Annotated in this window: 48 protein-coding genes, 1 tRNA gene and 2 pseudogenes; 27 read left to right on the plus strand and 24 right to left on the minus strand. The window is 38.2% G+C overall.

Translation table 11 applies throughout. The annotated features are described in order from the left end of the window. The first annotated feature begins 331 nt into the window (after positions 1 to 331). Entirely contained in the window at positions 332 to 481 is a 150-nt protein-coding gene (locus MKI85_RS15315; protein ID WP_241628876.1) for a DUF333 domain-containing protein, read from the plus strand. After that, positions 433 to 624: a hypothetical protein gene (locus MKI85_RS15320; RefSeq protein WP_241628966.1), complete on the plus strand. Its 192-nt coding sequence runs from the start codon at positions 433 to 435 to the stop codon at positions 622 to 624. The genes MKI85_RS15315 and MKI85_RS15320 overlap by 49 nt, the downstream gene beginning before the upstream one ends. 423 nt (positions 625 to 1,047) lie before the next feature. Here MKI85_RS15320 and MKI85_RS15325 read toward each other — a convergent pair whose 3' ends face one another. Continuing rightward, on the minus strand, positions 1,048 to 1,623 hold the full coding sequence (locus tag MKI85_RS15325) for a DUF2235 domain-containing protein (RefSeq protein ID WP_348637246.1): 576 nt from the start codon (positions 1,621 to 1,623) through the stop codon (positions 1,048 to 1,050). Positions 1,624 to 2,136: 513 nt separating this feature from the next. Between MKI85_RS15325 and MKI85_RS15330 the strand changes: the two genes are divergently transcribed. The 4 genes from MKI85_RS15330 to MKI85_RS15345 all read left to right on the plus strand — a co-directional run bounded on the left by MKI85_RS15330 (position 2,137) and on the right by MKI85_RS15345 (position 6,123). After that, entirely contained in the window at positions 2,137 to 2,523 is a 387-nt protein-coding gene (locus tag MKI85_RS15330; protein WP_348637245.1) for a cytochrome b, read from the plus strand. A gap of 734 nt (positions 2,524 to 3,257) precedes the next feature. After that, a complete protein-coding gene (locus MKI85_RS15335; RefSeq protein ID WP_241628878.1) occupies positions 3,258 to 3,449 on the plus strand; it encodes a hypothetical protein in 192 nt (63 codons plus the stop codon). 1,451 nt (positions 3,450 to 4,900) lie between these two features. Beyond that, a tRNA-Met gene (locus MKI85_RS15340) sits at positions 4,901 to 4,977 on the plus strand. A gap of 924 nt (positions 4,978 to 5,901) precedes the next feature. After that, complete coding sequence (locus MKI85_RS15345) at positions 5,902 to 6,123, plus strand: transposase (protein ID WP_241628879.1); 222 nt, start codon at positions 5,902 to 5,904, stop codon at positions 6,121 to 6,123. 222 nt (positions 6,124 to 6,345) lie between these two features. Here the strand turns inward: MKI85_RS15345 and MKI85_RS15350 are convergent, their stop codons facing one another. Together MKI85_RS15350 and MKI85_RS15355 are read right to left on the minus strand one after the other, a co-directional pair. Continuing rightward, positions 6,346 to 6,588: a hypothetical protein gene (locus tag MKI85_RS15350; RefSeq protein ID WP_241628881.1), complete on the minus strand. Its 243-nt coding sequence runs from the start codon at positions 6,586 to 6,588 to the stop codon at positions 6,346 to 6,348. A gap of 1,017 nt (positions 6,589 to 7,605) precedes the next feature. Beyond that, entirely contained in the window at positions 7,606 to 8,676 is a 1,071-nt protein-coding gene (locus MKI85_RS15355) for an SDR family oxidoreductase (protein ID WP_241628883.1), read from the minus strand. 92 nt (positions 8,677 to 8,768) lie between these two features. Here MKI85_RS15355 and MKI85_RS15360 point away from each other — a divergent pair, with 92 nt between their 5' ends. From MKI85_RS15360 to MKI85_RS15375, 4 genes are all read left to right on the plus strand, one after another. Continuing rightward, positions 8,769 to 9,146 carry a MerR family transcriptional regulator gene (locus MKI85_RS15360; protein ID WP_241628885.1) on the plus strand — a complete coding sequence of 126 codons (378 nt, stop codon included), beginning with the start codon at positions 8,769 to 8,771 and terminating at the stop codon, positions 9,144 to 9,146. Between the two features lie 214 nt (positions 9,147 to 9,360). Further along, positions 9,361 to 9,684 (plus strand): metalloregulator ArsR/SmtB family transcription factor, encoded by a 324-nt coding sequence (locus tag MKI85_RS15365; RefSeq protein WP_241628887.1) that lies wholly within the window; start codon positions 9,361 to 9,363, stop codon positions 9,682 to 9,684. 5 nt (positions 9,685 to 9,689) lie between these two features. Next, positions 9,690 to 10,163, plus strand: coding sequence for an arsenate reductase ArsC (locus MKI85_RS15370; RefSeq protein WP_241628889.1), 474 nt, complete (start codon positions 9,690 to 9,692; stop codon positions 10,161 to 10,163). Between the two features lie 286 nt (positions 10,164 to 10,449). Continuing rightward, positions 10,450 to 10,986 (plus strand): invasion associated locus B family protein, encoded by a 537-nt coding sequence (locus MKI85_RS15375; RefSeq protein WP_241628891.1) that lies wholly within the window; start codon positions 10,450 to 10,452, stop codon positions 10,984 to 10,986. A gap of 881 nt (positions 10,987 to 11,867) precedes the next feature. On the opposite strand, the gene MKI85_RS15380 is transcribed toward MKI85_RS15375, so the two are convergent. From MKI85_RS15380 to MKI85_RS15395, 4 genes are all read right to left on the minus strand, one after another. Further along, positions 11,868 to 12,335, minus strand: a complete 468-nt coding sequence (locus MKI85_RS15380; RefSeq protein WP_241628893.1) for a hypothetical protein — start codon at positions 12,333 to 12,335, stop codon at positions 11,868 to 11,870. 110 nt (positions 12,336 to 12,445) lie between these two features. Next, positions 12,446 to 12,904, minus strand: a complete 459-nt coding sequence (locus MKI85_RS15385) for a DUF523 domain-containing protein (RefSeq protein WP_241628896.1) — start codon at positions 12,902 to 12,904, stop codon at positions 12,446 to 12,448. A gap of 257 nt (positions 12,905 to 13,161) precedes the next feature. Beyond that, positions 13,162 to 13,713, minus strand: coding sequence for a hypothetical protein (locus MKI85_RS15390; protein ID WP_241628898.1), 552 nt, complete (start codon positions 13,711 to 13,713; stop codon positions 13,162 to 13,164). Between the two features lie 106 nt (positions 13,714 to 13,819). Continuing rightward, entirely contained in the window at positions 13,820 to 14,662 is an 843-nt protein-coding gene (locus MKI85_RS15395) for a hypothetical protein (RefSeq protein ID WP_241628899.1), read from the minus strand. A gap of 312 nt (positions 14,663 to 14,974) precedes the next feature. Between MKI85_RS15395 and MKI85_RS15400 the strand changes: the two genes are divergently transcribed. Further along, on the plus strand, positions 14,975 to 16,135 hold the full coding sequence (locus tag MKI85_RS15400) for an MFS transporter (protein WP_241628902.1): 1,161 nt from the start codon (positions 14,975 to 14,977) through the stop codon (positions 16,133 to 16,135). A 6-nt stretch (positions 16,136 to 16,141) separates the two neighbouring features. Here the strand turns inward: MKI85_RS15400 and MKI85_RS15405 are convergent, their stop codons facing one another. Next, positions 16,142 to 17,632, minus strand: a complete 1,491-nt coding sequence (locus MKI85_RS15405) for an amidase (protein ID WP_241628903.1) — start codon at positions 17,630 to 17,632, stop codon at positions 16,142 to 16,144. A 40-nt stretch (positions 17,633 to 17,672) separates the two neighbouring features. Beyond that, positions 17,673 to 19,103 carry a GGDEF domain-containing protein gene (locus MKI85_RS15410; RefSeq protein ID WP_413350902.1) on the minus strand — a complete coding sequence of 477 codons (1,431 nt, stop codon included), beginning with the start codon at positions 19,101 to 19,103 and terminating at the stop codon, positions 17,673 to 17,675. Between the two features lie 248 nt (positions 19,104 to 19,351). On the opposite strand from MKI85_RS15410, the gene MKI85_RS15415 reads away from it, so the two are divergent. Further along, positions 19,352 to 19,831, plus strand: coding sequence for a hypothetical protein (locus MKI85_RS15415; protein WP_241628904.1), 480 nt, complete (start codon positions 19,352 to 19,354; stop codon positions 19,829 to 19,831). Between the two features lie 102 nt (positions 19,832 to 19,933). On the opposite strand, the gene accC is transcribed toward MKI85_RS15415, so the two are convergent. From accC to MKI85_RS15440, 5 genes are all read right to left on the minus strand, one after another. Then, on the minus strand, positions 19,934 to 21,304 hold the full coding sequence (accC, locus tag MKI85_RS15420) for an acetyl-CoA carboxylase biotin carboxylase subunit (RefSeq protein WP_241628905.1): 1,371 nt from the start codon (positions 21,302 to 21,304) through the stop codon (positions 19,934 to 19,936). Positions 21,305 to 21,321: 17 nt separating this feature from the next. After that, on the minus strand, positions 21,322 to 21,744 hold the full coding sequence (gene accB / locus MKI85_RS15425; RefSeq protein ID WP_241628906.1) for an acetyl-CoA carboxylase biotin carboxyl carrier protein: 423 nt from the start codon (positions 21,742 to 21,744) through the stop codon (positions 21,322 to 21,324). A 22-nt stretch (positions 21,745 to 21,766) separates the two neighbouring features. After that, positions 21,767 to 22,216 (minus strand): type II 3-dehydroquinate dehydratase, encoded by a 450-nt coding sequence (aroQ, locus tag MKI85_RS15430; protein WP_100240877.1) that lies wholly within the window; start codon positions 22,214 to 22,216, stop codon positions 21,767 to 21,769. A 238-nt stretch (positions 22,217 to 22,454) separates the two neighbouring features. Continuing rightward, positions 22,455 to 23,783 carry a Y-family DNA polymerase gene (locus MKI85_RS15435; protein WP_241628908.1) on the minus strand — a complete coding sequence of 443 codons (1,329 nt, stop codon included), beginning with the start codon at positions 23,781 to 23,783 and terminating at the stop codon, positions 22,455 to 22,457. A gap of 9 nt (positions 23,784 to 23,792) precedes the next feature. Further along, positions 23,793 to 24,389, minus strand: coding sequence for a LexA family protein (locus tag MKI85_RS15440; protein WP_241628910.1), 597 nt, complete (start codon positions 24,387 to 24,389; stop codon positions 23,793 to 23,795). Between the two features lie 141 nt (positions 24,390 to 24,530). On the opposite strand from MKI85_RS15440, the gene MKI85_RS15445 reads away from it, so the two are divergent. Next, positions 24,531 to 24,875 carry an immunity protein Imm33 domain-containing protein gene (locus MKI85_RS15445; protein ID WP_241628911.1) on the plus strand — a complete coding sequence of 115 codons (345 nt, stop codon included), beginning with the start codon at positions 24,531 to 24,533 and terminating at the stop codon, positions 24,873 to 24,875. 268 nt (positions 24,876 to 25,143) lie between these two features. Next, positions 25,144 to 25,635: a winged helix-turn-helix transcriptional regulator gene (locus tag MKI85_RS15450; RefSeq protein WP_241628963.1), complete on the plus strand. Its 492-nt coding sequence runs from the start codon at positions 25,144 to 25,146 to the stop codon at positions 25,633 to 25,635. A 10-nt stretch (positions 25,636 to 25,645) separates the two neighbouring features. On the opposite strand, the gene MKI85_RS15455 is transcribed toward MKI85_RS15450, so the two are convergent. Genes MKI85_RS15455 through tusD form a run of 4 tightly spaced genes read right to left on the minus strand, consistent with a single transcriptional unit; the run spans position 25,646 to position 27,041 of the window. Continuing rightward, a complete protein-coding gene (locus MKI85_RS15455; RefSeq protein ID WP_241628964.1) occupies positions 25,646 to 25,957 on the minus strand; it encodes a TusE/DsrC/DsvC family sulfur relay protein in 312 nt (103 codons plus the stop codon). A gap of 19 nt (positions 25,958 to 25,976) precedes the next feature. Further along, positions 25,977 to 26,261, minus strand: a complete 285-nt coding sequence (locus MKI85_RS15460; protein WP_241628913.1) for a DsrH/TusB family sulfur relay protein — start codon at positions 26,259 to 26,261, stop codon at positions 25,977 to 25,979. A 16-nt stretch (positions 26,262 to 26,277) separates the two neighbouring features. Further along, positions 26,278 to 26,628: a hypothetical protein gene (locus MKI85_RS15465; protein ID WP_241628915.1), complete on the minus strand. Its 351-nt coding sequence runs from the start codon at positions 26,626 to 26,628 to the stop codon at positions 26,278 to 26,280. Positions 26,629 to 26,672: 44 nt separating this feature from the next. After that, complete coding sequence (gene tusD, locus MKI85_RS15470) at positions 26,673 to 27,041, minus strand: sulfurtransferase complex subunit TusD (RefSeq protein WP_142768689.1); 369 nt, start codon at positions 27,039 to 27,041, stop codon at positions 26,673 to 26,675. Between the two features lie 71 nt (positions 27,042 to 27,112). Between tusD and galE the strand changes: the two genes are divergently transcribed. Together galE and fumC are read left to right on the plus strand one after the other, a co-directional pair. Then, entirely contained in the window at positions 27,113 to 28,117 is a 1,005-nt protein-coding gene (gene galE, locus MKI85_RS15475; protein WP_241628917.1) for a UDP-glucose 4-epimerase GalE, read from the plus strand. A gap of 125 nt (positions 28,118 to 28,242) precedes the next feature. Next, on the plus strand, positions 28,243 to 29,637 hold the full coding sequence (gene fumC / locus MKI85_RS15480) for a class II fumarate hydratase (protein ID WP_241628919.1): 1,395 nt from the start codon (positions 28,243 to 28,245) through the stop codon (positions 29,635 to 29,637). A gap of 12 nt (positions 29,638 to 29,649) precedes the next feature. Here fumC and MKI85_RS15485 read toward each other — a convergent pair. From MKI85_RS15485 to MKI85_RS15500, 4 genes and pseudogenes are all read right to left on the minus strand, one after another. Next, positions 29,650 to 30,471 (minus strand): annotated as a pseudogene (locus tag MKI85_RS15485) (IS982 family transposase). Between the two features lie 454 nt (positions 30,472 to 30,925). After that, positions 30,926 to 32,392, minus strand: coding sequence for an efflux transporter outer membrane subunit (locus tag MKI85_RS15490; protein WP_413350907.1), 1,467 nt, complete (start codon positions 32,390 to 32,392; stop codon positions 30,926 to 30,928). Positions 32,393 to 32,405: 13 nt separating this feature from the next. Next, complete coding sequence (locus MKI85_RS15495) at positions 32,406 to 35,582, minus strand: efflux RND transporter permease subunit (RefSeq protein ID WP_241628922.1); 3,177 nt, start codon at positions 35,580 to 35,582, stop codon at positions 32,406 to 32,408. 6 nt (positions 35,583 to 35,588) lie between these two features. Then, positions 35,589 to 36,803 carry an efflux RND transporter periplasmic adaptor subunit gene (locus MKI85_RS15500; RefSeq protein ID WP_241628925.1) on the minus strand — a complete coding sequence of 405 codons (1,215 nt, stop codon included), beginning with the start codon at positions 36,801 to 36,803 and terminating at the stop codon, positions 35,589 to 35,591. A 194-nt stretch (positions 36,804 to 36,997) separates the two neighbouring features. Between MKI85_RS15500 and MKI85_RS15505 the strand changes: the two genes are divergently transcribed. The 10 genes and pseudogenes from MKI85_RS15505 (at position 36,998) to MKI85_RS15550 (ending at position 47,172) form a co-directional block, all read left to right on the plus strand. Beyond that, on the plus strand, positions 36,998 to 38,026 hold the full coding sequence (locus tag MKI85_RS15505) for a LysR family transcriptional regulator (RefSeq protein WP_241628928.1): 1,029 nt from the start codon (positions 36,998 to 37,000) through the stop codon (positions 38,024 to 38,026). 488 nt (positions 38,027 to 38,514) lie between these two features. Beyond that, a pseudogene (locus tag MKI85_RS15510) lies at positions 38,515 to 39,461 on the plus strand (IS3 family transposase). 336 nt (positions 39,462 to 39,797) lie between these two features. Further along, entirely contained in the window at positions 39,798 to 41,396 is a 1,599-nt protein-coding gene (gene lysA / locus MKI85_RS15515; RefSeq protein WP_241628930.1) for a diaminopimelate decarboxylase, read from the plus strand. Next, positions 41,383 to 42,951 carry a class I adenylate-forming enzyme family protein gene (locus MKI85_RS15520; RefSeq protein WP_241628933.1) on the plus strand — a complete coding sequence of 523 codons (1,569 nt, stop codon included), beginning with the start codon at positions 41,383 to 41,385 and terminating at the stop codon, positions 42,949 to 42,951. Before lysA ends, MKI85_RS15520 begins: the two co-directional genes overlap by 14 nt. A gap of 32 nt (positions 42,952 to 42,983) precedes the next feature. After that, a complete protein-coding gene (locus MKI85_RS15525) occupies positions 42,984 to 43,901 on the plus strand; it encodes an alpha/beta hydrolase (RefSeq protein WP_241628940.1) in 918 nt (305 codons plus the stop codon). 28 nt (positions 43,902 to 43,929) lie between these two features. Then, positions 43,930 to 44,607 (plus strand): ribulose-phosphate 3-epimerase, encoded by a 678-nt coding sequence (rpe, locus tag MKI85_RS15530; protein ID WP_241628943.1) that lies wholly within the window; start codon positions 43,930 to 43,932, stop codon positions 44,605 to 44,607. Between the two features lie 28 nt (positions 44,608 to 44,635). After that, positions 44,636 to 45,700: a uroporphyrinogen decarboxylase gene (gene hemE / locus MKI85_RS15535; RefSeq protein WP_241628946.1), complete on the plus strand. Its 1,065-nt coding sequence runs from the start codon at positions 44,636 to 44,638 to the stop codon at positions 45,698 to 45,700. Between the two features lie 20 nt (positions 45,701 to 45,720). Further along, entirely contained in the window at positions 45,721 to 46,158 is a 438-nt protein-coding gene (locus tag MKI85_RS15540) for a MarR family winged helix-turn-helix transcriptional regulator (protein ID WP_241628948.1), read from the plus strand. Positions 46,159 to 46,339: 181 nt separating this feature from the next. Further along, positions 46,340 to 46,831, plus strand: coding sequence for a MarR family winged helix-turn-helix transcriptional regulator (locus MKI85_RS15545; RefSeq protein WP_241628950.1), 492 nt, complete (start codon positions 46,340 to 46,342; stop codon positions 46,829 to 46,831). Between the two features lie 2 nt (positions 46,832 to 46,833). Further along, positions 46,834 to 47,172: a DUF6616 family protein gene (locus MKI85_RS15550; RefSeq protein WP_241628952.1), complete on the plus strand. Its 339-nt coding sequence runs from the start codon at positions 46,834 to 46,836 to the stop codon at positions 47,170 to 47,172. A gap of 89 nt (positions 47,173 to 47,261) precedes the next feature. Here MKI85_RS15550 and MKI85_RS15555 read toward each other — a convergent pair whose 3' ends face one another. Both MKI85_RS15555 and MKI85_RS15560 read right to left on the minus strand, forming a co-directional pair. Further along, a complete protein-coding gene (locus MKI85_RS15555) occupies positions 47,262 to 48,167 on the minus strand; it encodes an AEC family transporter (protein ID WP_241628954.1) in 906 nt (301 codons plus the stop codon). Positions 48,168 to 48,178: 11 nt separating this feature from the next. Next, on the minus strand, positions 48,179 to 49,081 hold the full coding sequence (locus tag MKI85_RS15560) for a TauD/TfdA family dioxygenase (RefSeq protein ID WP_241628956.1): 903 nt from the start codon (positions 49,079 to 49,081) through the stop codon (positions 48,179 to 48,181). An 872-nt stretch (positions 49,082 to 49,953) separates the two neighbouring features. Between MKI85_RS15560 and MKI85_RS15565 the strand changes: the two genes are divergently transcribed. Then, positions 49,954 to 50,453, plus strand: a 500-nt coding sequence (locus MKI85_RS15565) for a sodium/glutamate symporter (protein ID WP_241628958.1), incomplete at its 3' end; no start/stop codon positions are given.

Genomic DNA, 50,453 nt, shown 5'->3' on the forward strand with positions numbered 1-50,453 from the left:
TAAGTCATCGCCAGCTCATTAATTCTAAAAACACCCCCTTCTACTAAGAAGGGGGTGTTTTTTTATTGTCGGGAATAGTTGTAAAATAATCTAGTCAATAGAACTAATGATAAAGTTGAATATTAACAAGATGCCAAAATAAGGATAAACAATAAGATTATAGCTAAGTAAAGATCCGAGTATACATAATTACTTATGAATAAATATTAACTTTATTGCTAGTAATATTGTCAATTACAGCTTGTACCTCTATTGACCAAAATAAATCAGTATCTACAAATATTGGATTAGCAAATCCAGTAAGTGAATATTTGTATTGCTCAGGGGGAAATTGGACATTAAAAATGAGAAAAATTGTCAAGTTGGATACTGCATATTACCAGATGGAAGTAAAATAGAAGAGTGGGCTTTATATAGGGTAAATCAATTGGTATGTCTACTTGGACAGGCTTTTACATTGATAGGGAAAAAGACTCGATGATTAGTAAATTCAAAATTACAAAAGCTAAAATTGTTAGACAGGTGACTTCTGGGCAAGCTGCAACTATGGATTTTCGAACAGAGCGCATTACCGTAACAATTGATCCTACTACTCAGGCAATCACTCAAGCAAACTGTGGTTAAATAATATAATTTTAAAATGGATGTTTGATCTGAATTAAATTCAGGTCAAACAATAAATTAATTAAACCTTTTGAATAGTTTAATTACGTTATCTAATGTTTTAGGTCTATATTTATTATTGTGTCGATATAATTTATATACGCTTTCGTCGATAGTTATATTAACAGCTAAGTCATTTTTAAAATCAGTATTATATTTTCTATAGAATCGACCATTGCCATGATTCAATAAGTCTTTTAAAAGTGCATAAGTATGATGTAAAAACAGTTGGTATGAGTCTATTGGCAATTTTTTCCAAGCTTCATTTTGAGCATGAACATTAGAAACTTTCAGTCCTGCTGCTTTGGCTTTATTAATTATCCATTCAAGTAAGATATCTGCTAATGGGTCTGCCTCATAGCCACCGCCTACATTTGCATGTGATCAGATAAACCATCTTTGTTCTACTTCAATTTGTTCAGGTTTTTTATTGCCAGTAGGAAAAGTCCAAAGCGTTACGTCATAGGCTTCACGATTTTCATCAAGTGCCATTGCATGATAGGCGCGTTGAACAATTTTAGAAATTTCAGTATCATGCCATGTTAGTCGGTGCCTATTGGTTCGATTCGTGCTTGGGATGCCAAGTACACCCACTGTGTCCCAAATTCCAAGAAAGTGGATATTAACCTCACGACTGTACTTCTGCCTAAAGGTTTTCGCTATCGTATCCTCTGGGCTAATTTCTTTATTTCGATATAATTTTTCAGCCTCATGTAATAGCCTTTTAGTGGAAGTATGCAGTAATCCGCATTTACGAATTAAACCAGCCAAACTTCTTGCAGTGTATGCACCTCGGCTAAATCCAAAAATCCAGATTTCATCTTCTTGACAGTATCTTTTGATTAGCCATTCATAACCATCCAACAAGTTTTTAGAAAGCCCTAAACCTATGAGACCACCGATAATCTTTTCAAATGGTCGAGTACCTACACCAGGGTTATAGAAAAAACGCTGATGAATATCTCTATCCTAGTTATGAAGCAAGCTCGAAAGTCTATAAACATTTGTATTCTCAATGGCATCATCCCAAGTGCCATCAAAAAAAAGGATGAGGCGTTTTTTCTGATGCATGGCAAGAATCTTTCTTCTTTTCTATGAAAATAAAATGGTTTCATCAAGATGTATATTTCAATTTTACTTTTTTTTACTCAAAATAATTAAATGAAAAGAGCAGAATGCTTATTGAAAAGGACATGCTTTTCAAAGTAAATAATAGTACTTCGATGGACTTATAACATCTTTTACCTAACAAGTCTTGATGCTAGTCAGAACACCGCTTGATTGAGCGATATAGTCAAATGTATTCTATGATTAAGATATATTAGATAACAATAATAAGGTAGATCAAATGGTTCTTCATTATCCTAAGCCAATCATTTTCATTCATTGGTTGACTTTGTTGATCGTTATTGCGGCTTACATAAGTAGTGGGAATCCGATATACACTGGTGTTCAGGGTCAAATTCATGTGGCATGTGGAATTACGATTTTTTTATTATTTTTTATTCGTTTAGGTTTTTCGTCTACTATAGTAATAGACTTCCTAAAAATGAAATACTAAATAAAATTCAAGAAGTATTATTTAAAACAGGTCGTTTCCTTTTGTATCTATGCTTGTTTGTTGTTCCTTTGTTTGGCTGGTTGGCATTATCGAGTTTAACTGACAGCTTTCAGCTATTTAATAAGGATGTTCCATTGTTTTCATTAGCCCAAAATGTTGATTATTTAGGTAATATTCATAAACTGCTTGGTAATCTGTTTATCTCGCTTGTAGGATTACATGCATGTGCTGCATTGCTACATCATTTTATTCTAAAAGATAATGTATTGAAGAGTATGCTATTTCATAGGAATAACTGACTGATATAAAATTTTGAGTGAGTTTTTTGTAATTCAGTATGATAAATAATTGTAATGGCATGCTCTTAGATTGAGTTGATATATTGAAAATGAATAGATCTATATGCTCATTGGCTGAAGAATTAAATATATTAGATTAACTAAAGTATAAGATTTAATTGCTTGATTTTAAAATCAAAAATAATCTAAAAAACTATTAATTATTAAAAATTACTTTAAATAAAGAGTTCATCATTATCTTAAGGTTTTATGATCTTTGGCTAGATGTAGATGTAAATATTGATGAATACTGTATAAATAGTGAGTTTTAACTGTGTAATATTTTACAAAAAGGTTACATAATGATACTTCCATAAAATATAAAACATAGTAAAATGCTCAACATTAAGTATTCTCCATTTTAACTAGTCCTCTAGTTACCAGCCTGCATCTTCCCCAAGCTGCAGGTTTTTTTTATCTAAAATTTAAGACGTATTCATTATATTATTCATTTAATCTTTTCATTATTATCAATTTAATATCTTACAATTGAGTGAAAAGTAAATTCTTTATTTTAATTATAAATATCAATATTTATTATATGTAATAAAGCGCTGATATTTATAAAAATATATTCAGATATGATATTGTATTGGTTATGAACTAATCGTCTAATATATATAACTTTTACATCTGGATTTTGAGTGAAAGGATTAATACTATGTGAGCTCATATTTAGATTTTTTGGTGCTTGGATGCTCATTCGTGTAAATGACGTGATCGTCAATACAGATTTAATTCAATATATGGAAATTAAAAGTGAACCTCCATTTTTTGTTGTGATTCATTTTAATGTTGGTAGTGTCAAAAGGCTAAAATTCAAAAACCTAATTGAACAAGATCAATTTCTTGAAGATATTGGTTTAGAAGAGCTAAGTTATTGTTAAATTATAAAAAACCACCTCTGGTGGTTTTTTTAGAAATTACAAACAGAAAAATTGAAAACCAGAAAATAAATTAGTGTATAGCTGATTTTGAAGAAATTTTAGTAGGCTTCGCTATTAAAACAATGGAAATATAAAATTAACTCATCAGGATTATTTTAATTATATTGTTCTATTTTTCAAATATAGAGCTTATATCATAAGATAAAATATTGATTTTAATGTTTAATTTATTTTTTAACAAATTCAGGGAAATACAAAGGATTTTAAAATTTCTAAAGATAAATTAGGAGATAAGTTTATAGTGTCTTCAAAATATTTATCCAGTGTTAATGGTGCAGTTCACTAGTTGCTAGGTTGCCGCAATATATGCGACGACTTCACTTAACAGATGATAATCCAATTCTTAAATCCAATCCTGTAGAGATCATTGCGACAACAGTGGGTTGGAATACGATTGCTCCGAGAGAAAGACAACTTGTTCAAAATGTAATATTTAGTACGATCATGCTATTCTGAACCATATTGATGAGCTGAATGTTGAAGATACTGCTTGAAGTAATACTCAAATAGATATCACCTTTTTGTAAGGTATAAAGGTTGCCCTCGTGTGGAAGTCTATAGTTTAGGTTGGGAAAATGTACATCATGAGCAGGGCATTGATAAATTCCCAGAGACTAAAATAGTAATCAGAAATATTATGTTGTTGGATATGTTCATCTCATTTCTACTCTAAGGCAGTGTTATCTACTAAATAAAAAGGATTGCTTTTTCTGCAAGTCAACTGCCTACATCTTGGATGTACATGCAATAGCTATTCATAGAGCCTTGAGTGTTGTGGATGAGTAAGTTGGCTTTTATGTTTCGATGCAAGGTTTCAGAAGAATATTCTCAACTTTATGTAACTTATTGAGATTTAGAATATATGTTTCCAAGTGACTTTTGAGTCATACTGCAAAATCTAGAGTAAATGTGACGAATGGTTCTGTTTAAATTCTTCTAGAAGAGTGGAGGCTAAGTTTGAATTTGTGTATCAAAAGATAGAGTGTTGTATTTAATCGAGACCTAAATGAATCAAAAATTGCAGCATAACTCGGCAATAGTCTTACATTCTTATCATGCCATGGTACCCTTTTTCGTATTAGTTACTTTATACATTTTGGAAAAGGGTAACTGAAAAGCTAATTTACGAAAGATGAATAGTAATGAAGCCAATGCCGTAGTAGGACTAGAATTGATCATATGATTTTTTATGGGTAAATATTCTTAAAATTGTCATGATATGTGATATTACTGCTGAAGTAGGCAAAGTTATAGTGATTCACTCAATATTTAAAAGTTCATCAAATCGTTTTTTTGTTTCTGATGATAGCTTCCAGTTTGGCACATAAATAATTAATTTTAAATAAAGTTTGCTTTTGTAGTTATTAGGGCGTATAAAGTCAACTCGTTGATGCGGGATGGAGCAGTCTGGTAGCTCGTCGGGCTCATAACCCGAAGGTCGTTGGTTCAAATCCAGCTCCCGCTACCAACGAGAAAAGATTCAAAGTTTATAGCCCAGTCTTCCTAGATTGGGCTTTTTTTTGCGGTAATTTTAATTTGTATCGGTTTAAGATAAATGCTGCCAACCCATGCACGATTAGCCTAGTTGGATAAAGTATCGTCTTCTAAGTGGATGGTTACAGGTTCTGTGTATTGCGAAAGCTAGAGATTCTCTGTTTATAAGTCTTTAGTCTTCTGCATTTGAGCTATTTATAAAATAGATGCGTATATTATATATATTGTCGATCACTTTAAATTACTGACGGTACAGAGTTGTTTTTAAAGGTAAACGACATAATAATGAATATGAATCAAATCCAATCTATGGAACGAACTTAGGCGTATTATTCCATTTTTAGTAAATATTCACTTAAATATGGGTAGATTGAAAAGAATAAAGTTTAAGAGCCCACAAGAGTAGAATGGTTTCTTCGGAACGTTGGATGAATAAGTTTCTTCAGGTTTCGTATACGAGAATGCAGTTTAAGTAAAATCTTCAAGCTAGGATTTACCATGTTAGAGTTTAGAATTAAATAAATATTTAAATAGGTAAAAGAAGGTATATCTGTTATAGTTAACTTGATCGAATCCGTAAGTAAAACGGTAGTGTTTGAGTTGTACTAGGAATTGCGTATTCCCTTCAAACTTCAGATGTTTACACATCGAATTCAAACAGTTAACGCAAAGCATGAAGTTGCATCGTGCCGATCTGGGGAAGCCTGTGGTAGCAGGTTTTCCTATAAATTATTAGAGCAAGTGTAAAATGTAACACATCTCTTATCTTCAAATTTTCAAGCTGCTGTAAATATCATAAGTTTAAATATCATCTTAATTGAATGATCTCCAAACCAATAATTGGTTTTACTTTTAAATACTTTTTCTGTTTACAAAAGCTCATTGTATGAGTAAACAAATGAATACTAAAAATGGCTGGACTACAGCCTCCGCTATAAATGGCGATGTAATCCGTGTGAATATTATTCCATTAAACAAAATTCAAAGTAATTTGAAAGGGAAAACGTTAGTAGAAGTCTCGAAACAGGTAGAACTTGAGTCAGGGCAAAAGCTAACATTTAATCTGGATGGTAAATCCTTCTATACTGATGTAAATAAGCTATATAAAATATATAGTTAACTATCAGTGATTAACAATCACAGCATAGTGAATTGTTAGTTTTTAAAATTCAGATGATTACCCTAACTAAATACAGTGTAGTTCAATCTACCCACTTCGGTGGGTTTTTTATTGCCTGCAGAAATGCCATGCTTTGATTCTCAATTTTAGAGATAGAAGATTCGTGTTGAAGATAATTGAGGATAAAGATCAATCTTTACAATAGATGTCTGAGGTGGAATGTTAATCGTGTACTACGATTACAGTTCTCCATATCTGTGCAAGTTGTACAAAAGGGACAGGCTGTGTATAGAGGCTCAAAGGGTCATTAACAATAAGCATTGGAATCACACCAGAGGGTGTAGGTTGAAAAAATATACCGCGAATTACAACCATATGGCTCATTCTAGAAGGATAGCCAAGTGGTGTAGTCGAGATTTGCATAATGATTGGTTTATTCTTAACCAAGGTTCTGTAGACAGCCATTGGATCTGCTGGTGCTGAGTAGCTGTTGGATTTCTATGTGTGATCCTGTTACAGCGCAATTATGCTAACGTGAGCAGCAATATGGAATTAGAACATTTTTAGAAAGTGCTACCATCGCGCATTGTTCAGGGGTATTCATTGATCCATTTCATCATGAACTTTTTTATTTAACATGCTGCAACTTAAGATATTGAATATTAAGTATATTAAATTGAAAAAATAAAGAATTTCAATAGGTTGGTGTTGCTTTGCAATCAGTTAAAAAATTCATAATGAGTGGTTTTTTATTGGGCGTCATTTGTGGATTTCAAAGTATACAAAGTCCTTGCAGAGAAACGACAGCCAAAATTTATATCTCGCATCTAACAGCCTGATTGTAAGCGTACTTGTAAAATTTTATGGCGCAGAAATTAAAGGGATATTGGCAAAGGCTTAGTTACTGTACTTGTATAGATGATCAGTATGCCATGATAACCGCATGAGTTGGCAGTCGGCTTAATCTGCACAATGCTATCCAATCTGGCTTGTGGGTCTTCATTATTGTTCAATTTGCCTTGAATTCATGATGGATGAGATTTAGGGGTGTAACTTCTTTTCTGTGTATTGAATATCTGGATTAGCGATTGTACGTAGGCTCTTTAACTATATTGGCATACAGGGAAAGGGAAAACTATCATTTAAGACAAGAACGAGATGAAGAAATCCAAAGCTAATTGGAGTAGCTTAGCATTACAGTTTGATTGCTGGGTGTATCAAAGGTGTGGAGATCATTGAATCAGTAAAACGATGAGCTAAAGAGACAAAGGGTTGAATCTGTTCGCATAAGTTGTGTCGGGTATGCGGCATTTTTTACAAGATAGTCATCTTCTTTCGCAGAGCAAACGCTCATCATGACATCAATAGATGTTTATTTTACCGTGCACTCAATTTTTAGGATGCACGGTAGTCTAGATTTATATAGAAGTTGTCATAAATAAAGAATATGTAGTATTTAATTTCAAAGAATTTAAATATTACTCATTGAGTCACCCATTCCACAGTCTTTTGCATAGTTGTTTCCAACTCAGTTGGAGTAATTTTCCATTGTTGATTGAGTTGATTAAATGTTCTCAAATCGAGCTGTTCAGTTCGGATAAAATTTAACATTTCTGCTGACATATCTAATTTGTTTGCCAGCCATTGCCACTTTAAAATGCATTTTAAGAGAGATATAGAAATAAAATGGCGTGGAGGGTTCATCTCTAGTGACTTTGCAATAATGTTTACTAAAGTTTGAAGAGAGATCTGCTCGGGATTTGCGACTAAAATTTCCTGTTTAATTGTTTGAGGATCTTTACTTGCATAAACCATAGCATTGACCAGCATGGTGACCGATACTAAAGGGAGCGAATGCTTTGATGTCCCAGGAAGGGCGTTCATTTTTCTTTGTTGCAGCTGTTGAATGAGAGTAGTAATTGGTTGAGAAGCAGGGATTTCTCCTGTTACTTCATCTCCAATCACGGTCGCGGGGTGGATGACTGTCCATGGTATATCTAATAGGTCTGCCTGTTTAATCCAGTTATAATGTCCTTGAATCTTTGAGGCTTCATAAGCTCCTAAAGTGTCATAAATTTTTGACCAGTCTGTTTTTTCGATATGTTCTCGGTATATGCCAGCTTTTTGTAAATGTTGATCTAGCGTTAACATATAGCCAGACAAGTGTATTGCGCGTTGCAAATTACAATGCTTGCTTACACTCTGCAGTAGATTCGTCAGTCCATCGACATTAACAGTTTGAGCCTGCTGCATGGACAGATGCCATTTGAATAAGGCACTTGTATTGTAGAGGTAATTCACTTCATTTAACGTTTTCCAGTCTTTAGGCGATAACCCTAACTCGGGTTGGGTAATATCTCCCTGAATAAAACTCAGTTGTTGATGGTCGATGTTTTGCTGTGTTAGCCAATGACGAAGTTGAGGTGCTTGTTCATCTATATTTCTGCAGATAGCAAATACTCTTGTATGATCTTTGATTAGTTGAGCGATAAGGAATTTTCCGATAAATCCAGTTGCACCAATGACAAGGGCAGTTTGGGATAGTGTAGACATATTATTAAACTCGATTAATAGAAATTACTTAAGCTAAACTATGGACTACACTCTATGGTCAAGCGTTATAAAAAGATAAAAGGAAGCCGTTCATGTTAATAGGAGAACTATCAAAACAGATTAATTTAAGTCGGGATACTATTCGTTTTTATGAAAAGATGCAGTTGATCCAGCCCTTGGTACGCAATAATGGCTATAAAGATTATTCTGAACAGATACTTCAACAATTAAAACTCATCCAGACCGCAAAAAACCTTGGTTTTACCCTTGCTGAAATAAAACAAATTATTGATCTTATAGGAGAAAATGAAATTCCTGCTACGCAATTTCATACGATTTTGCAAGAAAAGTTATATATGATCCAAGAGAAAATAGGGCAATTGCAACAAATGCAAAACATGCTTGAAAATCTATTAGGTGGTGAACCTTGTCCTTTGAGGAAAGGATGTGACGTAACTGGAATTGGATAGCAAATATTGGGGAATTCTTATCTCACTTTTTCTTTTTATAAAAGATGGTAAGTAGAATGATGATATTGACCAAGATTAAAGAAATAATTGTAGATTTCATAACCTGATTGAGTAGTAATCAAATGTAGCCTGTTACAGTTTGTAAGAATCAAAGTAGTTGCACATATATATGGGTATTCGTATATTTGAATATATAGTTTTTCCAAGAATGGAAATGAACCAAACTGATTTTTTTAAATGCCTGTCAGATCCGACTCGCTTAGAAATTGTGAAGCTCGTGATGGCAAAGCAAGATGTCTGTGTATGCGAATTGACTGAACAGCTTTCAATGAGTCAGCCTAAAGTTTCTAGAAACCTAGCATTACTCAGAAACCTATCCATTCTTCTCGATCAACGCCAAGGACAATGGGTGTATTACCGTTTAAATCCAGCGTTACCTGCTTGGGCAAAACAGATACTTTCCATTATCTCTAGTCAAAATGACGAAATAATTAATAGGCAAAATATTCATTCGTCTGTTTCACTTCATTGCGAGTAGTTTTTATGAAATTCTTATTTTTATGTACGGGTAATAGTTGTCGTAGCATCCTCTCTGAAGTGATATTTAATAGCCGTGCCCCAGAGGGTTGGAAGGCTTATAGTGCAGGGAGTAAACCTACGGGAAAGGTTCATCCATTAACGATCAAAACCTTAGAAAATCTAGGATTGTCTACAGAGGGTCTGTCGAGTAAAAGCATTGATGATTGTGAGCAATATCAGCCTGATGTTGTGATTACGGTATGCGACCAAGCAGCACATGAAGCCTGTCCACTTTATTTAGGTGGAGCAATCAAGGCGCATTGGGGACTTACAGATCCATCTCATCTAGATCTACCTGAAGATGAAAAATTGAAAGCATTTCAAATCACTGTTGATCATATTAATAAACGTTTGGATGCCTTGTTTGCTTTAGATATTCATAAACTCACACGCTCCGAACTGATTGCAGAAATTAATAGAATTTCACATATTGATTAATCCCGCAAAGAGAGCAATTAGCTCTCTTTTTTACGATTCAAATGGAGTTGATATTCGTCTGTGGGGTTTTTAGTTTTGATGATATCTAAAAGCTCCAAGGTGAAAGCTTGGCAGATAGGTTATTCACGTAGCATCTGACAGCAGCCTGATTAAAAATGAGTATCAATAGTCATTATTTGAATAAAACCTTAAAAAAATATCTTTATTTAATGAAAATGAAACATTAAGCAATAGAAATAAGAAAATTGTTGATTATTATTGATTTTTTTATTTTGGGGATTTCATTATGCGTAAAAAATTATTTTTCTCCTTTTTTCTCTTAAATCCTGTGGTTGCAAACAATACTCATGCATCTGAAGATCGGATTTCTAATTTAATTTTGAAAGTTAATGCCAGATCAAACAATAATGCCGAAATTGATCAAATAGAGAATAAATTGCTCGGTCGTGCTAGTTGGAAAATTAAATGTCAATACAAAGTATTTGAAGACATGAAAGCCTGTGTGATGAGCAAAGGTCCAATTTCAATTTTGCATGTTAATCATCAATACATTGTGAATATTGGTGAGAAGAATTTAAAAGATAATCCTGCATACATTTATGTAGATAACAATGAGATCTTGCAAGAGCGAGAAGGATTATTCAGAAATGGAGATGAACTTATTAAGCAATTTAAGCGTGGTAATTACGCGTTTACACGATTCCAGAATAATAAAAAACAACTGATTGAGAATAAGATTTCATTGAATGGCTTCACAGATGCATTTAACGATATGGAAGCGCAATTTTCAAAGCTTGGTAATGATAGAAATTATAGTTTCTAATTATGGAGCTATGGAGTATCTATGAATTGTTGATGTTGATTTGAGATCATGAAGTATGGACCGCAAGTCAACATTAGCGACCAGTTATAAATAAATAGATTGGTTCAAAATTAAGCATAAATAGAGTGCGGTTTGGCACTTTATTTATCTTTAAAGTTGCTACCCATCAAAATAACATTCTTCGGTTCAACTAGAGATACATTTTTCTTCATCAATAACTACACATAGAGATGAGCCACATTTTAGTAAATGCCTAATTATTTCTTTATCTTGTTCTTTTATAGTAATTAAGGGGAGAGCAGTGACATTGTTCATCGCTTTTTCTGCAAGTTTCTTACCTTTACTTTCAATGTGAATGAATGATTGTAAAACTCCCAAAGTCAGAGTTAGAGCGAGCAAAGAAGTAAAAACAACAGTTGCGTAGTTTCGATCTAGTCCTTCAAAGTATTCGGAATTATGAATACGTAGTACATTCTTTTTTGGTCGCTAATTTACGGGAATTAGCTTAATAAGCTTTTTATCAATAACTTTTCCGAGTTCAAAGTAAATAAAAATGTATCTAAGAAAAAATAAAATGAGACAAGCACCTAGAATGTATAAATATTCATTCGCACCTTTTAAAAAACCGAGGTAAATCTTATCTTGTACGGAAAAATTTAGGACGACGGAATCAATAAGAAAAGGACTTAATATCCCATTTAAATAGATTTGACCAGAAGTATAGAAAAAGACTGTAGTCAAAGTTAAAGCTATGGCAGCATCTAACGAAAAATTAAACTTCATCTCACCTCTTCTACAGAGCTAATTATCAATAGGAACTTATCATGTAGTAAATGCGGAAACGCTAATGCTGCTCAAGAGGCTGGTTTTTATTGTGAAGTTTAGTACTCTTCAATACGTTCTACTTTCTTTATAAGCTTAAATTTTCCATTTTCAAATACATAGTAAAAGTCATATTCGCCAGTTTTGTTATAGTCATTGTCATACTCAACCCCATGGGTAATTAGTAAACGGCTGTCTGGTCGCTTACCAATAACATTCTGACCTAGTTCAGCACCAAAGCCATGCTCTACAACTTGTCCTGTACGTTTGCTGACAAATGTTTGCATCACACAAGAAGTTCCACAGCCCCAAGCTGCCATTACATATTCACCTGCAAATTCAGGTTCGCCTTTTAATGCAGCAGAAAGCCTAGTCTTGAAGGACTTAGCTGTATCGTTATTCATCTTGAGTTTGGCTGTTTTCCCTGTATAAATTGTAGCAGGGTAGCCTTTGTATTCTGGTAAAGCATCGGCAAATGAAATGGTCGATAAGCCTATAAGTGTGGTAGCTAACAAAGAATTTCTCATCACGTAATGTTCTCTCTATTTATAGATTTTTTAAAATTAAGGCAGTTTTGATGAATCAAAGAAAGTTTATATTTGGGTTGGGGTTAATGCATGGTTATTTAGATATAAAATTATAAAAATAGTGTTAAAAAAGCCTCTTCTGAAATCACTTGTATATTGTGTCTTTTAAGTAAAGCTGAAGTAACTCCATCGCCATTAATTTTGAGACCTTTAAACTCACCATTATAGATCATAGAACTACCACAAGAAGGGCTATTCTCTTTAAGCACTACTTTTGTCGCTTGCATATTTTTCGCTTTCTCTAAAGTTTTATAAGCTCCTTTGATAAAAGCTTCAGTCACATCTTTTCCAGATCGCTCAATAACTTTAGCATTTCCATCTAATACATCATCACCATTCCCACCAATAATTTCAGCTGGCTCCCTAGGGGTTTGTAAACCACCAAGAACCTCAGGGCAAACAATACTAGCTTTCCCTGCATCGACTAATTTTTTAATTTTTTCATCTAAGCAGTCAGTACCGTTATAACGAACTTTTAAACCTGCTAAACAAGCACTTACTATAATCATATTTTCCACATTTTCTTAATTAGAATGAAAACTAGCCCTAGCATGAAGATACTGTAAAACGTAAGTACTCTACCAAATTAGACGGTGTATTCGATATAGATGTTGAGCATGTCTTTCATGTTCAAATTCTTGTCGTGACTTGGGATGCTTGGGGTAAATATAACTTTTTTTGCCTGTCAGCATAATAAATATTCTGATATTACTGGCTTGAATCCGAAATTGGAGATACATTCCAAGCATCAAGAAGATTTCATATCTTAGCTTCTATTTTTTCCAATTTTATTTTTATCTTCAAAATTAAATGAAAGTCCTGAGAACAGCTTATTATTTGATTCACCAAAACACCAAAGGTTTGCATCTTTTCTCGAGTAACAGAACAAGCCATATTCCACAGAAATATTCTTTTCATACTCTCCTTTTTCTCTCTCCAAAAACCTCTTATATACCTCTTTAGTTGTATAGTTTATTTTCCCTTCATTCTCAACAAAAACCTTAACTTGGTTAATATCATCCAATGGTTGACCAGAATAAAAAGACTTATCAGTTGCCTTAACAGTTGAACCATTTAACATCAAGTTAAATTCAAGCTGATTAATTGCATATGGCAGGGGTAGCATAGTTGCTTCTTCTTGGCTAATAGGCGGAAATTTTTCAGGTACATAATCTATTGGAAACTGTCCCAAATAGAGTTCATGTTCTGGTTGATAAAATTCTGCTTCACATCTTTTACAATGTGTATCTGGAATATGAATACGCCTTGGTCCTAACTTAGCCTTAACAACCAAATGATCATTTTGCTTCCATGTCACAATCTCTCCCTCTTGGGGAATATCAGCCTTCTCTCGAGGAAAACATCCCGTGAGAAAGATCAAACTTAAAGTGACTAGTATCTTTTTCCGCATGAGAATTACCGATTTAGTCCGCTAAGCGTTTTAAGGTTTTTGGATCGACAGCATAGCTCTCGATGAGTTTTTCAGAATTTTTTCGAATCAATTGCCAATCTTTTAAATGGACTCTGGCAAAGTTTGCAGTCAATCGCACCTTCATAAAAGGTTCCAAATTCCAACGCATCTGACATTGTGCAGCCAGCAAACGTTTAATCACAAAATTATTACACCTGATTAAAGTTATCACTTTTCCTGTATTGTCTTTCTGTATGTACATATCCTTTGTTTCACTATATCCAGAAAACTTAACCCATTCTGGATGCGGACCATATTTATTCAAACCAAATTCTTGTTGGTGTGTAGGGATATAAATAGAGAAATAATTCGTATCTACCATAAATTTTTTCGAAATTGTTTTTGAATCAACCGTAGAGTTGATAAATACAGCCGTTAAATCTGGGTGATAGCGAATCCCAGCATTTACATTGATATGAACCCATTGATGATAGGGGGATTTTATATCCACCTTATATTGCCGATAAGCCTCTTGCGGTGCACCTTGATAAGTATTCAATGCGATCCCCGTGGGATATTTCATATCAACACCAAAAGAAGTAATCACCGAATTAAAATCCCGCGGAGGGTCTTTATACCCTTTATACCGATGCTCAGGCTTTAAGACTGGAGAATCTTCATATTCCAGAAAAATTGCGTCCTCTGCCAAAAGCATAGCTTTACCGCCCAAATTCCCAACTCGATAAGGCAATCCATGAGGCCCCATTGGACGTTTAAATTCAGCTGCGGTATCTTTTTTCTGCTCGCAGGCGGTTAAAAAGAGTGAACATACGCATACGGCTATTTTTATTTTCATTCAATTACCATTATTCTTTTTAAATCTATAGATGCTCTTATTTTTATAAAGTAACTCGCTAGTTGTATTTGTGTGTTCTATGTAAAGTAGAGCAAGTCCTGCATACTTGTGCTTGTATCTATGGGTGACTTACATCTAAAGTGATAAAATATGGCATATTTTTTAAAGTATACAAATTTTGAAATAATTTTCTTAGAAAAGATTTGTATACTATTTTGTATACCTTTTATCTCCTAAACAAGCATTGCAGGTACAAACGGATACAACTTTGAAAAATATTAAGCTATTGTAAATACTAGAGAAAACGACCTGATGCTCACTCTTCCAATGACTACTAAACTCGGTGGTTTCTATCTGTTTTACTATTGTATTGTTGGAACCTTCATGCCGTTTTGGAGCCTGTATCTTGAAGATCAGGGCTTCAGTTATCAAGAAATTGGTATTTTATCTTCAATCGCCATTGTTACCCGTTTTTTCGCGCCGTTTATTTGGGGGTGGATTGCAGATAAGTCGGGCAAGCGGATGCTATTGGTTCGTATAGCGACATGGATGGAAGCGTGTATTTGGTTTTTGATCTTTATTATACCGAATAGTTTTCAGTCAGTAGCGTTATTAATGCTAATTTTTAGTTTTTTCCAGAATGCAATCCTTGCTCAATTTGAAGGTGTTACACTTTTTTGGCTCGGAGAAAAACGAGCTGAATTATATGGCAAAGTACGTAAATGGGGCTCTGTTGGTTTTATCATTGGTGTATTTTGTATTGGTGCATTGTTAGAAATCATCCCAATTTCGATGCTCCCAATCATGCTGCTTTGCATTTCTTTTTTTGCTTTCATTTGGTCATTTACGATTAAAGAACCGACAAGTGCGCCCAAATCACAAAAACAACTTGATTCTTTGTGGCCCATTATAAAAAGACCCGTGGTGGCTGCATTTTTTGCTATTGAATTTATTATGTTGTTTTCACATGCGCCTTTTTATAGCTTTTATAGTAACTATCTGCAGCAATCAGGTTATTCCACCACGGCAATTGGACTACTCTGGTCAGTTGGTGTAATCGCAGAAATCATTATGTTTGCTTTTGCCAATCTTTTTCTACAAAGATTTTCTTGGCGCTTACTGGTGAGTATCTGTTTAATTATGACCAGCTTGCGATGGTTCGCCGTGGGATTATTTCCGCATAGTTTCACATTACAATTTCTCTCACAAACCATACATGCATTTAGTTTCGGGCTTTTTCATATGATTGCGATGCGCATCATTTTTGAAAACTTTATGCTGACTCAGCAGGGACGTGGTCAGGCGCTTTATAGCACAATGTGGGGGCTAGGTGTGGCAGCAGGTAGTCTATTGGCTGGAAAATACTGGACTGACATTTCAGGAGAGTCAGTGTTCATGGTTGCTGGACTTGCTGTACTTATGGGTTTGCTCTTTGTGGCAGCACTGCCGAATCAAGTACAGAAGTCCATTTAAATCAAGCTAGAGCTTAATATCGTTGTACTTTTGCATCCATGGTAGAGTCTGTTCTAATTGATGCGCAAGTTGTAATAGTCGATCTTCACGTCCAAATGGCGCCACAAACTGAGAGCCTAATGGGAGTTGATTTTTGTTCCAATACAACGGAACGGACATGGCTGGTAATCCTGTAATGTTGGCCAATTGAGTGAAAGGAACCCACTTTAAGTTCTCTTTGACAATTTTTTCAATGAGCTTTCCTTCGGCGAGCCAATGCGCTTGTCCTATTTTGAGTAGTCCCTTGAGCAATTGTTTTTGCCATACAGGTGTTTTAACTTCACCATTTTTCGGTGCAGTCGATGCTGTTGAGGGGATGAGGTAAAGATCATATTGTTCAAAGAATTGGTTCATCTGACTAGCATAATCTCCCCAATTATTCAGGTTATGAATGTATTGCAAAGCTGTTGTTTTTTCACCGAATGCAGCGAGTGCAAGAGAATCTAGTTCAAAGTCCTCGTCTTGCGCATTAAGATGGTTTCGGGACTCTTGTAATGTATAAGCAAATTGACTAAACCATGTGGTAATAAAGTCTTTTGCTAAACTCATACCATCAATTGCAGGCTCGGCTTCAACAACAAGATGTCCTAAAGACTCCAATAGTTTGGCTGTATGTAATATGGCAGCTTCAGCATCGGCAGAAACCTTCGTACCTATGGGGGATTTGGTACTATAGGCAATTTTGAGCTGTTTGGGCGGGCGTTGTATGAGTTCTAAGTAGCTTTGTTCTGGCGGCTTAATGGTAAATAGAGAATGTAATTCAGGACCTTGTGTGGCATCGAGCATTGCAGCACTATCACGGACAGATTTGGTTAACACGTGTTGCATGGCTGCACCATGCATGGCTTCACTGAGGTGAGGTCCCCAAGGCGTTCTGCCACGACTAGGTTTTAATCCAAATAGACCGCAATACGAGGCGGGAATTCGTATTGAACCACCACCATCACCCGCGCCTGCAAGAGGAACAATCCCAGCAGCAACGGCAGAGGCGGAACCACCTGAAGAGCCACCACTATTATGATTTAAATTCCATGGGTTATGGCATGCCCCCCAAGCTTCCGGTTCGGTGACGCCTTTAATGCCAAATTCGGGAGTATTGGTGCGACCAAAGGTCACAATTCCAGCTTTCTCCCAACGATTGACGATCTCCGAGTTGGTTTGAGCAATATAGTTGGCACGTTTATAGGCTTGGCTGCCAAAAGTACTGGGATAGCCTTTGATTTCTTGGAATAGATCTTTAACGAGGAAAGGCACTCCTGCAAAAGCACCTTCAAGTGACAGCTGTGAGCGCTGCTGCGCATAGTCATGCATAGGGATGGTGATTGCATTCAGTTTGGGATTCACCTCGGCAGCTCTTAATAGTGCGGTAAGTAAAAGCTCATGTGGATGTACATCTTTATCTGCAACAAGTTTGGCAAGCCCCAAGCCATCATATTGTTGATATTCGGAAAACTTCATTTTTGTTTTTCTCCAGTTTCTAAATTGTATATATCATTCATTATGTTGAAATAATAATTTGATTTCTACCTTGTGCTTTGGCGCTATACAGTGCCTGATCTGCACGGACAATCATTTGTTGTAATGTACCCGATAATGGCAAAGTTTGATGTGCAATTCCGATGCTTATCGTAATTTTAATCTGTATGTGATCTTCAATATTTAAAATCGCCGTTTCGACTGCTTGGTGAATACGTTCAGCCAGCTCAAAGGTTTGTGTTAAGGATGCATTGAGTGTTAGTACGGTAAATTCCTCGCCACCTACGCGAGAGAATAAATCATGGGGACCGATTTTCTGTTTGACGATTCTTGCAAATTGCTGCAAAACCAAATCACCGACATGATGACCATATTTGTCATTCATTTGCTTAAAATGATCGAGATCGATCATCAAGACTGAAATAGTTTTATGCTGTGGTTGTTGAATGAGAAGTTGGCTCTGTTCTAAAAAATAACGCCTATTGAGGGTATTGGTCAAACTATCGTGATTTGCATAGTCTAGCACTTGGTGAAACAATTTCTGGCGGTTTTGGCTAATCGTACACAATACCAGTGGAGCAATGCCCAGCATACACAATCCAATACGAATGGAAATGGTGGTGCTTAGAAAAGCATCTGAAGAAGATGATAGGTAAAAATAGGTCAAGCTATGATAAGTCACCATGCAGACAATGCTATTGATTAATGCCACACTAAATAATCGATAACTCAGTGCTGCCCAAACCAATGCGGCGAGTGGATAGAGTAAGGCACCAGGTCCGAAAAAAATATGTGTAAATGCGACTGATATAATAATGGCGATAAAGGGCAGAATATCACTGGTTTTTAGAGGTTGAGTGAAAAGTTCGAAAATCCACTTCTGACGTTCATCTTTTTTCGGGAAAGTTAAAATAAGCGGTAAGAAGGTAATAAAGTTGACAATTTCACCCGTCCACCACATGCCAAATTCCGTCCAGATTCGGTCAGAGGACATAAAGCTATTCGGCACATGGGTAATAGTCTGTACTGCAAAAATTGCACTCAGCATGCACCCAGCGACACACATTGCAAATAGGTACAGAAAACTAAAGCCCTGATTGTAGTTTCGATAATCGAGCTTGGTTAGATAGATTAAAATGAGAGGAACAGAAACACTAATCAGGTTTGATAGCGTTAAATAAACGGTCACTTCAAACGAGTTACCTGTAATTATATCTGCAATAAGATAAGCGGTAATGGCACCTAGCCAACCACCAATATTATTTAGTTTTGGAAATCTTAAAAAAAGCCCTAATAGGATTGGATTGGCTGGCCAAAGCAGAGCTAGAAAAGTTATTGGACGTGTGAGAATACCAATTAAACAGCAGCTGAAAATCACAATCGCTAATAGCATAAATGCATAGGATTGTTGTTTAAATGAAGGAATAAACAGATGTCGGATTTGCTTTTGCAAATGATCGTCCTTAATCAAAACGAGCTGATTTTCTATGATTTTAAGAAGTTAGATATATTTTAAACGACTGCTTCTATTTAAAAAGCGTTTTCAATGCATATTATAGATTGCGCGAGCCAAAGTGCTAGAGCTTGAAGATAAAAGAGAAGCTTTTTATGCAAATAGATTGTAGTGAAATGGTTATAAGTGATGGTTTTGCATAAAAATATGGTAACTTATTTGTAGGGATGCAATGGCTGATTAACTAAATGAAAAAAGCATATCTTACAGTAGTGTTGATGTTATGTTCAGCAATGAGTATGGCAAATGAGAGTACTGCTGCAAATCAAAATGCTCAAGATGCTGCTGATCGCAGTGAAAATACAGTTCGTATTATGACACGGCCTGAAATTGTGGGTTTATGGGGAATGGAAATTCCAAATAATAAAAAATGTATTGAGTACTATAACTTCAAAAGCAATAACGACGTATTTATTAAAAGTGGTCAAGAATGGTCTACGGGAATCTATGACTATCAGGCATCAAAAGATGCGGCAGTTCAGTTACCTGTTTTAATGTTACAAGTGAAATATGATAACAATGAAACAGATTGCTCTGGCTATAAACAAGACCAGTCAGGGGAGATTTCTCAATATTTTGTACAGTGGAAAAATCCAACCACCATTAATTTCTGCAATAATGAAAAAGCAGGTCAATGCTTTGCGACTTTGCGTCGAGTATTGCCTTAATGTTTTGATATTGGATGAGATCATTAAATTTATTGTGATCGAAACAGAAAATAAAAAAGCCAGTCGATTGACTGGCTTTTTCTTGGAACAAGAAGCGATCACTTAAGATGCTGCTTTTTCCGCTTGACCTTCAAGTTGCTTCAACAAATGCTTTTCAAGATAGTGAATATCCATCGCATGTTTGCAGAAGTTTTTATCTTGTAGGATTAAATCTTTATGCAAAGGAATGTTGGTTTTGACGCCAGTTAGGATCATCTCGTCCAAAGCTTGACGCATACGAGCAATACAAGTCTCACGATCTTTACCATGCGCAATGAGTTTTGCAATCATTGAGTCGTAGTAAGGCGGAATGCTGTAACCCTGATAGATATGAGAGTCTAAGCGAATGCCTGCGCCACCTGGAGCATAGAAATGCTCGATTTTGCCTGGAGATGGCATAAATGTAGAAGGATCTTCAGCATTGATACGACATTCCATCGCGTGACCTTTACACTCTACATCTTCCTGAGCAATTTCAAGTCCAAGACCTGCCGCAATACGTAATTGCTGCTCAATAATGTCGATGCCTGTGACCATTTCAGTTACAGGGTGTTCAACTTGAACACGGGTGTTCATCTCAATAAAGAAGAACTCACCATCTTCAAACAAGAATTCGAATGTACCTGCACCACGGTATTGCATCAACTTACATGCATTCACACATGCTTCTAAGATATCTGCACGCGCTTGCTCAGGCAAGTTTGGTGCTGGCGCTTCTTCCAATACTTTTTGGTGACGACGTTGTAAAGAACAGTCGCGGTCGAACAAGTGAATTGCATGACCATTACCATCACCAAGAACTTGGATTTCTACGTGACGCGGTTTTTGCAGGAAGCGTTCCATGTAAACCGTGTCATCACCAAACCACATTTCTGCATCACGTTGAGCTGCTTGTACAGACTCAAGTAGGGTGTCTACACGTTCTACAATACGCATACCACGACCACCACCACCAGAAGCTGCTTTCACAATCAGTGGAAAGCCAATTTCTTTTGCTTCAGCAAGGGCATTTTGTGGTGTCACTGCATTTGCAGAACCTGGAACTGTAGGTACACCAGCTTTACGCATCGCTGTAATCGCAGAAACTTTGTTCCCCATCAGGCGAATATGTTCTGGACGTGGACCAATAAAAATGAAACCAGAGTTTTCTACAATTTCAGCAAACTCAGCATTTTCAGATAAGAAGCCATAACCCGGATGGATAGCATCTGCACCTGTAATTTCTGCCGCAGTAATAATTGCAGGAATATTTAAATAGCTTTCGCTACTCGCCCCTGGGCCTATGCACACCGCTTCATCACAAAAACGTAAATGCATTAGGTCTTTGTCAGCATCTGAATAGATACCAACGGTTTTGATTCCTAATGTTTTGCAAGCGCGGGTGATACGTAAAGCGATTTCACCCCGGTTTGCAATTAAAACTTTTTGCAACATTGTGAGTCCCCGTGGTGTTATGCGCGATAGCGGAATAAAGGTTGACCGAACTGGATCACTTCACCGTTTTTCACAAGAATTTCTTCAATCACGCCGCTTTGAGTTGCTTCAATCGGGTTCATGATTTTCATTGCTTCAATGATACCTAGCGTTTCACCAGCAGTAACAGTTTGACCTACTTTAATGAATGGTGCTTCACCTGGGCTTGGAGCTGCATAGAACACACCAACCATTGGTGAAGTTTCAACCGCACCACGTGGAGCAGATTTAGGTGCAGATGGAATTTCTGCTGATGGCGCTGGCATTGCAGCAATACCTGCAGCAACGACTGGACTACGACGAGTCAATGCAATCGATTGATCGCCTTCTTTAACTTCGATCGCTTGTAAGTCAGATTCAATCATCAAATCGATGAGTTTCTTGATTTTACGAATATCCATGAGACAGTATTCCTGATTATGATTACTTAGATGGTTGAATTTTTTCGAGGGCATAATCGAGTGCAGCGGCATAGCCTTTTGCACCCAAACCGCAAATTACACCCACGGCTTTATCGGAAAGGTAAGAGTGATGTCTAAATGCTTCACGGGCATGAACATTTGACAAATGCACTTCAATAAACGGTATTGCCACACCAAGAAGGGCATCACGCACCGCAACGGAAGTATGTGTCAACGCTGCAGGATTGATGATAATGAACTGTACGCCTTCTTGTTGCGCTTGATGAATTCGGTCGACAATGGCACCTTCCCAATTACTTTGGAATGTATCGAGAGATGTTGATGCTTTTTGCGCTTGAGAGATGAGCTGCTGATTGATATCCTCTAGGGTGAGGTAGCCATATACTTCAGGTTCTCGCTTGCCTAGTAAATTTAAATTCGGTCCATGAATGACCAAAATGGTCGAACTCATTCAGCGTGCTCCAATTTTAAGTTTGCAATAATGCTTTGCAAGATGTCTGCAAAGTTTGCTTATTATGGCATAATTTCCTACAAGTCTTTTGTTTTTTTCTTTGAATTGTTGTAGAAAGCAAGTACCAGAACTTGGGTCATATATTGCGAACTTTGCTGATAATTGGCAATGTTAAAAAATGACAAAATTTACGATATAACAGTTATTTTCTTTTAAAGCTCAAATTGACCAAAAAGCGTCATTTGCAAGGTTTCTGGCTGAATAGAGAATCATCGATGGTCAACATTTCATTCCAACATGTGGTGTAACGTGGCGAACGATGTAGCTGTTTCATTTTCCATGCTGTGCTGCTGGAATGATAACCAATTTGGATGCAATCGGAACCATAGCGATGTTTCATTTTGTACAAAGTTTTCATCAGTTCTTCGCGTTGCTGAATCAAGTTAATGGGTTGCCATAAGTCATCAATATGCTGGCTTTTGGGATGTAGCGCTGAAAGCATTACGGCAACTTTTACATATTTTTTATTTTCTTCAAATAAAACATCAATTTGCTGTTGAACAGCCTTGTTTAAAATCAACAGATCATCACTGGCATACTCTAAACCAATAGCATACGAGTAGCTTTTTTTATGTGGTGAATTGGGTACTTTTTCATAGAGTGAAACATGAATACAAGCACAGAGCTGCTGTTGTTTGGTCAGGCGTTTGTGAGCACGATTGATGTGAAAAATCATCGCTTGTTTTATGATCTCTTTTTGAGTCAATGCTTTGGCAAAACTGCGCGATGAAAGTATGTTTTTTGCAGGCAGTTTGGGATCATCTAAGGCAATACAGGATTGACCTTTTAGCTCACGGATTGTGCGTGCAATTAGGATAGAAAACTCTTTACTTAGGTAATGTTCATTGGCAAAAGTTAAGTCAAAGCAATTGTGAATTGCATAATGCTGTAATTTTTTACTAATTTTTCGTCCAATGCCCCAAACTTCCTCTACAGGTGTCTCAAGCATTAGTCCTTCCAAGCTGCATAAGTCCAATTTAGGTAAAAAACAGACTTGATTAAAACTCTGCCTTTTCTTGGCAAAATGATTCGCCAGTTTGGCTTGGGTTTTGGAATATCCGATCCCAATACAACAGGGTAAGCCGAGCCATTGCGCAATTTTTTGTACAAGTTCGCGACAATATTGCTCTAAATCGAACAGTTGGTGATAACTGGTGAGTCGAATGAAGCATTCATCAATAGAGTAGGGTTCAAGGTCTTGGTCATTAAAGTGTTCACCCAAAATCTTAAAAAAGCGTTGCGACATATCTGCATAAAGTGGATAGTTACTTGAAAGAACTTGAACACCCGCTTTCACAGCATCTCGTTCAATTTCATACCAAGGCACAGCCATGGAAATATTCAGGGCTTTGGCTTCATTGCTGCGTGAAATGACACAGCCATCATTATTACTGAGGACAACGACGGGTTTATCATTTAATTTCGGATTAAATACCCGCTCACAACTGACATAACAGTTGTTGATGTCAATCAATGCAAAAAGTTCTTGATGATAAAGCCTGTCCATCGTAATCACTTATTTCAGCTTTTTCAAAATACAGGTGACGACACCCCAAATGGCAACATTTTCGTCACTACGCGGATAGATGTCAGGGTAGTCTGGGTTCTCTGCTTTTAACCAGAACTTAAAACCATTGTCTGCATGCTTATCTTGCATAAAGCGTTTAACTGTAAACTCATTGTTGATCAATGCTAAGACAATATCGCCATGTTCTGCAGATAACCGACGGTCAATCAAAAGCTGGTCTCCTGCATCAATTCCTGCATTTTTCATAGATAACGAATCTACACGTAAAACAAAAGTGCTGGCTGGGTTTTTAACCAAATACTTATTCAGGTCGATATAATCTTCGATGTAGTCTTGGGCAGGGGAAGGAAATCCTGCTGCGACTGACTCAAGCGGAGAAGGAATGGTTAATTCTGTTTGTAAGTGAATTGGGTTAAGCTGAATGCTAGGTTGACGGTCATCTTCTGGCACAGGTTTCAACCATTCTTTAATTGCAAGGACTTTTGACTCGGGAACACGCATCACGACAGTTTTTTCAGTGTACTGCGATTTACGCCCTGCATTCGCACGTTTACCTCCATGAGAGGTTTTACTTGATTCGCTCATAATTCACCTTGATAAAGTTACATAATCAAGATTAGCAGAAAAAGACAACTTACAACAGTATATTTTGTGTAGGGATGACTTGAGACAAATGGCACTTGGTTCTAAACTGCGGAACATCAATCATTGCATTTGGTATCCACAATGGATATGGATTTAATCACTGAACAAAAACTGGTATGTGAAGAATATGGCTCAAAGTATATTGCAGTGCATGAAAATGATGTGATTGCCGTTGCGGTCGCATCTTTAAATAAAGAACCAATTGTGGGTATTCGTAACAAGCCAGAAGCAGGTGAAGAGGTTACATGGTTTATTTATGCAGGTGAGCATGACGATAGTGAAGATTTCTTCCAAACGGTGTCGGTTAAAGAACTGGATAAACTTTTGCCAGAAGTCCTGCCATATTTGGCGTTGGAGCATGGCTACCGTTTTATGATTGATCGTGAAGAATACGAAGATGTCTGGAAAGAAGGTGATGAAGTTTAAGTGAATGACTTCATTTGACTGGAAATGACATAAAAATGACGGGAAATGATAAGTTGAAAGCCATCACAATAGCAGCGTTAAACGGGTGAAGATCCATTTAACCAGTCAACTTCTTCCCTAGTTGCTGTGTTACTCCTTAATAGCCATGTGAAAAACATGGCTTTTTTTATGGCTGATTTTTTTCTTAAACTGAAGATGGCGCGGAGATGTTGTCAAAAGTAGAGCAATCCGATAATTTGAGGAAAGAATAGCTTGAATGACGATGCATATGAAATGGGATGAGATAGGCGAGCAGCCATGTTCGATCGCACGCGCTTTATCGATTGTAGGGGACCGTTGGACTTTACTGGTATTACGTAATGCATTTATGGGAATGCGCCGTTTTGATGACTTTCAACAGCAATTGGGTGTGACCCGACATGTTTTGGCCGATCGTTTGAAGCGTCTGGTCGAACATGAAATTTTAGAAAAAAGACCGTATATGGAACGTCAGCAACGCTTTGAATATTGCTTAACCGAGAAAGGTTTAGAGCTGTATCCTGTGTTAATGAGCATGGTCACGTGGGCAGACAAGTGGATGGATGATGGTACGGGTAAACCCATGCAGTTGATGCATAAGCAATGCGGTAAGGTTTTTACTGCGATTACCGTGTGTTCGGAGTGCGGAGAGCCTCTGCATGCGCGTCAGGTCAAACCGTTGTTTCGACAGCATCCTTTTCATGTCGAAGCTCAGCCTGCTGTGCAGATACAACAGGCTTAAGCTTATATTGTTATAGGCAATTGGCTGGTTTAGGAACGCCAGCCAGTCGGCTTAAGTGCCGAGCAACCAGACCTGTATTAAACTTCTCTTGCAAGATGGCATTGTTAATCTCAGGACTCACACTTTTCATTAAAAACTTAATCAGTGGGCGTGTTGCAGGTGAATGTCCAAACTGCTGATAAAACTGACGCACTGCATGTAACACGGAGAGATGCCAGTCGGTTAATTCCAGCTCAAGACTATTGGCAAGTTCTTGTGCCACTTCAGGTGTCCAGATGGTGTAATCGACCAAGTGACCGTCTTGATCGAGTTCTAGATTCATCATTGTCTTTTCAAACCTATTATTTAATGGTCATACAGCGTGTATGTGCCAAACAGATGTTGGCAAATTGAGAATAAGAAATCACGTTCAATTGTGGTGGCTTCGGACTACTTAATAAAGCAGCGTCTGTATCCAGCACATAGAGTTGTTCAAGCGATGTTAAGGCTGCATGATGTGCATGGAGTACTGCATCGCCTATAAGCACCACACAATCACCACTCTGTAACATAGATTGTAATTGAGTGAGTTTCGCCTCTGCGGATGAATAGTCTGATTGAATCAAATAAAGTGTAGCTGTCAGCATAAAAAATATTCATCCGTTACCAATATAAAACGTGATCGAAGGCTTGTAAAAACTCGGCATTTAGCTCAATAAATTCAATTTCTTGCTGGGCTTGAACCACAAAAGGATGGTCTTGATTCACACTTTTCACTAAAACTGGGGTTAAGTCGTAAAATTCAAAGCTATCGACCATATTCGAAGCCAGTTTGAAAGCATGCTTAACCGCGTCAAACTGTTGCTCTGCCTGCAATAAACTGAGCGCAGCGTTCACAAGTAAAACCTTGACTTCACACCCGAATGTCGCTAAAACCATTGTCGCAGCAAGGCTTTCATGCACTTGTAAGCTGGTAAGGTTGGCTTGGGTTAATATCACGAGTACAGTTTTCACACAATTTACCTTTTAAATGCAACAAATTCGCCAAAAATAACCACTTAAAATTGAATTAGACGTTCAGTGGATTGTACGGCATCGGCAAGTTCACCCAAACCGACCAATTCAAAGCCATTCGCTAAGTTATGTTGGTCAATATTGTGTCTTTTTGCATTTTCTTCATCTGTGATACCCCTTGCCAAGGCTGCACTTACACAAACAGGTAGGCGAATATCGAGCTTCTGCCACTCAGTCGTGAGGTTACGTTGGTCATCAGGCACCCATTGCAGGGCGTTGGCTACCGTAACCCCATCTTGATAAAAGAAAACCCGAAAAGCTTTCTGTTGTGTATGTAACGCTTGTGCAAGCCCGAGTGCATGCCAAGCATGAATGGAAGTAGGAGCAGAGGTAATTAACAGTAATGTACTCATGGAATTCACTTAAAGGCTGTACCAATCGAAACTTGGAACGTCCAGACTTCATAAGAAAAAGGTAGTATACAATGATTTTAGTAACTGGTGGATTAGGCTTTATAGGCTCTCATGTCGCTCTTAGCTTAATGGCTCAGGGGCAAGAAGTCATTATTGTAGATAATTTGTCCAATGCCAATCTACAGACCTTAGAACGTTTGGAATACATTTCAGGGATGTATGTTCCATTTGCCAAGCTGGATATCCGTAACACGCCAGCTTTAAATAAGGTCTTCGAGCAATATACAGTGAATGCTGTAGTACATGCGGCTGGGTTCAAATCTTTGCAAGAGTCTGTATTAAAGCCACTTGAGTATTATAACGACAATGTTAGCTGCATCATGAGTTTATTGCGCGCGATGCAACGAACGGGTGTGCGTCATTTGGTGCATTTGTCAAGTTTGGCGGTATATGGTGAGTCTAGCCTTGAACTGAACGAAGATATGCCATTTAACTATGCTTATCCAAACCCGTATATCAAGTCTCAACAAATGATTGAGGAAATTATACGCGACACTTTTAAAACCGATGAAGAGTGGAATATCGCTATTCTGAGATTGGGCAATATTGTGGGCGCATTTGAGCATGGTGTATTGGGCGAGTTTGTTCAACCATTACCCAAAAATATTGTGCCACTAGCAATGCAGGTTGCAGCACGACAACGTGAGTATATTGATTTGCACAAGCGAGCGAATACCGCAGATGGCACGGTAGAACGCAGTTTCGTGCATGTGCTGGACAGTTGTGATGCGGTGATTTCTGCTTTGAAATGGCTGTATACCCAGCAGCATACCTGTGAAGCATTCAATATTGCGGGTGAAAATTATTCGATTCAGAACTTGTTGCAACAGATTGCACAAGTTACAGGGACTGAAATTAAGACGGTAGATACCGATTATTTCGTTGCTCAAGAGCTGGATCAGGTTGCTGCAAAAGCTGAAAAAGCAGAACAGTTGTTAGGTTGGAAAGCCAAACGTAGTCTGACACAAATGTTAGAAGATGAATGGCGATTCTATCAACAAACATTAAGAGCATAATCAAATAAAAGCGAGTAAACGATAATTATTATCGTTTACTCGCACATCAGAATGAAATAGAATAAAAAGATTATTCAATACCTGAATAAGTACAAGATTATAGACAAATAAACAAAGAGGTAGACATGCATACACGTATTGAACATGACACCATGGGTGAAGTTGAAGTTCCTGCAGAAGCCATGTGGGGGGCACAAACACAACGTAGTTTGCAAAATTTCAAAATCGGTGGAGAACGTTTACCTCGTCCTATGATCCGTGCCATGGGGCTAGTGAAAAAAGCAGCCGCACTCACCAATGCAGATTTGAACCAAATCCCTCAAGAATTAGCCCACTATATTGTCGATGCCGCAGAAGAAGTGATTCTGGGGCAGTGGGATAGCCAATTCCCGTTAGTGGTGTGGCAAACAGGCTCAGGTACACAGAGCAACATGAATTGCAATGAAGTGATTGCTAACATTGCCAATCAAAAATTGGGCAATCCTTTAGGTGCTCAAAAACCTGTACATCCGAATGACCATGTCAATCGCGCACAATCGACCAATGATTCTTTTCCAACCGCGATTCATGTCGCAGCAAGTCTACAGATCAATGAATTGCTGATTCCAGCGGTTACGCAACTGCGTAATACCTTAGAAGCGAAAGCGCAAGAATTTAATGACATTGTGAAAATTGGACGTACGCATTTGCAAGATGCAACGCCGTTGACGTTGGGACAAGAGTTTAGTGGTTATGTTTCGCAGTTAGATCATGGCTTGAAACGCTTACATCAGGCTTTGTCTGGTCTTTATGAACTTCCACTCGGTGGTACTGCTGTAGGAACAGGGTTAAATGCACATCCTGACTATGCGGTAAAAGCTGCCGAGAAATTATCTCAATTGACTGGATTACCTTTTGTCACAGCACCAAATAAATTTGAGGCATTGGCAGGTCGTGATGCTGCGGTATTTGCCTCAGGTGCATTAAAAACATTGGCGGCAAGCTTAAATAAAATTGCCAATGATATTCGTTGGTTAGCAAGTGGTCCACGTTGTGGTTTTGGTGAAATTCGTATTCCTGAAAATGAACCGGGTTCGAGTATTATGCCTGGTAAGGTTAACCCAACCCAAAGTGAAGCCTTGACCATGGTGGTGGCGCAGGTATTAGGTAACGACACGACCATCAATGTAGCTGGTGCTTCGGGTAATTTTGAATTAAACGTGTTTATGCCTGTGATTGCGTACAACTTATTGCAGTCTATTCAGTTATTGGGTGATGCATGCAATAGCTTTAATGAGCATTGTGCAGTCGGTATTGAGCCGAATCGAGAGAAGATTGATTACTTCCTGCATAACTCGTTAATGTTGGTAACAGCGTTGAATCCTGTGATTGGTTATGAGAATGCCGCAAAAGTGGCTAAAACTGCTTATAAAGAAGGTAAAACTCTTAAACAGGTGGCTGTCGAGCTGCAATTGGTGACAGAGGAGCAATTTGATGCGGTGGTTCGACCAGAAAATATGGTTTCCCCGAACGTTAAATAACCCGAATCCTGCTTAAGCCAACAATTCAATTACACGAATGGTTGGCTTGTTCTGATGGCATAATTGGTAAGCACATGATGCATAAATACCAGCTAAATAGCCTGCAACACTTCTGGCTCTAGTCGTTTCTATTTTATTGCGCTGTTTCAGATGATGTTCATCTGCTTTTGATAACTGTATAGACTGCATATTCTTGAGGTGATAAGTAACTAAATCAGTACCTTGTAATTTCAATCTATTCTTTAACTCCTGACTAATATAGCCACGATCAGCATATAGTTTGGCAGTCATTCCTTTGACTAATTGTTCAACTATTTTGATGTCTGCTGTATGCCCATTCGATAAAACCGTACTGACAATATCTCCTGACTGATTCATTAGCACATGCAGTTTACAACCATAAAACCAGCCCATCAAGCTTTTACCATGTGATGCAATTTTGGCTAATGATTTATGGCGTTGAATCCGTTGATTTTTACAGACAGCTAATGTTGTTGAATCGATCCATAAATAAGAACTTTGATGATCTCTCATCAAAGCGAACTGCAAAGCGTGTAAAGCCAGTTGATGGACATTGATCAGATGAATCATGCGCTAATAACAAGGAAGCTGTTTAAAAAATTGGTTTTTGTTCAGTTTTAATGATGTAGAGAATGCCTTGAAGTTATTGAAATGAGAGCACTTGTACCACACAGCAATAAAGATAATTTCAGAAATGCAGAGCAGGGTGAAATCTTATGCGTTTAAAGTTTTGCTTTAAGAATTTCCAATAAATTGATTCGAATTTTGAAAGAAATCATCAATGACACAGAATAATTGAGTACTCTCTAACATAAGGGCTAGAGCTGTGAGTTTGGTGTGGTAACTCAACTGATGGCTCTAGTCCTCCCCTTTTTCAAGTCAATTGCTTATCCGCGATTCAGGTTAATTAATGTGAGTAGCTATTTATTTCACCTGTCAAACAAAACTCACTAGATGAATCCACTAGGGATGAGGGAGTTGTCAGAAAAATTTAGTTGAAGATTTTCATAAATAGAGCACCGTGAGGCGCTTTACTTGTCATAAAAATTGCTTACAAAGCAAATAACGTTCATAAATTTAAGACTTTTAATATGAGAATGTTGAATAGTTTCCTTAATACATTAAGGCTCTTATGAATTAAGTAATATGTTTTCTATAAGAGACTTTTGACGATTAACAATATGGATTATAGGCCTCAAAACTCTTGTTTGTCTTTGTAGTTCAGGCATTGCATTGATGTGCAATGCCTGAATTTATATAGGCGCTCTCAAGATGAGTTTTGAGTTGTTTGAATACTCCAGCCACCACCAAGAGCACGAATTAAATTTACATTCGCAATCATTCGGCTACCTTGTAGCTGCGCAGCCAATTGCTCTTGTTTAAGCAGAGTACGGTCGGAATCAATCACATCCAAATAACTGATCACACCTACACGATAACGTAAATGCGAAAGTTTATTTGCATTGCGTGAAGCAATCAGTGCTTGGGCTTGAGCACTGATTTGCTGATCAAGAATCCGTTGATCGGATAGACCATTTTCAACCTCACGAAATGCATTCAGTACAGTTTGTCGATAATTGGCAATACTTTCTTCGTAGGCAGCCCTTGCTTGCACAACTCCCGCTTTACGTTGACCGCCATCAAACAATGGTAAAGACAAAATTGTTCCTGCCACAGGTCCTAACAAGAAAGTTCGGCTCGACCATTGGGCTAAATCTCCAAGCGTTGAGGATTCATAACCCAGTGCACCTGTAAGACTCAGCCGTGGGAAAAATGCTGCACGGGCAATACCAATTCGAGCATTATCTGCTGCCATAGCACGTTCAGCAGCAGCAATATCAGGACGCCTTTCAAGCAAACTTGAAGGTAAACCCGAAGGAACTTGCAGGGTGTTTTGAGTTAGGCTTTGCTGTGCCAAATTAAACTCAGCAGGTGTCTTGCCTAACAGTACGGCAAGTGCATGTTCTGAATTGGCTCTCTGACGCTCGATAGTGAATAAACTGGTCTGCGCTGTAGACAATTCTGTTTGTGCACGAGAGACATCCATTTCACTCACTGCACCATTTTTAAAACGGGTTTGCATTAAATCTCGTGATTCCGTCAACAATTTAATCATTCGTTCATAAATGCCCTGTTCCGTGTCGAACTGACGAATCTGGAAGTAAGTTTGTGCAACATCAGCTTGTAAAGTTAACAGGGCAGAGTGGTATAAAGCGTCTTGTTGCTGTACATCTGCAGTTGCAGCATTGACACTACTGGCAATACGACCAAATAAATCCAATTCATAGGACACATTTGCTTGCGCACGCCATAGCGTCTGTGCTGATGTAGCTGCATTCGCATCAAGCCCCTGAGATGCAGGAGAAGCTCTTTGTCGAGTCGGACCAAACCCCATCCCAATACTCGGCATACGTTCAGCCTGTGCTGCTGATTTTAGCGCACGTGATGCCTGAACATTCGCAGCAATCGCTTTAATGTTCTGGTTTCCTGTTATCGCTTGCTGTTCAAGCGCATTGAGTTGGGCATCATTAAAAAGATTCCACCATTCCCCTCTAGAGGCTACATCGCTTGGCTGCGCAATTTTCCAGTTTTCATCTTCAGGAATAGCGCTTGCTTCTTTGAATTGCAGGGGAATGACTATTTTGGCTGGTTCATATTGTGGTGCCAGTGAGCAGCCTGCAAGGAGCAGGCTTCCCATGAGCGAGGACAATAACCAGATCTGTTTTTTAGGCATGATCATACCGTCCTTATGAATGATGTGGATTGATCGGAGCTTCATGAGGACTGGCTGAATGCAGTTTATGTCCACGATTTAAGGTCCTGATTAGTACATAGAAGGCAGGGGTCAGGAATAAGCCAAAGAAGGTTACCCCGATCATGCCTGAGAATACGGCAACACCCATGGCATGACGCATTTCTGCACCCGCACCTGTAGAAGTGACAAGGGGAACAACGCCCATAATGAACGCAATTGAGGTCATGAGAATTGGGCGTAAGCGTAAACGGCTGGCTTCAACTGCTGCATTAAAGGCGGTCATGCCTTGCATTTCAAGTTCTCGAGCAAATTCCACAATTAATATGGCATTCTTACATGCCAGACCGACCAGTACCATTAAGCCGATTTGTGTGAAAATGTTGTTATCACCATTGGTCAACCAAACACCTGTCAGTGCTGCTAAAATCCCCATTGGTACAATCAAAATCACAGCCAATGGTAGGGTTAAACTTTCGTACTGTGCAGCTAAAACTAAAAAGACCAATAACACGCTAATCGGGAAGACCCATAGCCCTGCATTCCCCGCCAGAATTTTCTGGTAAGTTAAATCTGTCCATTCAAACTTGATCCCACGTGGTAAGGTTTCTGCGGCAATACGCTCCGCTGCAGCTTCCGCCTGACTAGATGAATAACCAGGTGCTGGACCACCATTAATATCTGCCGCGGTATATCCGTTATAGCGTACTGCCATTTCAGGACCATAAGTTTGTGTCACATTCACCAGTGAAGATAAAGGTACCATCTGTCCAGCACTGTTGCGGGTTTTTAATTGCAAAATATTCTCTGGATTTTCACGAAATGGCGCATCCGCTTGTGCACGAACCTGATAAACACGTCCAAAACGGTTAAAGTCATTCACATATTGTGAGCCCAGATAAATTTGCATGGTGTTAAATACATCTGTAACAGCAACACCTTGTTGTTTGGCTTTGACACGGTCTAAATCCACGTTTAACTGCGGTACATTAATTTGATAACTTGAGAACATTGGACCAAGTTCTGGCGCATTTTGTGCTGCTTTCATAAAATTTTGCGTAGCATCATTTAATGCGGAATAACCCAATGCACCACGGTCTTCAAGCTGCAATTTAAAGCCTCCGACAGTGCCTAATCCCATGACTGGTGGCGGTGGAAAAACAGCAATATACGCCTCTTGTATGGCGGCATATTTCTGATTCAAGGCACCCGCAATGGCATTGGCTGAAAGTTCGTTGCTTTTACGCTTCTCAAAAGGTTTCAGTGTGACAAAAACAATGCCCGCACTAGAACTGTTGGTAAAGCCATTGATGGATAGACCTGGGAAGGCAATTGCACTTTCAACACCAGGTTGCTTTAACGCAGCATCACTCATTTTACGAATAACGGCTTCTGTACGGTCTAAAGAGGCACCATTCGGTAATTGTGCAAAACTAATCAGATACTGTTTATCCTGAGCAGGTACGAATCCACCTGGGACAATGTAGGAAATACCAATAGTTAAACCGAGCAGAATGGCATATACGCCCATCGCTGAAGTCTTATGTGAAATGACCCGACTTACACCACGACCATATTGATCGGATGCACGTGAGAACACGCGGTTAAATGCCTGAAAGAATCGCCCAAAAACTCGGTTCATGCCACGCGTTAAAGTATCAGGCTTGGCATCATGACCTTTCAGCAAAATTGCAGCTAAAGCAGGCGACAACGTAAGTGAGTTAAATGCTGAAATGACAGTTGAGATGGCAATGGTCATGGCAAATTGCTTATAAAACTGACCTGTTAAACCTGTCATAAAGGCCAGCGGAACAAATACTGCGCAGAGCGTTAATGCAATGGCAATAATCGGTCCACTTACTTCGCGCATGGCACGATAAGTCGCATCTCTAGGACTGAGTCCCGCTTCAATATTGCGCTCGACATTTTCCACCACCACAATCGCATCATCGACCACAATACCAATGGCAAGCACCATCCCAAACAGTGACAGGGCATTAATGGAATAGCCAAACGCCAACATCAATGCAAATGTACCGATAATTGACACAGGCACAGCCAGTAAGGGAATAATTGAAGCACGCCATGTTTGCAGGAATAAAATGACTACCACCACAACCAGTGCAATTGCTTCTAGTAGGGTATGAACAACCGCTTCAATACTGGCACGCACAAACTGAGTAGGATCGTAAACAATTTCATATTTCACAGATGCAGGGAAATCTTTAGACAACTCCTGCATGGTATCTCGCACTTGCTCAGATACTTGCAAGGCATTCGCACCCGGGGCTTGGAAAATAGGAATAGCAACTGCTTGTTTATTATCAAGTAAAGAGCGCAAACCATATTCTGATGCGGCAAGTTCAACTCGCGCGACATCACCTAATCGAGTCACTGCACCATCAGCTTCAGTTTTTAAAATAATGTCAGCAAATTCTTTTTCAGTACTTAAACGACCTTGCGCATTGATCGATAGCTGAAGTGGGGCATTACTTGGAGATGCACCAATTGTCCCTGCGGCAACCTGAATATTTTGTTCACGAATGGCACTGACAATTTCGCTTGCTGTTAAATTACGTGCAGAGATTTTCTGAGGATCGAGCCAGATCCGCATCGAATAATCACCTGAACCAAATAAACCCACTTCACCAACACCCTGCAAACGCGCTAAACGGTCTTTGACATTCAGCACTGCATAGTTGCGTAAGTAGGTCATATCGTAACGATTATCGGGCGAGGTTAAATGCACCACCATGGTTAAGTTCGAAGAACTTTTCAGGGTAGTCACCCCTAAACGCTGTACATCTTCAGGTAAGCGAGGTAATGCTTGCGATACGCGGTTTTGTACCAATTGTTGAGCTTTATCTGGATCAACCCCAAGTTTAAAGTTTACGGTAACTGTTAAATTGCCATCACTATTTGCTTGAGATTGCATATACAGCATGTCTTCTACACCATTGATTGATTCTTCAAGTGGCGAAGCTACAGTTTCAGCAATGACTTTTGGGTTAGCACCAGGATATTGTGCACGTACAACCACGGAGGGAGGGACGACCTCTGGATATTCAGATATAGGCAGTTTAAAAACCGACAATATCCCTGCCAGCACAATAACGACTGACAACACACCTGCAAAGATCGGTCGATCAATAAAAAATTTAGAGATATTCATATTTGATTAACCCTTTGCCGCATTGGATGTGTTTTCAGTTGGCTGAGGTTGTTGGGTAGTTGGAACTTGGCTATTTGGCATAGTAACTTGATGTGGTGTGACAGGATCACCTGGTCGAATTCGCTGTAAACCATTGACCACAATGCGTTCACCAGCCTGTAACCCACTGTTAATGATTTGCAGACCATCTTGTACTGCACCCAATTTCACTTCTCGATACACCGTTTGGTTCTTGCTATTCACAACCACCACAAAGCGTTTATCTTGATCGACGCCAATCGCAGTTGGACTAATCAGAATCGCAGCACGAGGCTGTCCACCCCCTAGCCGAATGCGTGAATATAAACCAGGGATAAGTGAACCATTAGGATTATCAAAGGTCGCTCGGACACGAATTGTTCCCGATGTAGTATTTAGATTGTTATCAAAAGAACTAATAACTCCTGTATGGGAGAAGCCATCTTCATTGGCAAGTCCCATAGACACAGGAATTTGAGCAGCATTATTTTGATCACTCAGATATTTCAGATAAGTTTGTTCATCGACATCAAATGATGCGTACAGTCGAGCAACTGACACAATACTGGTTAAAACCTGCGTACCACTGCCCGCAGCGACTACGTTCCCAGCCGTTACTTCGGCACGAGAAATACGACCACTGACAGGTGCGGTAATGCGGGTATATTCAAGATCTAAACGCGCAGCTTCCACTGCAGCTCGGGCGGCTAGCACATTAGCAGTAGCTGTGCGCGCTTCATTTTCAGCGAGTTCCAGTTCTTGATGAGCGACTGCATTGCTTTCGATCAGTCGCTGATTGCGAGATAAATTACTCGAAGCATAAGTTACTTGGGCTTCTGCTGCAGCCAGTTGTGCTTTGGCACGGTTGAGCTCAGCCTGAAATGGTCGCGGGTCAATGGTAAAAAGTAAATCACCTTTTTTGACCAGACCGCCATCCTTAAAATGTACAGCGAGAAGTTTGCCTGAAATCTGCGGGCGGATATCCACTTGGTCTATGGCTTCTAGGCGACCTGAGTATTCCTGCCAATCGGTAATGGTTTGACTCACGACATTCGCAACATCGACAGTTACAGCAGCTTGTGCACTTGTATTTTGTGCAGCTTTAGCATCGGCATTTTCATTTAGAAACATAAAACTGCCCCCCGTAGCTAAAATAGCAACAAGCAAAGCAGACAGCGTGAACTGTTTGCGGGAAATTGACATGAAGAGCTCCTGTTTTTATTCGTGTACCTGTTTGACGACAAATACATGTCTGATGGGAGAAACAGGTGTAGTGAAGAGATCGGAGCTTAAATGTTTGTCAATTACGAATAAATATATTAAATTTGATAACACTATTCGGAAATTCATAACAATCGATGTGCTGAATTTCAATTTAATAACTGTAGGAGCAATGCGTGGATCTTTTTCATGCTATGAAAGTGTTTAATAAAGTGGTTGAAACTAATAGCTTTAGTTTGGCGGCTGATAGCTTAGGTTTACCGCGTGCCTCTGTGACCACAACCATTCAGGCGTTAGAAAAGCATTTGCAAATTCGCTTATTGAACCGAACCACACGCAAACTCAGTTTGACGCCCGATGGCGCAGTGTATTATGAGCGTAGCGTACAGATTTTGGCTGATGTTGAAGACATTGAATCCAACTTTCATGATGCTGAACGTGGACCACGCGGTCGTTTACGCATAGATGTTAAAGCTTCAATAGGCCGTATGATCCTTATTCCTATGCTCTGTGATTTTCATGCTAAATATCCTGATATTGATTTGGTTATTGGAATGAATGACCGTCCCGTAGATTTAGTTCAGGATGCTGTGGATTGCGTGATTCGGATTGGTCAGCTTCAAGATTCAAGTTTGGTGGCTCGTCGAATTGGTACAGTTCAGTTTGTGACTGTTGCATCGCCAAAATATTTCGCTGAACACGGTACACCAGAAACAATTGAAGATTTAAAGCAGCATCAGGTCGTTCAATATTTCAATAGTCGTACAGGCCGTAATATTGATTGGAATTTTGTGGTAGATGGTGAAATTCAAAGTATTTCAGTCAATGGGCGAGTTTCAGTCAATGATGGAGACTCATATATTGATTTGGCATTACAGGGCTTTGGACTCATTCAATGTCCTTACTTCATGGTTGCCAAACATCTGGAATCTGGTGCACTTAAAGAAGTATTGAATGAATGGTTACCTGAACCAATGCCAATTTCAGTGGTGTACTTACAAAATCGTCATTTATCACCTAAAGTTCGTGTTTTTGTCGATTGGGTTGCTGCGTTATTTGCTCAATGTCCATTGTTAAGCGGATGTACTTTATCGCTCAATCAGAAATCGGAGTTCACTTGTGAACAAAAGAAAAATGATAACTTTACAATTCACAACTTGGTCGAACAGCAAAATACTGCCGAGGTTTTTGCTTTAAATGTCTAAAAATCCATCTATCTAAAAGTATGTACTTAAGATAGGCTTTCTTGCACAAAGATTTAAAAATTTAAAGCTACATTAAACTCCCCTAATTTAAGTTACAACTTGGGGATGTGGCTGGCCTAACCTGCACGAATCTCGTAGACACTTGCTTAAAGAGGTATATTAAATTATTAGATAAAGTTGGCAACTCACTATGCAGGCCAGTTGAACAGGTTCATATTGCGACACCCCCGATTTTGAAAGCAGTTTTAAAGAAACCCACCTAGAAATAGGTGGTTTATTTTATGTGACTATTGGTGGAAGGCTTTGACTTCTCAAGTGTCAGCTTATTTGAAATAAAAGGCTCTTCTTACGATGGGTTGAACCTAGTTCTAGAGTACCTTTTTTCATTTCGTTGATGAGATTTCATATAAGGTGTCTATAAAATTGAATAGTTATCAATTTTATAGACACCTTAAAGTTAGATAAAATGGCTAATAGACGAGGTGCTTATGAGCAGTAAAAGATACCTAGAAGAATTCAAAATGAAGCAGTCAAACAAGTGACAGATAAAGGCCATAGTGGTGCTGATGTTGCTACACGATTAGGAACAACAACTCATAGTTTGGATGCATGGATAAAACGCGATGATCCGCAATAACCTAAAGCGATTACCGAAGCCAATAAATCACTCGCAGAACTTGCTAGACTGCGTACTGAAGAGCGAAATATCTTAAAAAAGGCCGCAGTGTACTTCGCAAGCTAGTCCCAATGAGGTATGCCTTTATTCAGGACAAGCAACATATTCGCAAGATCTACTGTGATTTAAAAGCTATCGCCTGATGAAAGCCAATGAGCTTAAATCATAGCGGGGTTATCATAGCGAACCTCTGCTGGAACACTTGCTATTGTTGCTGCTAATACTTTAGATCGGCAATTTAATCCAATCAATTATGGGTGACAGACATGAGAAGCACTGCTTCGCAAGATATCCCTACTCATGAAGGTTGGTTATATCGGGCTGTAGTCATCGACCTATTTTCTCACTTAGTAGTAGGATGGTCGATGAAATCTAGAATCACCACAGATTTAGTGCTTGATGGCATTATGGCGGGGAAGCCACAGAACAGAGTTTTAATTCATTCAGACCAAGGTAGTCAATATACCAGTCATGAATGGCAGACATTTTTGAAACACCATAATCTTGAAAGCAGTATGAGCTTTGTCTTGCGCAGTATACTGCTCATGCAATGACAATGCTGTTGCGGAAAGCTTCGTTCAACTGTTAAAGCGGGAACGAATTAAAAAGAAAATCTATACAACTAGAGTTGAAGCGAGGACAGATATTTTTGAATATATCGAGATGTTCTCCAATTCAAATCGCAGACATGATTCTAATGCTCAACGTTCTCCATTAGAGTATGAAAAAGCTCATTTCAAATGGACTTTATGTCTCTAAATTTTTGGTGGCTATTGAGACAAACAATTTATTTAACGCTATATGAAAGCGTGGCTTTTTTTCATGTGTCGCTAAGGCGATTTAATGGAAAGTATTGTAATCCAATGTTTTATCACCTTAGCTACTTATAGATTTCCAGCGTCTGTCATACCTTGGATAATTTGATTTTAGTCGCTTTCGCGATTTGCACTAGCTTTAATTAAAAGTGCTATCACCTTATTTCTCATGAATTCAATGGATTTACAATTATCCAAAAGAATACTTTGCGCGCAAAGTATTCTTTTTGTAGAATAGCGCCCGAATTATGGAAGTACTAATTATTTGGATTTAAAAAAAATGAACTTAACAGCAGAAACATTATTTGAAGTAAAACAGAAGTTTGGTACACCTACTTATATCTATGATGAGAACCAGTTAAGAAGCAGTTTTAACGACTTAAGAAATGCTTTACCAGATTGTGTTGATATTTTTTATGCACTTAAAGTTAATCCAAACTTATCAGTCGTAAAATTGATTAATTCTTATGGGGGCAATACTGAAGTATGCTCATTAGCAGAACTAGAAATTGCGATAAAGGCTGGCGTTGATCCGCAAAATATCATTCTCTTAGGACCCATGAAAAAGGAAGAAGAACATAGAAGAGCTTTAGAACTCAATATTTTTGCAGTTGTAGTTGAATCTGAAGAAGAACTAAACAAGTTATCAGAATTAGCTTCAGAAATGGGCGTTATAGCGCCAGTAGCAATTCGCATTAACCCAGTTTTCTCAGCTAAAGGCTCTCCTTGGAAAATGGGTGGGCGACCTACTCATTTCGGTATTGAGGAAGAAACTGCCGTAAAAAATATGGGTAGTTATGCAAAACTTCCGAATATTCATCTCAAGGGTATCCATGTTTACAATGGCACTAAAATTTTAGAAGCACAGTCTGTTTACGATAACTCTAAGTATATTTTAGATTTATTTGAGACAGTCTCTAATCTCCATGGATTGGATCTCACCATGGTTGATGTTGGTGGTGGCTTGGGTATTAAGTATTACGAAAATGAAAAAGATTTAGATACTCAAGAATTAACTAACTTACTGCATCCTCTATTCAATGAATTTCATAAAAAACATCCAAAAACTCGCATTATTATGGAGTCAGGGCGTTTTATAGCTGGTAAGAGCGCAGCACTTTTAGTTACCGTTGATAATATTAAGCATAACCATGGCACGAACTTTGCGGTGACTGATGGTGGTACAAACTGTCATTCAGCTGCGGTCGGAGCTGGTCAGGTTCTAAAGCGTAACTTTGAAATTGTTAAAGTTTCTGCACAAAAAACTGATGAAATTGAAACTTACCATATTTCTGGACCATTATGTAATCCAGACGACTTGTTGGCTAAAAATGCAAAACTTGAAAAGTTGAAAGCTGGTGATCTTCTCGCAGTATTATCATCAGGTGCTTATGGTGCTACAGCCTCACCAACTTTATTTCACAGTCATGGGTATCCAGCTGAGGTTCTTCACTCAAATGGAAGTCTACATTTAGTGCGCTACCGAGATACGGTTGAAGATATTATTTCAATGCACACTGATATTTCTGTAGAGCAACTTTTAGGACAAGAAAAAGTAATAGAAGAAAATAATCGTGAAATCATTACAGATGAAACACAGTCTATCGTTGCATCTATTGTTAGCCAAATCTTGAAGTTACCTAAAGAGAAAATGATTACCTCTAATTCACATCTACGTGATGACTTGGGCATTGATTCGCTTTCTTCGGTGGAAATTTTAGTTGCCTTAGAAGATGAAATTGAACATTTCTTTGTTAATCCAGAAACAATTGAACCAAAACACTTCAATACAATTGAAACACTAGCATCTTATATCGAAGCTGAGAAAAATCGATTTAATCATACTGGGGAGAAGGGGGAGTGTCATGCAACCGTGTAATGTTTTACTGCACCACATCTTGCCTTATATCACACGCAAATGTGCAGATAAGGCTGCTGTTGTAGAGAATGGTCACTCACATTCTTACGGCAAAATTGATGAGTTATCATCACGCTTAAGCTACTATCTACAGGCGCTGGGACTTAATCGTGGTGATAGAGTGTTACTTTGTTTGGGAAACAAAGTTGAAACGATCATTGCGTTTTGGGCGGTGCTCAAAGCTGGTTATGTTGTATGCAATGTGGGATTGGATACTTCAGCGGATAAATTGAATTATATCATTGATAATTCGCAGGCTTCAGTGTTGATCACTAATGATCAAAAGTTTAAAGATGTATCTGTTGAGTCCAAAAGTATCTTATTTAAAAGCGTGGTTGTCGGCAATTTAGTTGCTAATCCACTTGTTGATTCTTGGGAACTTGCGACATCATATAACGATGTTGAATGGAAAAATAACAATATTCTTGATGTTGATTTAGCAACAATTGTTTATACATCTGGCTCAACAGGAATGCCAAAAGGTGTAATGCTAACTCATAGAAATATGTGTGCAGCTTTAGACTCCCTGAATACGTATTTAGGCTATAAAGAATCGGACCATATTCTTTGTTCACTACCATTGTCATTTGATTATGGTTTATATCAAATGATCATGTCGATTAGTAAAGGTGCGACATTATTTCTTGAACAAGAATTTACTTGGCCTCTATTTTTAATAAAAAAAATTAAACAGCAACAGATCACGGTAATTCCATTTGTTCCTACAATGCTGTCACTTCTTTATGAGCATTCGCATAGATCGGGAGTAACTTTCCCTGACGTTCGAATCGTAACGAATACTGGTGCAGCACTTAAATCTCATCATATTGAACAGATGAAAGCATTATTTCCGAGCGCAAGTATTTTCTCAATGTATGGGTTAACAGAGTGCAAACGATGCACCTATCTTCCTCCTGACCAAATTAACAATAAACCCGATAGTGTTGGTATCGCAATTCCAAATACAGAAATGTGGTTGGTAGACTCATCTGGAAACAAAATTACTAAACCTAATCAAGTCGGTGAACTCGTTATCCGTGGTTCAACTGTTATGGCAGGGTACTGGCGCAATATTGAGGCAACTCAGAAAAAACTTAAACCGGGACCTTTGCCGAATGAATATGTACTTCACACTGGTGATTTGGGTCTCATTGACGAAGAAGGGTATTTGTACTTCCGAGGTCGCACGGATCATGTAATCAAATCTCGTGGTATGAAGGTGAGCCCTGTTGAAATCGAAAATTACTTATATAGTTTGCCAAATATTGTGTCAGCTGCTGTAGTTGGTGTTGACGATGAAAGCTTAGGTGGGACACTACATGCCTTTATTCAAATATCAGATGAGTCTGTTATTAACGAATATCAGCTTTTAGAAAAATGCAGAATCGATTTAGAGCCTCATCAAGTACCTCATACGATCAGATTCTTGACCTCTTTCCCTCGTACTCCAAATGGAAAGTTTGACTTAATTCAATTAAAACAGATGGTTGGGGTAGAGTTAGCTTCTACTGTTTGATTCTAAACGATTTACTTTAAACAGAATGCTATATGAATATGATGAATGTAAATTCTGAAGCTTTATCAGCAATTGAGCGAGAATTCACTTTGAATGTGAACGGCTTAGATTTAGCAGTAAAAACTTGGGGCGATGAGCTAAATCCTCCAATTCTAGCTTTACATGGTTGGTTGGATAATAGTGCGTCATTCTCTCGAATTGCAGCTCTCTTGGATCAGTATTATGTTGTGGCTCCTGATCTTGCTGGGCATGGTAAATCAGAGCACAGAAGCCTTAACCAAGCATATTACTTATGGGACTATGCCATCGATATGTCCATCTTTGTAAAAAAAATGGGATGGAATAGTTATTCTATTTTAGCCCATTCGATGGGAACAGGTGTAGCTTCAATTTTAAATTCCATCAGCAAAGGCATTAAATGCATCGTATTCATTGATGGTATGGGCGCACCATTTACCATCTCTGAAAAAGATGTTGTACGTCATTTTAAATCAACACTTCGACTTTCGGAAATGGCTCACTCGACCAAGCTCAATGGGTTCTCTCAAAAGAATCAACCTCAGTATTCGAGTATTCAGGATGCCGTTAAAACCAGACAGAAAGTGGTGGGAGGCTCCATTTCATTAAGTAGTGCCAAGCTACTTGCCAAGCGTGATCTAGTATCAGTTGAGTCGGGTTATCGTTGGCAACACGATCCTCGGCTCACTATATCTGAACCAATTCAATTGACTGATGTTCAGGCAGGCAGCTTTATAAGTCAAATTACTTGCCCTTTAACCATAATTCTTGGAACGAATGGACTATTCGTAGGAGAAGTATTTGATTCTAAGTCTCAATATTTGGGGGAGAATGCAAGAGTTTGCTGGCATGAAGGTGGTCATCACTTGCATTTGGAAAATTTAAATCCAGAGATGATTTCAGAAATTAAATCCTCTCTTTCAACTCTATGATTTTAATCATTACTTTTAGGTTCTTTTTATGAATGACATTTGGATTGCTCCCTCTATTTTGGCTGCCAATTTTGCTCGATTAGGTGAAGAAGTGAAGTCTGTATTGGATTCTGGTGCAGATATGATTCACCTTGATATTATGGATAACCACTATGTTCCCAATCTAACAATGGGTGCTCAAGTATGTTCTGCACTAAGGGCAGAAGGAATCCAAGCGCCAATTGATGTGCATCTGATGGCATCCCCTGTAGATTCCTTAATTGCAGATTTTGCGAAAGCTGGCGCTAACTATATTTCAATCCATCCTGATGCCACTACCCATTTAGATCGCTCAATTCAGCTTATTAAAGATCTTGGATGTAAAGCTGGTTTGGTGTTTAACCCAGCCACTTCATTGGAATCATGTAAGTATTTGATGGATAAAATAGATTTAATGTTGATTATGTCTGTGAATCCGGGATTTGGTGGTCAGAAATTTATACCAGCAGTGCTCCCAAAAATTGGTGAAGCAAGAAAGTTGATCGATGCAAGTGGGAGAAATATTCGTCTCGAAGTCGATGGAGGTGTGAAAGGTAGCAACATTGCTGAAATTGCTAAATGGGGGGCAGATACATTTGTCGCTGGTACAGCAATCTTTGATGCACCTAACTATAAAGAAGCTATTACCGAAATGAAAAATGCTGCCAACCTCAGTCGAATCGGCTAATCACGCAACACTATAATTAGAGTCCTAAATGACAAACTTTGTACCACTCAAGAACACTAACTTTATCCGAGCATTGCAGAAACAACCAGTAGACAGAACACCAATTTGGATGATGCGCCAAGCTGGGCGGTATCTGCCAGAATATCGCGCTATACGAAAACAGGCTGGTAATTTCATCAACTTAATGAAAACTCCCGACTATGCGACTGAAGTAACTTTGCAGCCACTTAGACGCTATGATTTGGATGCCGCTATTGTCTTTTCGGATATTTTGACTATCCCTGATGCGATGGGTTTGGGCTTATATTTTGAAGAAAATCATGGGCCTAAGTTCCAAAACCCTCTACGCTCTGAACATGCCATCAACAATTTAGCGATCCCATCAGAAGAATCACTATCTTACGTATATCAAACAGTCAGCAAATGTCGTAAAGAACTCAATGGTAAAGTTCCACTGATAGGTTTTTCTGGCAGTCCTTGGACGTTAGCTTGTTATATGGTCGAAGGGCAAGGTTCTAAGGATTTTCTAACTATAAAAAGTATGCTTTATAGCAATCCTATAATTTTACATAAGTTGTTGGAAAAAAATGCCCAAGCTGTTGCCCAGCATCTTAAATGTCAAGTCGAAGCTGGCGCCCAAGCAATTATGATTTTTGATACATGGGGTGGCTTGCTAAGTCGAGCTACTTACCAAGAGTTTTCTCTCAAGTATATTACTTTTATTTTAGACATTTTAAAAAGCCAGTTAGGTGATCTCTCTGTTCCTTCAATTGTCTTTACAAAAGGTGGTGGTCAATGGCTTGAGGAAATGTCAGGATGTGGTGCTAATGCTTTAGGGCTTGACTGGATGACTGATTTAGATTTAGCAAGTCAGCAAGTGGGTTCTAAAGTTGCCTTACAGGGAAATCTCGATCCTGCAGTATTACTTGCTCCCGATTTTGTAATTCAAAATGAAGTGAATAAAGTTATGACATCTTTTTATGGAAATGATAAAGATGGAACAGGTTTCGTGTTCAACTTGGGGCATGGTATTTCTAAGGAAACAAGCCCAGATGCGGTGTCCGTGTTAATTGAGACTGTTCATCGTTTTTAATTTTTTTCAGGACATAACAGATGAGTTCGATGCTAGATACATTTAATTTTGACAAGATGCTGTGTTTCACATTGTATTCGACCACGAATGCCATGATGAGAAACTATACTAAACCATTAGCAGAACTTGGGATAACGTACCCTCAGCTTTTGGTCTTGGCAGCACTCTGGAATCAGAATCATCTGTCGTCTAGTGAACTCAGTGATCAAACATTGTTTGATCTTGGATCACTCACTCCAATTATTAAGCGTCTTGAAAAAAATGGGTTTGTAATCGTAGAAGTTGATGTGAATGATCGCCGCCGAAAGTATATTTCACTCACTGGATCTGGCGAGAAATTAAAAGATCCAGTGGCTAAAATTTTCCAAGATACCAAGTGCAAGCTTAATCTGAATGAGAGTGAAGTAGACTCAACCTTAAAAGTCTGTAAGAAAATCAAAAATGAACTTATGGCCTGAATGATTAAATCGTCTGGGACCATCCTAGATCACAATGTCTAGGGTGGTAGTTCTCAATCAATCTCTGTCGCTAAAACATATCTATTAATCATCCTGAATAAGTAAGACTGCAAATCGAACATTGACAAATACATACGGATGTTAATATAGTTAGGTGGCTTATTATATTGTAGCTAATTAAATGAATCTCGAAAAAAAGTATCAAGTGCTTTTAAGTGAAGCAAACAAACGCCAACTGCCTGATATTGAGAGTATAGAGCTGTGTTTCATGGCACTTTCACTGGCTACGTATATTGATGCTGATTGTGCAGAACAACTGGCTGTACATGGACTATCAGAAGGCAGATTTATTCTTTTGTTCTTACTTGATGCTGCCGAAGATGGGATTGCCCCAAAAGATTTAGCTGAACAAGTAGGCATTACTCGACCAACGGTGACGGGCTTGGTTGATGGTTTGGAGCGTGAGGGCTTAGTAGAGCGACATGCCGATCCTGAAGACCGCCGAGCCTTAAAAATTCAACTTACAGCAAAAGGTAAGTCGATCGCTAAAAATGTATTTGAACAGCATAGCCGTTGGATCGCCAAAATATTCGGAAATTTAACTTCACAAGAACGACAACAATTCACCCAATTACTCACAAAGGTTTCGAATAACCTCACTAACAAGGAATAATTATGAATCAGTATCTCATCGAACTTTATACACCTAATTCAACTTGGAAAGGCTTGTCTTCAGATGAGCGTACTCAATACTTAAATAATGTTGGTGCAGCGATGGGCCAGTTAACGGAACTTGGTGTTAAAGCATTGACACTCACTCAAATCGACTCACAAGTTGATCAGAGTAGTGAACATCAATTTTTAGGTGTCTGGCACTTCCCAAATGAAGAAGCTCGTGATGCGTTACTTACTGGCATTAAAGCAAGCGGTTGGTATGATTACTTTGATCATGTCAATGCAGCTGGCAAGGAAGGTAACTTTGCCGAGCACCTTGAAGCTCTTTCTAAAATATAATTTGCCTCCAATAACAATTAACAGCCTTATAGTCCTGTTAAGAGATAAAACGCCTTACAATTTGAAGGCGTTTTATCATTAACTAAGGATTAGAAATTAATAACAAAATAAAGTGCGATAGGAACCGTAACCAAAGCCAGCATTGTACTTAACATGACTGACGTTGCCGCTTTTTCGGGGTGTAAGCCCAAAGTATTTGAGATTACAACAACATTGCCAGCCATTGGTGTAGCAACCATGAGGGCAATAATCTGCAAGATTTGTTTATCTACTGGAATAATAAACATGAAGATCAATATGCCAACAATTGGGTAAATAAGATGCTTCCATGTCAATGATAAGGCTGAGAAAAGCCAATCCACTTCAATTTTAGAGAATTTTGCAATCGTGATACCGATAGTCATCATGCCTAAAACACTATATGCACCTTTAAAGTTCGCCAGAAATGAAAGGAGCACATCGTTAAATTGAATATCGAGATATTTAAAAACGATACCAATAAATGCTGCGTACAAGATCGGCATTTTAACGACTTTAAAAATACTCTCTTTTACATTTAATGAGCCCTTAGCGGTAAGAAAATAGCCGACTGTAAACTCATAGAGGTTAATGCCGATAATGATAAAAATAGCGATCGCAATTTGTGTTTTGTCAAAGATTGCGAGTACCAGTGGAAGCGCAAAATAACCAGTGTTCCCTGTGCCAGCAGCAAAGCCAAATAGGTTTACACGACTATCTTTCCAGAAACATCTTGCGAACATTAGACCAGCAATAGCCATGAAGGATGCCAGTAAAAATGCACCCAAAGAATACTTCAGATATGTCCAATTGGCAGGGGATTCCACAATCGAATAAAAGATCACAAAAGGAGAAATAATATAAACAAGCAAGGTTGAAATATCTTTTGAATCCAGTTTGAACTTTTTACCGACTACCCAGCCAACAACAGAGATTGCAATTAATAAAAAAACTCTTAGTACAACTTCAAAAATCATCTTAAAACCAACTATTCAATATCCAAAACCGTGGCTGGTGAGAATGTGTATGTTCCATAACATCTCTGCAACCATCGCGTCCCTATAATTTCACCACGCCCATGTAAGCAGCGAAGGTTGTTAAAAATGATTAGATCCCCAGCATCCCAAGACTTTTGAACTTGGCATTCAGAGACAGCAGTTTTTAATTCAAATAACGCGCACTCGCTATCTTCATCAGTTGCATTGACGTTATGCAATGCTGCTTTAATTTCGTAATGACCATCAACCAAGTCAAAGATAGAACTTAGAATACGTCTATTTTTTACTTTGAATGTTTCAGGGGCTGTGTGTACAAATCGAGGCTCAACCAATACTTCTTTTGATTTTTGGCTAAGTTTATTCACTACGTCTGATAGCTTTACCAAGTTAGTTGAAGTCTTTTTTTCATCAACCAGACACATCAATGACAAAGTATGCGGTCTGATATTTCTCGACAAATAGGCTCCATCGGTATGAAAGTCAAACTCTGCCACGCCTTCACTTGAAATGCTTTTGTTATCAGCAAGATAAATAGGGGTGATCTCATGCACCAAAGCACCTTGCTTTTCTGCTTTGAAGGCAAATGGATTCAAACCACAAGCATTTGTAACACCTAAAAGAACGAGCTCTGAAATATAGCCCTTAGTGTAGGGTCTGGAGGCACTCGTTGGTGGAGGGCATAGCTGATCGTCAATAGGGAGATTTGAAAACTCAATTAGACCTCCACCCATACGGAGTTCATTTAAATGAATATCTCTTAAATTGAGATACTTTCTTGCCAAACTCGCACTCTGTTCGATAATTGATGATGTGAGGCATTCATTGAATTCTGGCAATTCTTTTAATTCGTTTTTCCAAGAATTAGCACAATGTTCGTTAATCTTGATTTGCATGATGTTCCTATGACTCAATTTGATTATTATAAAGTTTCAAATATTTACTAATTTTAAGATTTCGAGCAGAAACGATGGATTCATTTCTAAAACTCTAAGATGCTTAATTAAAAGCTTTTAAACTAATTTTGAGTAGAACTCCTATTTATTAAATGGATGTAATTAAGTTTTTTAATTCATATATATAGGTAAACTACATATAAATATAAAAACAGCCAGCAGTGAAATATATTTTACCAATCAGTAAAATAAAAAATATAATCAGAAATTAATAATTTAGCGAACACGACATATTTAAGTTTTATTAATCAATTGTGTCATTGGCATTTTATTTAATGGAGCCTGATTTTGTATGCATAATTTGCATGGGTTTATACATTTTTTCATTATTATTTAATCGATATATCGTTTAAATTCCATACGTTTTTCTTGCATCAAATAGGATTTGATGTTCTTGGAATATGTTTAGACTATTGCTATTCAATAGTTTGAGCTAATAAAACTCTGAGTTTTATAAGGAAGTTTGATATGAATCAAAAAAAGACTATTGAAGTTTGTTCTAGTTGCGATGCTCCTAAGCATATTTATTGGTTGCACTTTCCATTACTTTTTAAATCCAGTTCAATCAGAAAACATTGCGTCATAATTTAAGATATTAGCTGATAGATTATTAAGATTAATTAATCATATTGCTAAGGATGGGTTTTATGGTAATACAGATCCTTGAAATCCTAGTGTGGCTTCAGTGGTTTATTAAACTGAATATTGGCATTTTATATAATCTAAATTTCACTTAGTGCTCTAATAATTAGATTTATATCAGATATTTAAGTTAAGTACTTTATTCTTTTAATTAATATATGGATATGTATATGCAGCTTACTTTTAATGCGTTTTATACGCTGATTGCAGCAGTTATTGTATTGTTGTTGGGTCGATTCCTTGTGAATCATATCGACTTTTTACGTCGTTATAATATCCCTGAACCGGTTGCTGGTGGTTTGGTTGCGGCTATTCTTTCCCTAGTCGTATACAACGTCTGGGGTTTTAGCATTAGTACCAGTAGTGAACTGCAAACCAGCTTCATGTTGATTTTCTTCGCTTCGATTGGTTTAAGTGCAAACTTCTCAAAACTGAGAGAAGGTGGTATGGGCTTGGTGATCTTCCTGATTGCCGTTGCTTCATTCATTGTGGTTCAAGATTTTGTCGGTATCAGTCTTGCGACTTTAATGGGTATTGATCCACTCATCGGCTTGATCGCGGGTTCAATTACCTTGACGGGTGGTCATGGTACTGCGGGTGCATGGGGTGAAATTCTAGAAGTTGAACACGGTATTCAAGGTGCATTGGCACTGGGTATGGCAAGTGCGAC

This window comes from Acinetobacter zhairuonensis (assembly GCF_022601715.1).
Classification (GTDB): Bacteria; Pseudomonadota; Gammaproteobacteria; order Pseudomonadales; family Moraxellaceae; genus Acinetobacter.

Excerpts from the sequence above, each read along its gene's own strand:
- MKI85_RS15320 (WP_241628966.1), top strand. The coding sequence starts at position 433 with ATGTCTACTTGGACAGGCTTTTACATTGATAGGGAAAAAGACTCGATG.
- MKI85_RS15330 (WP_348637245.1), top strand. The coding sequence starts at position 2,137 with ATGTGGAATTACGATTTTTTTATTATTTTTTATTCGTTTAGGTTTTTC.
- MKI85_RS15335 (WP_241628878.1), top strand. The coding sequence starts at position 3,258 with ATGCTCATTCGTGTAAATGACGTGATCGTCAATACAGATTTAATTCAA.
- MKI85_RS15345 (WP_241628879.1), top strand. The coding sequence starts at position 5,902 with ATGAATACTAAAAATGGCTGGACTACAGCCTCCGCTATAAATGGCGAT.
- MKI85_RS15350 (WP_241628881.1), bottom strand. The coding sequence starts at position 6,588 with ATGGCTGTCTACAGAACCTTGGTTAAGAATAAACCAATCATTATGCAA.
- MKI85_RS15355 (WP_241628883.1), bottom strand. The coding sequence starts at position 8,676 with ATGTCTACACTATCCCAAACTGCCCTTGTCATTGGTGCAACTGGATTT.
- MKI85_RS15360 (WP_241628885.1), top strand. The coding sequence starts at position 8,769 with ATGTTAATAGGAGAACTATCAAAACAGATTAATTTAAGTCGGGATACT.
- MKI85_RS15365 (WP_241628887.1), top strand. The coding sequence starts at position 9,361 with ATGAACCAAACTGATTTTTTTAAATGCCTGTCAGATCCGACTCGCTTA.
- MKI85_RS15370 (WP_241628889.1), top strand. The coding sequence starts at position 9,690 with ATGAAATTCTTATTTTTATGTACGGGTAATAGTTGTCGTAGCATCCTC.
- MKI85_RS15375 (WP_241628891.1), top strand. The coding sequence starts at position 10,450 with ATGCGTAAAAAATTATTTTTCTCCTTTTTTCTCTTAAATCCTGTGGTT.
- MKI85_RS15380 (WP_241628893.1), bottom strand. The coding sequence starts at position 12,335 with ATGAGAAATTCTTTGTTAGCTACCACACTTATAGGCTTATCGACCATT.
- MKI85_RS15385 (WP_241628896.1), bottom strand. The coding sequence starts at position 12,904 with ATGATTATAGTAAGTGCTTGTTTAGCAGGTTTAAAAGTTCGTTATAAC.
- MKI85_RS15395 (WP_241628899.1), bottom strand. The coding sequence starts at position 14,662 with ATGAAAATAAAAATAGCCGTATGCGTATGTTCACTCTTTTTAACCGCC.
- MKI85_RS15400 (WP_241628902.1), top strand. The coding sequence starts at position 14,975 with ATGCTCACTCTTCCAATGACTACTAAACTCGGTGGTTTCTATCTGTTT.
- MKI85_RS15405 (WP_241628903.1), bottom strand. The coding sequence starts at position 17,632 with ATGAAGTTTTCCGAATATCAACAATATGATGGCTTGGGGCTTGCCAAA.
- MKI85_RS15415 (WP_241628904.1), top strand. The coding sequence starts at position 19,352 with ATGAAAAAAGCATATCTTACAGTAGTGTTGATGTTATGTTCAGCAATG.
- accC (WP_241628905.1), bottom strand. The coding sequence starts at position 21,304 with ATGTTGCAAAAAGTTTTAATTGCAAACCGGGGTGAAATCGCTTTACGT.
- accB (WP_241628906.1), bottom strand. The coding sequence starts at position 21,744 with ATGGATATTCGTAAAATCAAGAAACTCATCGATTTGATGATTGAATCT.
- aroQ (WP_100240877.1), bottom strand. The coding sequence starts at position 22,216 with ATGAGTTCGACCATTTTGGTCATTCATGGACCGAATTTAAATTTACTA.
- MKI85_RS15435 (WP_241628908.1), bottom strand. The coding sequence starts at position 23,783 with ATGGACAGGCTTTATCATCAAGAACTTTTTGCATTGATTGACATCAAC.
- MKI85_RS15440 (WP_241628910.1), bottom strand. The coding sequence starts at position 24,389 with ATGAGCGAATCAAGTAAAACCTCTCATGGAGGTAAACGTGCGAATGCA.
- MKI85_RS15445 (WP_241628911.1), top strand. The coding sequence starts at position 24,531 with ATGGATATGGATTTAATCACTGAACAAAAACTGGTATGTGAAGAATAT.
- MKI85_RS15450 (WP_241628963.1), top strand. The coding sequence starts at position 25,144 with ATGAAATGGGATGAGATAGGCGAGCAGCCATGTTCGATCGCACGCGCT.
- MKI85_RS15455 (WP_241628964.1), bottom strand. The coding sequence starts at position 25,957 with ATGAATCTAGAACTCGATCAAGACGGTCACTTGGTCGATTACACCATC.
- MKI85_RS15460 (WP_241628913.1), bottom strand. The coding sequence starts at position 26,261 with ATGCTGACAGCTACACTTTATTTGATTCAATCAGACTATTCATCCGCA.
- tusD (WP_142768689.1), bottom strand. The coding sequence starts at position 27,041 with ATGAGTACATTACTGTTAATTACCTCTGCTCCTACTTCCATTCATGCT.
- galE (WP_241628917.1), top strand. The coding sequence starts at position 27,113 with ATGATTTTAGTAACTGGTGGATTAGGCTTTATAGGCTCTCATGTCGCT.
- fumC (WP_241628919.1), top strand. The coding sequence starts at position 28,243 with ATGCATACACGTATTGAACATGACACCATGGGTGAAGTTGAAGTTCCT.
- MKI85_RS15490 (WP_413350907.1), bottom strand. The coding sequence starts at position 32,392 with ATGCCTAAAAAACAGATCTGGTTATTGTCCTCGCTCATGGGAAGCCTG.
- MKI85_RS15495 (WP_241628922.1), bottom strand. The coding sequence starts at position 35,582 with ATGAATATCTCTAAATTTTTTATTGATCGACCGATCTTTGCAGGTGTG.
- MKI85_RS15500 (WP_241628925.1), bottom strand. The coding sequence starts at position 36,803 with ATGTCAATTTCCCGCAAACAGTTCACGCTGTCTGCTTTGCTTGTTGCT.
- lysA (WP_241628930.1), top strand. The coding sequence starts at position 39,798 with ATGAACTTAACAGCAGAAACATTATTTGAAGTAAAACAGAAGTTTGGT.
- MKI85_RS15520 (WP_241628933.1), top strand. The coding sequence starts at position 41,383 with ATGCAACCGTGTAATGTTTTACTGCACCACATCTTGCCTTATATCACA.
- MKI85_RS15525 (WP_241628940.1), top strand. The coding sequence starts at position 42,984 with ATGAATATGATGAATGTAAATTCTGAAGCTTTATCAGCAATTGAGCGA.
- rpe (WP_241628943.1), top strand. The coding sequence starts at position 43,930 with ATGAATGACATTTGGATTGCTCCCTCTATTTTGGCTGCCAATTTTGCT.
- hemE (WP_241628946.1), top strand. The coding sequence starts at position 44,636 with ATGACAAACTTTGTACCACTCAAGAACACTAACTTTATCCGAGCATTG.
- MKI85_RS15540 (WP_241628948.1), top strand. The coding sequence starts at position 45,721 with ATGAGTTCGATGCTAGATACATTTAATTTTGACAAGATGCTGTGTTTC.
- MKI85_RS15545 (WP_241628950.1), top strand. The coding sequence starts at position 46,340 with ATGAATCTCGAAAAAAAGTATCAAGTGCTTTTAAGTGAAGCAAACAAA.
- MKI85_RS15550 (WP_241628952.1), top strand. The coding sequence starts at position 46,834 with ATGAATCAGTATCTCATCGAACTTTATACACCTAATTCAACTTGGAAA.
- MKI85_RS15555 (WP_241628954.1), bottom strand. The coding sequence starts at position 48,167 with ATGATTTTTGAAGTTGTACTAAGAGTTTTTTTATTAATTGCAATCTCT.
- MKI85_RS15560 (WP_241628956.1), bottom strand. The coding sequence starts at position 49,081 with ATGCAAATCAAGATTAACGAACATTGTGCTAATTCTTGGAAAAACGAA.